The sequence below is a fragment of the Salinicola halophyticus genome (assembly GCF_003206695.1).
GTDB classification, from domain to species: domain Bacteria; phylum Pseudomonadota; class Gammaproteobacteria; order Pseudomonadales; family Halomonadaceae; genus Salinicola; species Salinicola halophyticus.
Genome location: NZ_PZJN01000001.1, coordinates 230,687 through 288,357, shown reverse-complemented (window position 1 = coordinate 288,357; position 57,671 = coordinate 230,687). Strand labels below are relative to the sequence as shown.

The window sequence follows — 57,671 nt, the reverse complement described above, 5'->3', positions numbered from 1 at the left end:
GGCAGCCCGGTTTTGAGAGAGCCGTCGCCAGGCATCCTTGGCCAGGCTTTCACCAATAGGGGCAGCGCCCACCGGCGCGACGTCGGCTTCCGGCTCCGGCGAGCGGGGCGGATTGGGGCCGCCGGCGGGCAGCGGCGCACCCTGGGCCTGTTCGCCGCTGTAGGGCTTGGTGTCACTGGTCATCAGCGGCCTCCCCGGGTTGTAAGCATGAATGAAGTTGTGGATCGGTCTTTTTCATGGTCGATTCGTTGTCATGGTCGATTCGTTGTCATGGTCGATTCGTTGTCATGGTCGATTCGTTGTCATGGTCGATTCGTTGTCATGGCGACGTTGTTGTAATGAATCAGTCGTCATAGCGAATTTGCGGATCGAGCGCGGAATAGAGCAGGTCGACGATCAGGTTCATCAACACGATCAGCACGCCGTAGAAGACCACGGTGCCCATCACCAGGGTGTAATCGCGGTTGAGGGCGCCCTGGACGAAATAGCGGCCGATACCGGGGATGCCGAAGATCTGCTCGATCACCACCGAGCCGGTGATGATCCCGGCGATGGCCGGACCGAGATAGGACATCACCGGCAGCAGGGCGGGGCGAATCGCATGGCGCCAGAGCACCTCGCCTTCGTTGAGACCCTTGGCCCGGGCGGTGCGGATGAAGTGGCTACCCAGCACCTCGATCATGCTGGCGCGCATCATCCGGGCGATATAGGCGATCTGCTGGATCGACAGTGCTACCACCGGCAGCACCAGATTGGGCAGGGCGCCGCCGTTCCAGCCGCCCGCCGGCAGCCAGCCCAGCAGCACGCCGAACACCAGCGCGAAGATGGGTGCCAGCACGAAGTTGGGCACCGCGATACCGGTCAGCGCCGTTCCCATGACCACATAATCGACGGTCGAGTTGCGTTTGATCGCCGCCGCGATGCCCAGCGGCAGCCCGACAATCAGTGCGAGTAGAATCGCCAGCCCCCCGATTTCCAGGCTGACCGGGAACCCCTGCATGATCAGTTCGGTAACCGAGAAGTCCTTGTACTTGAACGACGGCCCGAAATCGCCCTGCAGCAGATTGCCCATGTAGCGCAGATACTGCATCGGCAGCGGCTCGTCGAGGTGATACGCCGCCATCAGGTTGGCTTCGATCTCCGGCGGCAGCTGGCGCTCGCCGTCGAACGGCCCGCCCGGTGCCACCCGCATCAGGAAGAACGAGATCGTGATCACGATCAGCAACGTGGGGATCGCCTGCAACAGGCGCTTGAGGGTGTAGATCAGCATGCGGAATCACCTGAGCCTGAACGCAGCGGCGTATTAGAGAGAATCATTGCTCGCTCTCCTGGAGATAGCGCAGCGGGTGAACGTCCATCGGATTGCTCTCCCAGCCCTGAAGTCGGGGAGAGACCAGGTGAACGGAGACGTAGTCGTAGAGTGGCAGCAGCGCGTAGTCGTCCAGCAGTCGCTGCTGGGCACGGGTCATCAACTGGCGGCGTTTCTGCGGATCGAGCTCCGCCGTGCTGGCGGCGACCAGCGCGTCGTACTCCGCATCGTGATAGCCGCTGCTCTGGCTGGCCGAGCCGTTGTCGGCGTAGGCATTGAGAAAATCGAACGGATCGTTGATGGTCGCCACCATGCCGTAGCGCGCGACTTCGAAGTTGCCTTCTCGAATCGTGGCGTAGTGCACCGCGGCTTCGGCGTTGATCAGTTCCACCTCCACGCCCAGCGGCTTCCACATCGCGGCCACGGCCACCGCGATCTTCTTGTGATCCTCGAGCGTGTTGTAATTGAGCCGAAGATGCAGCGGATGATCGGGACCGTAGCCCGCTTCCTGCATCAACTTCCTGGCGCGTGTCATGCGCTCGTCCAGCGACAGCTCGGCGAACTCGAGTTCGCCCTGCGGTGCATTGGCGGTGTTGCGCGGCACGTACCAGAACGAGGGTGTCTGGCCCTGACCCAGAATCTGGTCGGTGATGACGTCGCGGCGGACGGCCAGGTTGAGGGCTTCGCGGACGCGTTTATCTGCCAGCGGCTGGCCGTCGTGGAGGTTGAACATGTAGAAATATTCGGCGGTCAGCGGCCCGACCCGAAGCGCCTCGCCCAGGTTTTCCCGAGCCCAGTCGAAACGCGAGGCGGGCACGCTCGAATAGGCGATGTCCATCTCCCCGGTACGGAAGCGATTCAGCGCGGCGTTGGCATCGTCGATCGGATAGAACACGGCCTTGTCGACGGCGACCTCGTCGGCGTCGTAGTAGCGCGAATTCCTGGTCACCACGATCTGCGACTGCGGCTGCCACTGGCTCAGCGTAAAGGCGCCGCTGGAGACGGTGTTGCCCGGCTCGACCCAGCCATCGCCAGCCTTGGCCAGCACGTGCTCGGGCAGCGGTGACGCTTCGGTCATCGCCAGCGCCTGCAGGAACCAGGCGGTGGGCTGGGTGAGGTGAATGCGCAGCGTGTGGGTGTCGACGGTCTCGACGCCGAGCGCGCTGCCGTCCTTCTTGCCGGTGTTGATCGCTCGAGCGTTGACGATGGGGTAATAGAGATTGGCGTTCTGGTTGGCGATCGTCGGTTCCAGCACACGGCGCAGCGCGAACACGGCGTCGTCCGCGGTGATCGGCTCGCCATCCGACCATTCGGCATCGCGGAGATGGAAAGTGTAGGTCTTGCCGTCGTCGCTGATCTCCCAGCTTTCGGCAAGGCCAGGCTCGAGGCTGCCATCGGCAGCGTAACTGACCAGCCGTTCGAACAGCGCCCGGGTGATACGGGTTTCCCAGACGCCGTTGGTCTTCTGCGGATCGAGAGAGCCCGGCTCGGCGCCGTTGGCGATATCGACCGAAAAGGCCTGTGCCGGGCCGGCCAAAGCGCCCAGCGTGAGGCTTCCCAGCGCGGCCAATGTTCGAGGTGAAATCATCTTGTGGTGTTTCGAAGTCATCGTGTAATGCGTCCCCCGGCCGCCGATCGCAGCCATTGTGCGATTCGACGGGCTGGTGATTCGAGTTGTTATGTCGTCAATCGGCCTCGAGCGAGAACCAGCGCGACAGGTGTCGATTGAGCGCGTTGTCTTTCCACCCGGCCAGCTCCGGATTGACCAGATTGCGCGAGACGTCGACGTAGATCGGCGCCACCGCATAGTCGGAGAGCGCCTGGCGCTCGGCCTGCTCGAGCAGTCGTTGACGCGCATCCATGTCGGTTTCGCGGCTGGCCTGATCCATCAGCTGATCGAAGGCATCGCTTTGGTAGCCGCCGTAGTTCTTGGGCGAATCGCTCTGCAAAATGCCGAGGAAGTTGCTGGCATCATCGAAATCGGCGACCCAGCTACCGCGTCCGACATCGAAGTTGCCGGCGGCAAGCTCGGCGTAGTGAACCGCGCCTTCGGCGTTGATCAGCTGCGTCTCGACGCCCAGCGGCTGCCACATCGCGGCCAGCGCCACGGCGATGCGCTTGTTGGCCTCGGTGGTGGAGTAGCGCAGGGTCAGTTCCAGCGGATGGTCGGCGTCGTAGCCGGCGTCCTCGAGCAGGCCTTTGGCCTTGGCGACCCGGTCGTCCATCGACTGATCCAGGCCAGGCATGGTCTGGGCCTCGAAATGGCTGACGCCGTCGGGCACGAAACCGCTGGCGGGGGAAACGACGCCACCCATGATCTGCTTGGCGATGACATCGCGACGGATGGCCAGGTTGAGCGCTTCGCGCACGCGCTTGTCGGCAGTCGGGTGGCCATCGCGCTGGTTGAGCGCGAAGTAATAGTTGGCCAGCTGCGGCGCGAGATGAACGGCGTCGGGCAGGTTCTGTTGCAACCACTGATATCGATCCGGCGAGAAGTCGCGGACGATATCCAGACCTCCGGCGCGGAAGCGCTGGAGGCCGGCGCTGCGATCCTCGACCGGATAGTAGTCGACGCCGTCGAGAGCCACGTCGCCGGCGGCATGGAACTCGGGGTTCTTGCGCGCGGCGATGTGATCGTGGGAAACCCAGCTGGCCGGGGTAAAGGCGCCATTGGTGGCGATGTGGTCCATCTGGGTCCAGTCGTTGCCGAATTGCTCGACTAGATGCGATGGCACAGGCGACGCCGCGATATGCGCCAGCAGCGTCGGGAAGTAGGGCGTCGGTTGATTGAGCGTGATCTTCAGCGTCTTGGCGTCGACGGCTTCGACGCCGAGAGCCGGGGCGTCTTTTTCACCCTTGGTGTGCGCTTCGGCGCCGCGAATCGGGTAGAACAGGCTGGCGTAGACCGCGCCATTGGCCGGATCGAACAGGCGCTGGAAAGCGAGCACGAAATCGTCGGCGACCACGGGTTCGCCGTCCGACCAGTTGGCGTCGTCGCGCAGCTTGAAGGTATAGACGGTGCCGTCGTCACTGATGTCCCAACTGCTGGCCGCGCCGGGAATGTAGTCACCGCCCGGGTCCAACGTGACCAGGCCCTCGAAGAGATCTCCCAGGACGTCGTTTTCCCAGGTGGTGCCACCGATCCGCGCGGTATCCAGCGAGGCCGGCTCGCCCTGGATGCCGATCTCCAGGGTTGCGGCCAGGGTGGTGTTGGCAAATACGAGCGTCCCCAGCAGCAGGGGTAGCCACAGGCGGCGCCGGCGTCCGGCGCGGTAATGGAATTCGGGCATGATCGAGTTCGTCCGTTGTCGTCGCTTGTTGTCGCCGATTTGTTGTCGTCGATGGTCGTACCGGGAAACCGCTCCCGACTCGATACTAGCGCTACCCTGCGTCTGCCGCCGATTTTCTCGTCAGACGCAGCCCTTCAAAGACATCGCCCTTCAAAGACATCGCCCGTCTAAGACATAGCCCATCAAAGACAGCGCCCGTCAAAAATAGCGGCGCACGGCGCACAACTGTCTTGCATAATCGCTGCCGCCGAGGCGACGACATTCGATCCGCGCGTTGTTGGTCGGCGAATGCAGCATCCGATCCTCGCCGAGATAGAGCGCGACGTGATCGACCACCAGCCGGCCTTCGTCGTTGGGCTTCTCGAAAAACAGCAGATCGCCCGCACGTCGCTCGCCTGGCTCGACCGGCTGCCCCGTCTTGACCTGATCGTGAGCATCGCGCGGCAATGCGATATCCACGGCGGCGAACAGGCTGTGAACCAGCCCTGAGCAGTCGTAGCCGAAGCTCGAGTTGCCGGCCCACAGATAGCGCAGGCCGTCGAAGCGCCGCCCCAGCGTCTCCAGCGTCGCGGCAGTCGCCGGAAAACCCTCGCCCGGCAGATGGACGCTGTCGCGTGGCAACCAACCCAGGCCGAGCGACGTCTCCACCCAGACGCGGGAGGGGTCTTCACCGTCGGGAGACGTGGCCAGGCGCAGCCGCGTCAGAAAGCTCAACTTCAGCGACTCGCCCGACGGCAAACCTCTCAACCAGGTGATTGGCGCAATGACGCAAGCGCTGTCGTCGTGATCAGGCCGGCAGCCGGGGGCATCGTGTAATTGTCGCGCCGGCAGCCAACCGGGATAGCCGCGATCGTCGAGCGAGGAGGCTTGGCTGGGCACCACCACGTGGCACCATTCGAGGCCCTGGCTATCGACCGTTCGCTCGAGGATCTCGACCGGCGTGTCCAGCAGGACCTGCGTGGCGAGCCGCTTCTCCTGGCACAGGGCAAGGCGGGTGTCGTCGTCCAGATCGGCCAGCCACTGCTCCAGCAGCACCGGGTCGGCCAGCGCCGGGGAGTCGATGGCTCTCGGCGCTTCGGGGGATGTCCACAATCCGGCGACGGCAACACCTACGCAACTCACGTCAAGCCTCGCTGAGCGTCATTCACGCGATTACTCCGTGAAGTGAACCCAGCGGGACGGATGGTCGTCCTCGACGTTGTCTGCCCAGCCTTCGAGCTTCGGGTTCACCAGATTGCGGGTGACGTAGGTCAGCATGGGAATGAACGCATAGTCGTTCAGGGCCACGTTCTCCGCTTTCTCGAGCAGCTTCTCGCGGGCATCCAGATCCAGGGTCTGAGCCGCCTGGTCCATCAGCTTGTCGTACTCGGGGTTGGAGTAGGCGCCGTAGTTGTTGCCGACACCGGTGTGCAGCAGGGTGAGGAAGTTCTCGGCATCGTCGTAGTCGGCGATCCAGCCGGCCCGGGCGACGTCGAAATCGCCCTGCTGAATGGTCTGGTAGTGGACGGTCGCTTCGGAGTTGATCATCTGCACGTTGACGCCCAGCGGCTTCCACATGGCGGCAACGGCGATGGCGATCTTCTTGTGCTCGTCACTGGTGTTGTAACGCAGGCGTAGATCCAGCGGGTGATCCGGCCCGTATCCGGCTTCCTTCAACAGTTCCTTCGCCTTGGCCATGCGCGCGTTCATGTCGTCACTGCCGAGATCCATCTGCTGGACGTCGTAGTGGCTGGTGCCCGGCGGGACCATGGCAGTCGAGGCCTTGAAGCTGCCGGCCATGATCTGCTCGGAGAGCACGTTGCGACGGACCGCCAGGTTGAGCGCTTCGCGCACGCGCTTGTCGGCGGTGGGGCTGCCCTCGCGGTTGTTGAGCACGTAGTAATAGGAGCCAAGATACGGGCTCATGTGGGTGGCGTCGGGGAGGTTCTCGGTCAGCCACTGGTAACGGCTGGAGGGATATTCTCGCAGCACGTCCAGCTCGCCGGCGCGGAAGCGCGAGATGCCGGCGTTGCGATCTTCCGTGGTGAAGTAGTTGACGCCGTCCAGGGAGACATCGTTGGCATCGTAGTAGGTCGAGCTCTTCTCGACGCTGATCTTCGACTGCGAGACCCAGTCCACCGGCTTGAACGCCCCGTTGGTGGCGATGTGGTCGAGCTTTACCCAATCCTTGCCGTACTCGTCGACCAGGTGCTTGGGTACCGGGTAGGAGGTGTAGTGGGTCAGCAGTTGCGGGAAATAGGGCGTGGCGTGGTTGAGCGTGACCTTGAGCGTCCTGCCGCCATCGAGAGATTCCGCTCCCAGCGTGTCCGCGGCCTTGTCGCCGGTGTTGATCGCTTCCGCGTTGACGATCGGATAGAGCATGTAGGCGTACTTGGAGGCGTTCTCCGGCGCCAGCAGATGCTGCCAGCCGAACACGAAGTCCTCGGCTGTGACCGGCTCGCCGTCGGACCATTTGGCGCCTTCACGCAGTTGGAAGGTGTAGGTCTTGCCATCGTCGGAGACCTCCCAGTCTGTCGCCATGCCCGGCAGCAGCTCGCCATCCGGCGACTTCTTGAACAGCCCTTCGTAGACGTCCATCAACACCTGAGACTCCCACACGCCGCCGGAAACCTGCGAGGTATCGAAGGAGGCGAGCTCGCCCATGACGCCGATGTTGAGTGTCTCGGCCAACGCCGGCGATGCCATCAGCGAGGTGGCCAGCGCCAAAGCACTGAGCGGAAACAGCGTGCGGGGGAGGGACGTCTTCGACATGGATGGAGCGCTCCGGCTTGTTGTTGTGAAACATTTCGTTGTGAAACATTCGTGGTGGAAATCTTGACGGGGCAGCGCCGAGAAGGAGCCGATCCGAATGCGTTCCCGACCGATGGCCGGTATGGCCCGTAGATTCAATGCAGTACCTTCGCGCGAACCTCATGAGCCGTCTAATTCAAATGCTCGATGGCCTGTTTCATTTCACGCATAGAGGACCGCAAAGGCGGCGGATACGCCACCTTTGCCTTGCATTCGATCCCCGTTAGACGTTGGTCTATTCACTCTGGCAGATCGACCCAGCGCGAGGCGTGCATATCCAGCGCGTTGTCTTTCCAGCCTTCGACTTCGGGATCGACGAGGTTGCGCGAGCTATAGGTATAGATCGGGGTCAGCGGATAGTCGGCCAGGGCCAGCGCTTCGGCCTGGGCCATCAGCTTGCTGCGTTTGGCCGGGTCCTGCTCGGCGTCCGACTGGCTGATCAGCCGATTGTAATCGGCATCCTGGTAGCCGCCGTAATTGTTGGTCTCCGCCGACAGCAGCTGCAGGAAATTCTGAGGATCATCGTAGCTGGAGATCCAGGCGGCGCGGGCGACCTGGAAATCGCCCTCCATCAGATCGGCGTAATGGACGTTGGCTTCGGTATTTCTGAGTTCGACGTCGACTCCCAGCGGCTTCCACATCGCTGCCACGGCCACCGCGATCTGACGGTGCTCGTCGCCGCTGTTGAAACGCAGAGTCAGTTCGAGCGGCTTGTTCGGGCCGTATCCGGCCTCTTCCATCAGCGATTTGGCTCTGGCCAGTCGACTGTCCATGTCGTCGTTGAGCCCCGGCTGGGACTGGGCCTGGTAATCGCTGGTGCCCGGGGGAACGAGTGAGGTCGCCGGCTCGACGCCACCTTTCAGCAGCTGCTTGGCGATCACGTCGCGGCGAATGACCAGACTCAGCGCCTCGCGCACGCGCTTGTCGGCGACGGGGGAGCCGTCGCGAAGGTTGAACACGTAGTAGTAAGTGCCCAGTGACGGAAACAGGTGGGTGGCGTCCGGCAGGTTTTCCGACAGCCGTGGATACTGCGCCGCCGGGTAGTCACGCAGGATATCCAGCTCTCCGGCGCGAAAGCGCTGGATGCCGGCGTTCTTGTCCTCCAGAGGGAAATAGTCGACGCCGTCCAGGCTGACGTTGTCGGCGTCGTGGAAACGATCGTTCTTGACCGTATCCAGCTCGGTGTTGGAGACCCACTTCACCGGCTTGAACGCCCCGTTGACCGCGATATGCGACGGATCGCTCCAGTCATCGCCGAACTCATCGACGACGTGCTTCGGGATCGGATAGGCGAACGGCAGCACCAGGGTCTTGAGAAAATAGACGGTAGGGGCGTTCAAGGTGATCTTGAGTGTCCTGCCGTCGTCCAGGGATTCCACGCCCAGCGAATCGAGCGGCTTGCTGCCGGAATTGATCGCCTGGGCGTTGACCACCGGGTAGAGGCGATGGGCATAGTTGGAGGCGGTCTTCGGATCGACCTGGTGACGATATGCGTAGACGAAATCGTCGGCGGTCAACGGCTCGCCGTCCGACCATTCGAGGCCGTCACGTAGATGAAAGGTGTAGGTCTTGCCGTCGTCGGAGATATCCCAGCTCTCGGCGGCGCCGGGAATGATCTGGCCGTCGGCATCGATGGCGATCGGGCCTTCGAAGATATCCCGCAGGACATCCTCTTCCCACACGCCGCCCGTGATCCTGGCCGGGCTGAGCGAGGCGGGGTCGCCGGAGATGCCCACCTGAAGCGTCGCGGCCTGAAGCGGCAGGGCGGTCAATCCGGCAGTGAGGCCAATGGCGGCTGCGAGTCGAGTCGGTAACATGAAAACGTCATCCCTTTGAATGATTGTCGGTGGTCGAACGATGATCGCGGACAAAAGATCATGGATCGGCAGCGGGTGATTTTTTCACCTTAGCGTATCGCGCCCGGCCGCGCCGTGCGGGATGACGCTATGCCGGGGTTTGGCTACAATAGGCCTCCTTTTTTCGGCGAGTCGATCGTTTCCGTATCCCGGGACCGTTCGCCACGCCGGTGGCGACGTTGGCAGGAGCCCCATGCAAGAGATCAACCCGATCAACAACCTCATCAAGGACCTGTCCGAACGGACAGACGTCCTGAGGGGGTATCTTTGACTATGCCGAGAAGAAAGACCGGCTAGAAGAAGTCTCCCGCGAGCTGGAAAACCCGGATGTCTGGAGCGATCCGGACTATGCCCAGAAGCTGGGCAAGGAGCGTGCTTCGCTCGAGGCGGTGGTCGAGACGATCGACACGCTCGACAGCGGCCTCACCGACAATCGCGAGCTGCTCGAACTGGCGGTGATGGAAGAGGACGACGCGACCATCGACGAAGTACGCAAGGAGCTTGCGTATCTCGAGGGTCAGCTCGACAAGCTCGAATTCCGGCGCATGTTCGCCGGCGAGATGGATGAGAATAACGCCTATCTCGATATCCAGGCCGGCTCCGGCGGGACCGAGGCCCAGGACTGGGCCAACATGCTGCTGCGCATGTATCTGCGCTGGGCCGAACATCACGGCTTCAAGGCCGAGTTGACCGAAGTCTCGGCAGGCGAAGTGGCCGGTATCAAGTCCGCCACCATTCACGTGCAGGGCGAGTACGCCTTCGGCTGGCTCAGAACGGAAACCGGCGTCCATCGCCTGGTGCGCAAGAGCCCGTTCGACTCCGGCGGTCGCCGTCATACCTCGTTCGCGTCGGTGTTTCTGTCGCCGGAAGTCGACGACAAGTTCGAGGTCGAGATCAATCCGGCCGATCTGCGTACCGACACCTATCGCTCCTCCGGCGCCGGCGGTCAGCACGTCAACACCACCGATTCGGCCGTGCGTATCACCCACGAGCCGACGGGCATCGTGGTGGCGTGCCAGAGTCAGCGCAGCCAGCACGCCAACCGCGACTTCGCCATGAAGCAGCTGAAGGCGAGGCTGTGGGAGCACGAGATGCAGAAGCGCAACGAGGCCAAACAGCAGGCCGAGGACAGCAAGGCGGATATCGGCTGGGGCAGTCAGATCCGCTCCTACGTGCTCGACGATCAGCGGATCAAGGACCTGCGCACCGGCGTGCAGAGCAGCAACTGCGACAAGGTGCTCGATGGGGATCTGGATCAGTTCATAGAAGCGAGTTTGAAACAGGGTCTCTAGCTACGAGCTACGAGCTACGAGCGATGCGTTTTGGCTGCAACTTGCATTCGCGGCTCGCGGCTTTATTTCAATTTTCGACAGGCGACGACATGGCGAACCAGGACAATCCGCAATCTCATTCCGAGGCGCATTCTGAATCGCAGAATGACGCGCAGGAAGAAAACCGGCTGATTTCGGAGCGCCGGGCCAAGCTGGCGGCACGTCGCGAGCAGGCGGCGGAGCGGGGCGGCAGCGCGTTCCCCAACGACTTCCGGCGCGACAGTCTGGCGGCGGATCTGCAGGCGGAACTGGGCGACAAGGACAAGCCCGAGCTCGAGTCGCTCGATCGTCAGGCGGCCGTGGCCGGGCGGATCATGCGCAAGCGTGGTCCGTTCGTGGTGATCCAGGACGTCTCCGGTCAGATCCAGTTCTACGTCGACAAGAAGGGCCTGCCCGCCGAGCTGCTGGAAGACATCCAGAGCTGGGACATCGGCGATATCGTCGCCGGTCGCGGTCCGGTCCACAAATCGGGCAAGGGCGATCTCTACGTGATGCTGGTCGAGGCCAAGCTCCTGACCAAAAGCCTGCGGCCGCTGCCGGACAAGTTCCACGGCCTGACCGATCTCGAAGCCCGCTATCGTCAGCGCTACGTCGACCTGATCATGAACCCGCAGTCGCGGCGCGTGTTCGAGGTTCGTTCCGGCGTCATCGCCGCGATCCGTCGCTTCATGGTCGAGCGCGGTTTCATGGAAGTCGAAACGCCGATGCTGCAGCCGATTCCCGGCGGGGCCACGGCGCGGCCGTTCACGACGCACCACAACGCGCTGGATATCGACATGTATCTGCGCATCGCCCCGGAGCTCTATCTCAAGCGCCTGGTCGTGGGCGGGTTCGAGCGGGTGTTCGAGATCAACCGCAACTTCCGTAACGAGGGCCTGTCGACGCGTCACAACCCTGAATTCACCATGCTCGAGTTCTACTGGGCCTACGCCGATTACCGCGATCTGCTCGATCTGACCGAGGCGATGGTCCGCGATGCGGCGCAACAGGTGCTGGGTACCACGACCGTCACCTACCAGGGGACCGAGTACGATCTGGGACAGTCGTTTCGCCGCCTGACCCTGCGTCAGTCAATTCTCGAATACGGTGCCGAGCAGAACATCGGCGAGGCGGAGATCGATACGATCGACGGGGCGACGGCAACCTGTCAGCGGCTCGGCATCCAGATCAAGCCGAGCTGGGGTCTGGGTAAGCTGCAGACCGAAATCTTCGAGGAAGTCGCCGAGCACCGGCTCGACCAGCCGACCTTCATCACCGAATATCCGGCCGAGGTCAGCCCGCTGGCGCGGCGCAACGATACCAATCCGCATGTCACCGATCGCTTCGAATTCTTCGTCGGCGGGCGCGAGATCGCCAACGGTTTCTCTGAGCTCAACGATGCCGAGGATCAGGCCGAGCGCTTTGCCGCCCAGGTGGCAGAGAAGGACGCCGGCGATCTGGAAGCGATGTATTACGATGCGGATTACGTGCGCGCGCTGGAGTACGGCATGCCGCCGGCTGCCGGCGAGGGCATCGGCATCGACCGTCTGGTGATGCTGCTGACGGATAGCCCGTCCATTCGGGATGTGCTGCTGTTCCCGGCGATGCGCCCGGAATAATACGGAGCTACGAGCTACGAGCTACGAGCTACGAGCTACGAGCTTTGTGTTTCTGGTGAGACTTGCAGTCGCGGCTCGCGGCTCGCGGCTCGCGGCTCGCGGCTCGCGGCGAAGCCGGGCAAGAGTTGTTGGTCACGAGCGCGGCTAGCGCCCATAATGGCTGCGGTTCGATTTCCGCCGACTCCGAGCGGTTCCCAAAAAGAGGTGACACCGATGAAGCTGCTCAACCGTTCCGCGCTGAGCGTCAAGCCGACCCAGGCGTTCGTCGACTGGGTCAACTCGTTGGAGCCGACTCTCGGTGAAGACGATCTGACCCTCGACGACATTGCCGGCGAAAATACGGTTTATCTGATCCCCGAGATGGATACGCCGGAAGCGCTGCTCGCCTATGTCGAAGAGCGTTACAGCGACATCCTCGAGTCCGAACTGCGGGCCTGGGAAGAGGACCAGCGCCAGTGGCCGGAGAGCCTCAACTGGGCGCTGTTCGAGGAGTTTCTGACCCTCGAGCACAGCTATCTGGCGGTTGATCTCGACGACGAGGTCGAGCTGGAAACGTCCGAAGTCGACGATGAGCTGCTGATGGAGACCGACGAAGACCGATGACCCGGGTGCTCTACGACGGCGGCGTTGACCGCCTTTTCACCACATGCTGAAGCGATTGTTCGAAGAGCGTCCCGGCGACGACGGTCTGCCGGGGCGTGAACGCAAGCTGGCGCTGTTAGCGATGATCACCGGCACCCAGATGGCGGTGCTGGATAGCGGTATCGTCAACATCGCGCTGCCCACGCTGGCGAAAGAGCTGGCGATCAGCGGTTCCGAGTCCATCTGGATCGCCAACGTCTACCAGCTGATCACCGCCGCATTATTGCTCACCTTCGCTGCGGTGAGCCGGCGCATCGGCCGTCATCGTCTCTATCTCGGCGGGTTGATATTCTTCACCGTGGCCTCTCTGGGCTGTGCGCTGGCACGCTCGTTCGAGTTCCTGCTGGTGATGCGCGGGCTGCAGGCGGTCGGTGCCGCGGCCATGCTGAGCATCGGGCCATCGCTCTATCGCATCATCTTTCCCACGCGCCTGCTGGGATCGGCGATCGGGCTCAGCGCGCTGACGGTGGCGTTTGGCATCGCCGCGGGGCCGTCGCTGGGCGGGTTGATCCTGCACGTGGCGAGCTGGCCGTGGCTGTTCGCCATCAATGTGCCGATCGGGCTGCTGGCGCTGGTACTGGGCGTCCGTGCGCTGCCGCGAGAAAAGCCCATTGCCGGGCGGATCGATATCTGGGGGGCGCTGATGTCGATCGTCATGCTCAGTGGCAGCGTCTTTGCCCTCGATCAACTGGGTCATGGCAACGGTGGCGCGCTGGCGCTGATGACGCTGGCGCTCAGCGTGATCTGTCTGGTGGGGTTCATCTATCGCCAACGCCATGTCGCCAGTCCGCTGTTACCGTTGGCGCTGTTCGCCGAGCCGCGCTTCTCGTTCGCTGCCGTCGTGTCGATGTTTGCATTCCTGGCGCAGGGCGTGGCATTCGTCGGGCTGCCGTTCCTCTACCAGACCGTGATGGGGGTTTCGCCGATCATGTCGGCGGTACTGTTCACGCCCTGGCCGCTGGTGATCATGATCATCGGGCCACTGGCCGGGCGGCTGGCGGACAAGGGCAACCCCGCACTGATCAGCTCGACCGGGCTGGGGCTGTTTCTGTTCGGCATGCTGGCGCTAACCGGGCTGGATGCCGATTCGAGCAACCTCGACGTGGTCTGGCGAACCGCGCTCTGCGGCGTGGGCTACGGGCTGTTCCAGGCCCCCAATAATCGCGAGATGATCGGCAGCGTATCGGTGGAGTTGAGCGCCAATGCCTCCGGCGTACTGGCGTCGGTGCGCACCTTCGGTCAGTCCGTGGGGACGGCGCTGGTAGGGCTGATTCTCGGGCTCTCGTTCGGTTCGTTGACGCTGGCGCTATGGCTGGGGTGCGCCTCGGTGGTGATTGCCCTGGCGTTGAGTCTCTATCGTACGCCGATGGCCGCCAAGAACTATTCCAAAAACTATCGGCGCTGACGTCACCCGTCGAGCCGGCATCTCATTTTCTCGGGCCGTCGCCCCAGCGGCGGGTGAGGCGTTACAATGATCCGGTTGGCACAGGAGGAGCTGTCATGAGTGTTCAGGCACGTATCGAAGAGAAGCTCGAGACGCTCGAGCCGGTCAGTGTGACGGTCGAGAACGAGAGTCACATGCACCATGTGCCACCGGACTCGGAAACTCACTTCAAGGTGACGCTGGTTTCCGGCCAGTTCGAGGGTCTGATGCCGGTCAAGCGCCATCAGTTGATCTACAGCTTGCTGGCCGACGAGCTCGCCGGCCCGGTCCATGCGCTGGCGCTGCATCTCTACACGCCGCAGCAGTGGGCGGCGCGAGGTGAAGTCCGCCCGGACTCGCCCAATTGCCGCGGCGGGGGCGGCCAGTAGTGATCGCCGATCCTCGACGTCTTCAGTATCTCGAGGCGATGGGCATCACCCCCTGGACCTCGCGATACCGGTTCGTCAATGCCAGTCCCACTGAGCAGGGCGAGTGGCAGGTGGCGGCCGAGCCCGACAAGCCGGCCCCGGGGCAGCGCCTGCAGGCGCTGCTGGAGACCCCGTCATCCCCGGTGGCGCGCGAACATTCCGCGGTCAGCGCTCCGGAGCCCGAGATCGGTGTTCCGTCGGAGCCGGCCGCTTCGCCGCCCGCGCGGGCCCGAGCGCTGCTAGAAGGAGTCTCTCCAGCGACCGTTTCGTCATCGGCGGCGACGCCTCGTCAAGCCTCTCCTTCGGCATCTGCGCCGGTGGGTTCGGCCGGAGAGGTGGCAAAGCGCCCGGTGCTCGCCGACCCACTTCGCTTCACCTTGTCGCTTGCGGTGATCGGCGATCGCTGGTGGCTGATGCTCCCCGGTGACCGGCCGCTGTCGACCGCCGGCCACGCGCTGCTGGCGCAGATGCTGAGAAGTGTCGGCGTTCCCGGCGATGGAGCCGCGCTGTCCAGCCTCTCCTGGCCGTTGATGGACGTGCCGGCAAGCGACCCGGCCGACGAGGCTCGCGAGGGTATTCAGGTGTTCTGTGCCGGCCAGGCCCAGCGCCACGGCCTGACGATCGACGGTGCCATCGTCGTGGGCGACGAAATCTGGGCGCCGCTGTTGAACGATGTCGAAAAGAATGCCGAAAACAGCGCCGGAAGAAACAGTTCCGATGACGACGCCGGGAGCGACGTCGGCTGGACCTGCCATTCGCTGCCTCACCCCGACGATCTGCTGACTTCCGCTGATGCCAAGCGGGAATGCTGGTCACGGCTGCAGTCTTTGGCCACTGCCTGGCGGCAGGGCGCTACCCCGCGGGCATGAGCGGCACGATTGTTTGCCGAGTCCGGCATCTATCGATCCGCTGACTGACGATATCGACCTCTGCCCATCTCGGCCTTCCTCGATGTCGATTTTTTCCATGCTTTCCGGATAGCGCCACGTGATCTCTCTTACCGACACTTTCCCAGCCGATCTTGCCCCGGTCCGGCTCGGCATGGACGATCTGCCGGCGCTGCTGGCGTTCGAGCGCCTGGCCAACGACGATGCCTGGTCGGAAGCGTTGTTGCGTGCTGCGCTGACCGATAGCGATTACGAAGTCTGGGGAATGTGGTCGGCCGAGGGTGCCGAGCTGCGGGCGACGGCCGTCCTGGCCCACCTGCCTTTCGACGCCGAGCTGCAGTCGATCTGCGTTCTGCCCGCCGAGCGGCGGCATGGTCTGGCGCGTGGGTTGCTGGCCTGGGTATCGGAGAGTGCGATGGCGCGCGGGGCGGAGAGATTGCTGCTCGAGCTTCGAGAGTCGAATCTGGCGGCTCGACGTCTCTACGAGCAAGCCGGGTTCGTCATCGATGGTCAGCGGCAGGGTTATTATCGGGGTGAAGATGGGCGAGGCGAGGATGCGCTGCTGATGTCGCGGGAGCTGAGTCAGGAGCGGGCGTCGCCAGAAGAATAGGGTCGCGGATTGGTGCCGTGACGCGGGCGCACGGCCCGCGTGGCGACAGGGTGGCTAGAAGTCGGCCACCCTGGATTCAACTCAGCCGTTGTTGCTGTCACCCGTCTGGGTATCCAGCGACTGCAGCTTGTCGAGCAGGCCGCCGAGACGCTGCTCCCACTCTTCGCGTTCCTGCTGGAAGCGCGCGTTTTCCGCCTTGAGCTCTTCGTTTTCCATCTTCAGCATCTCGATGCTGTCGACGGCATCCTGAATCTTCTGCTCCAGCTTGGCGAAGATTTCCCCGTTCATTGGCACGCTCCTTGAAAGCTCATGACTGTCTAGTGAAAAACAACCTGATGGAAAACAACTGTTGACCTGGTGGGCGCCAGCCTACGTGGCGCCGGAGCCTTCGACAAGCGTCTCGAACCGGCGACGTCAATCCACGCTCTGAGTGCGTCGAAACAGCCGCCCATGGCTCTCTCCGGCGACGATTTCTCGATGAAGCTGCCAGCCATCCGGCGGCTGCCACTCCAGTTCGTGTTCCGTTTCGACATAGATCATCGCTCGGGCCGCCAGCCATCCATCGGCTTCGAGACGCTGGCAGGTTCGAGCGGCAAGCCCCAAACGGAAGGGCGGATCGAGAAAGACCAGATCGAACGCGGTCGGCGTGCCATCGAGAAATTGCTGCGCATCGCTTCGGTGAACCCGACCGTTGGCCCCCAGCAGTTCGATATTCGCTTCGAGGGCGTCAGCCACGACGGCGCTGGACTCGACGAAGCTCGCCTGATTGGCGCCGCGCGAGAGCGCTTCCAGTCCTAGCGCGCCGGTGCCGGCATAGAGATCCAGCACCTGCTTGCCGCCGACATCGAACGCCAGCCAGTTGAACAGGGTTTCGCGCACTCGGTCCGGCGTCGGACGCAAGCCTGGGCTCTGCGCAATCGCCAGTTTGCGACGTCGGAATTCGCCGCCGATCAGACGCAGCTGACCGGGCCCCCGATGCGATGACACGGGGCCGTCTTGGCCGGAACGGGCACTGCCTTGGGTGCGGTCTCGGGCGCTATTGCTGGCCCGACGTGGACGACGTCGATTCATGGCGCGCAATTGTACCCCCGCAACCCTCGCGGTGATAGGATGAGGTCTCGTTATCGATATTCTCCGAAGTCGTGATGACCGACGCTGATCCAGCGGCGCCAGCACGGCTTTTCAGCAGTGAAGCCATCCATGTTCGGACTATTCAAGAGTCGCAAGAAACAGCAGCAGGAAGAGGAAGCGCGTCGGCGCGAGGCGGAAGAGGCCGAAGCGGCGGCGCTAGAGGAGAACGCGGAGGCCGGCGTTCCCGCCAGCGAAAGTGACGAGGTCGACCCTGACAGGGGGGCCGGCTCGGCAAGCGCCGACTCTAAGGACGAAAGCGCCATCTCGAAGGATGACAGCGCGTCCTCCCACGGACTGCAGCCTGCCGTCGAACGGGACCCGGAAACTCCCGTTGTCGACGACGGACCTTCCGTTCGAGACGACACTGTCGCCCCGGCAGTCGGGACCGCCACACCGGGCGATGAATCGCTCGTCCAGGCCGAGGATCCCGATCGGTCGGCGACCGTGGATTACGACCCTTCGTCACTCGAGGAAACGGCTGCCAAGCAGGCGCTGAGCGAGCCGCTGTCGCAGGAATCGCCGCAGTCCTCGCTGGAAGAAACCCCCGCGGCAGGCACGCGAGCGACGGAGCTGGCAACGGATGTGACGCCCGCACCCTCGCCATCATCCCAGGCCTCCCAGGCGCCCGAGCCTGAATCACCTGTATCCGAGCCGCTCGAGCCCGAGCCGTCACTCGAGTCGAATACCCCGGCGCCAGCGCCCAAGGAGAAGCCCAAGGGCGGCTGGCTATCGCGGGTGCGGGCTGGCCTGGGACGCACACGTGCCAACCTGACCGATGGCGTTGCCGATCTGCTGCTGGGCAAGAAGCAGATCGACGATGATCTGATGGAGGATCTCGAAACGCAGCTGCTACTGGCGGATGTGGGGATCGAGGCGACCAGCGAGATCATCGAGCGCCTGACCGGGCGTGTTTCGCGCAAGGAACTCGCCGATGCCGACGCGCTCTACCGCGCGCTGCAGGAAGAGCTGGCGGCGCTGCTCGAACCGGTCACCCAGCCGCTGCAGCTGCCGCCGAAGGGCGAAGGCCCGTTCGTGATCCTGATGGTCGGCGTCAACGGTGTTGGTAAGACCACGACCATCGGCAAGTTGACCCAGCGTTTCCAGAACGAAGGGCGCAGCGTGATGCTGGCGGCGGGCGATACCTTCCGAGCCGCTGCCGTCGAGCAGCTCAAGGTCTGGGGCGAGCGCAACCGCGTGCCGGTGATCGCTCAGCATACCGGCGCCGACAGCGCTTCGGTGATCTACGACGCCGTCGCCGCGGCCAAGGCGCGCAAGGTCGACGTGTTGATCGCCGACACTGCCGGTCGCCTGCACAACAAGAGCCATCTGATGGAAGAGCTCAAGAAGGTGCAGCGGGTCATGGCCAAGCTCGACGCCACGGCACCGCACGAGGTGATGCTGGTACTCGATGCAGGCACCGGCCAGAACGCGATCTCTCAGGCGACCACTTTCGACGAGGCGATTCCGGTCACCGGTATCACCTTGACCAAGCTCGATGGCACCGCCAAGGGCGGCATCATCTTTGCCCTGGCCAAGAAAACCGGCATCCCCATCCGTTTCATCGGCGTCGGTGAGTCGCTCGAGGATCTGCGCCCGTTCGATGCTCAGACCTTCGTCAAGGCGCTGTTCGATCGAGACGCCGGCCGGGATGGCGACGCGGATTCATGATTGCTTTCGAGCACGTCGGCAAACGCTACGGCGGGCGTTTCGAAGCGCTCGCCGATATCAATTTCCGCGTCGAACGTGGCGAAATGCTCTTCCTGACCGGCCATTCCGGCGCCGGCAAGAGCTCTCTGCTGCGCTTGGTCATGCGTCTCGAGCGCCCCTCGCGAGGCCGAGTGCTGGTTGCGGGTCACGATCTCGACCGCCTGCACATCAGCCAGGTTCCCTATTATCGACGCCAGATCGGCGTGGTCTTCCAGGACCACCAGCTGCTGCTCGATCGCGACATCTTCGCCAACGTGGCGTTACCGTTGACGATCCAGGGGGTCGAGCCGGCCGATGCCGCGCGCCGCGTGCGCGCGGCGCTGGACAAGGTCGGGCTACTGCACCGCGAGCGGGCGCTGCCGATCGAACTCTCCACCGGCGAGCAGCAGAGGGTGGGAATCGCCCGCGCGGTGGTCAACAAGCCGGCGTTGCTGCTGGCCGATGAGCCGACCGGCAATCTCGATCCGCAGCTGTCCGCCGATATCATGCGGCTGTTCGAGGATTTCAACCGCATCGGTACCACGGTGCTGGTAGCGAGCCATGACCTGGCCCTGATCGCGCGGCTGCGGCATCGCGTGCTGAAGCTGCGCGACGGCCGCCTGGTCGGTGACGGGGAGGCGGCATGAGCGAACGCCAGCCTTCCGCTGAGCGCCCTCGTGGCGCGCAGAAGCCGCAGCGTCGCGCTTCCGGCGGCGGTCGCGCCTGGCTGCGGCATCATCGGGCGATGATGAGCGATAGCGCATTGCGCCTGGTCAAGCGGCCGATAGCGACGCTATTGACCATGCTGGCGATCGCCATCGCGCTGATCCTGCCGGCGGGATTGTGGTTGGCACTGGACAGCGCGCGGCTGCTGGACGCCGAGCTGGACGAGAGCGCCACGTTGACGGTCTATTTTGCCGCCGATGTAGGCGAGTCTCGCGCCATGGACCTGGCCGCCGAAGTCGGCGAGCAGCCCGGTGTGGCCGGCACGCGGCTGGTGACTGCCGCCGAAGGGCTGGCGGATTTCCAGCAGACGCTGGGTGTGGACGATGCGCTTTCGCAGCTCGAGACCAATCCCCTGCCGGCGAGTGTCGTGGTCACCCCCGACGCGACGGCGCCCGCTGAAGTTCAGGCGTTGAGTCAACAGCTGCAGGCCCTCGACGGGGTCGACGAAGTGCGTCTGGATCTGGCCTGGCTTGATCGTCTGCAACAGTTGGCGGCGCTCGGCCAGCGCGTGGCGCTGGCGCTGGCGCTGCTGTTCGGCCTGGGCGTGCTACTGGTAGTCGGCAATACCATACGTTTGGCGGTAGAGAGCCGGCGGCAGGAAATCGAGGTCGTCACGCTGATCGGCGCGACCCATGCCTTCGTCCGCCGCCCCTTTCTCTATAGTGGGGCCTGGTACGGACTGGGCGGCGGGGCGCTGTCGCTGATCATTCTGGTACTCGGCGGCAACTGGCTGGCCTCGCCGGTCGCGGCGCTGGCAGAAAGCTACGGTGCCCACTTCGCACTGCCCTCGCTGGGTATCGGACATTCGGCATTTCTGCTGCTTTTTAGTACACTATTAGGCTGGTTGGGAGCATGGCTCGCGGTGGGTCGTCATCTGGCGGACATCAAACCGCGTTAGCCTATTTATTATGGGTAGTCATGAGTCGTCATGGGTGGTTCGGCGCGCTGGTCAACGGCCATGGGATGCGCTAAAAAAACCACTCAACGTATCGGTCATCACTCGCCAAGCTTCAGTTTCAGCACCACTGATGCTGGCGAGAATATTGAACTTTTGTCTAGGCTGAGGGTCTTATCAGGTATCCTCGTAGGCAGGCAGAACAACCTGTTGCGACGTGTTCCCAAGCGGATCGAGCTGACCGGCTCTTCGCTCCGACACGCCGCCCAGCATGGAGACATCGCAGATGAGCAACAGTCTTCAATCCATTGGGAACCTTTCCCCGGGTCACGATCTCAACGGTTACATTCAAGCGGTCAACGGCATTCCCGTGCTGACGGCCGAAGAAGAACACGACCTGGGCGTACGTCTGTACGAAGAGGACGACCTCGAGTCGGCTCGTCGTCTGATCATGTCGCACCTGCGCTTCGTCGTTCATATTGCTCGCAGCTACTCGGGCTACGGGTTGCCGCAGGCCGATCTGATTCAGGAAGGTAACGTCGGGCTGATGAAGGCGGTCAAACGCTTCGACCCCTACCAGGGAGTTCGTCTGGTCTCCTTCGCGGTTCACTGGATCAAGGCCGAGATTCACGAATACGTGCTGCGTAACTGGCGCATCGTCAAGATTGCGACCACCAAGGCGCAGCGCAAGCTGTTCTTCAATCTGCGCAGCGCCAAGAAGCGTCTTGCCTGGTTGAACAACGACGAAGTCGACGCGATCGCCAAGGATCTCGACGTCAAGCCCAAGGTCGTGCGGGAAATGGAAGGTCGCCTGTCATCCTATGATGCGGGCTTCGACGCCAGTCCCGGCGAAGAGGAAGATCAGGGTTATCAGGCGCCGGCGCAGTATCTCGAGGATCACAGTTTCGACCCGGCGGCCAAGCTCGAAGCGGACGACTGGGAAGCCGACTACACGGGGCGGCTGCGAGGCGCTCTAAGCGAACTGGACGATCGTTCGCGCGACATTCTGCAGCGTCGCTGGCTCTCCGATCACAAGTCCACGCTGCATGAGCTGGCCGATGTCTACGGGGTCTCTGCCGAGCGGATTCGTCAGCTCGAGAAGAACGCCATGAAGAAGATCAAGCAGCAGCTTGGTGATACGGTAGCCGCCTGATACTCGGCGTCTGTGGTCGGTAAGTCTGTCATCAGCGCGTCTGTTATCAACGCGTCCTGCCACAGGGGCGCCTGGTACTTGGTACTTGGTACTTGGTAACGGTAGCGCCTCGTAACCGAAACGCCGTGTGTAAGAGCTTCATGTCGCAGTCAGCCCGGTCGATGAGAACCGGCCAGCGTTAGTTATCTCTTCTGCCTGACGACTGCCTCTCGTACAGAAACCGTCGTCAAATCGATGCATAGCCCGAACCCTGTATTTCACGGGGTTCGGGCTTTTTAATGTCGGTTTGGTGTCCGCTTAGTTTCCGCTTCGCGTTCGCCTGTCGATCCCGCTGGGAAGATCCTGAAGCGGGACTCTGTTGTGGTGTTGTGGTGTTGTGGCGTTGTGGCAGTCCGTCCCGTGTCTGCAGCCTCGTCATATTCATATCAGCCAATCAAAAAAAGCGGCGGTGTCATCGACACCGCCGCTTGATCGTACTCGATCATATCGACAACATTTTCGGATCAACGCCCCGGCAGGTACTTCTTGACCGGGGCCTGATTCGTCACTGCGATGAAGTGTCGTCCTCACCCTTCGGCAGTGCGTAGGCGATCACATAGTCGCCGGTAGGCGTTTCCATGAAGTGATGCCCGGTGGCCACGATGACCACATACTGACGGCCGTCGGCTTCATAGACCATCGGATTGGCCTGGCCACCCGCCGGCAGCGGCGCCTGCCACACTGTCTCGCCGCTCTCGATGTCGATGGCGCGAATGAGGTCGTCGGTCGCCGCGGCGATGAAGATGAGGCCGCCTGCAGTCACCGCCGAGCCGCCGTTATTGGGCGTGCCGATATCGATCGGCAGTCCCGAACGGATGCCCCACGGGCCATTGGCGCGAGCCGTACCCAGCGGACGGTCCCACAGGGTATCACCGCTCGCCAGATCGATGGCGCGAATATGCCCGTAAGGCGGCTGTTTGCAGAGCATGCCGGTGTACGGCACGCGCCAGCCGGCGTTGACATTGATCGCATAGGGCGTATTGGCCTGTGGATCACCGGCGCCTTCGGCTCCGCCCGTGTCTTCCTTCTGCTCGTCGCGCGGCACCCAGCCGAGCTTGTTGGCGACATCACGCGGCACCAGCTCGTTGTAGTTGGGCATGTCGTTGTAGTTGGCGATGATCACGCCGCGATGCGGATCGATCGCCACGCTGCCCCAGTCGGAGCCCCCGTTGTAGCCGGTGTACTGGATCCACGGCTGTTCGGCGGTCGGCGGGGTGTACATGCCTTCCCAGCTCGCCTGACGGTACTGGATACGACAGAACAGCTGGTCGAACGGGGTCATGCCCCACATGTCCTTCTCGTCGATGTCCGGCTGGCGCAGCGTGGCGTAGAGCGAGAACGGTTGCGTCTTGCTGCGCTGATCCGGTTCGGCGCCGCCCTGGGGGACCGGGCGTTCTTCGGCACCGCCGCCCAGCAATTCGCCGGTCTCGCGGTTGAAAACGTAGATCTCGCCCTGCTTGGTCGGCATCACCAGCGCTGGCACCTTGCCATTGTCGGTGGGGAAGTCGATCAGCGTCGGCTGCGAGCCGGGATCATAATCCCAGACATCCTTGTGTGAGGTCTGGAAGTGCCACTTCGGCAGGCCGGTCTCGACGTCGATCGCCACCATCGATGCGGCCCACTCGTTCTCTTCCGGTGTGCGCGAACTGCTCCAGTAATCGCCGGCACTGTTGGCCATCGGCAGATAGATCATGCCGAGCTTGCTGTCGCCCACGGCGGTGGTCCACATGTTGGGAGAACCGCGTACGTAGGTGTCATCGCCCGTCAACGGCTCGCTCTGGTCGGGACGACCCGCATCCCAGGCCCATAGCAGCTCACCGCTTTCGACATCGTAGCCCTTGATCACGCCGGAGGGCGGATAGCGGCGCTGACCATCCAGCACCTGGTGGCCGGTGATGAGCACGTTGCGTACCACGACTGGCGCGGAGTTGATGGAGACGTAGCCGTCGGGGGTCTCGCCCATGTTGCGCTTGATATCGACCTGGCCGTTGTCGCCGAAGTCGGTGCAGGGCTCGCCGGTAGCGGCGTCGACTTCGATCAGGCGGCCGTCCAGCGTGCCGGAGATGATCCGCGCCTGGCAGGACTGATCGTCGTTCGAAGCGATTGCGCCCTGGCCGGAAGACGTATCGTCTGTCGGCGCTGGCTGATTGTCGCCGCTCTGGCTATCGTTGCCGTCCTGGCCGTTATCGGCGGCCTGAGAGCCTTCGCCGTTCTGAGCCGTCGAGGGATCGGCGCTCGACGATGAATCTGTCGGCGTCTTGTAATACGTCACGCCACGGCAAGCGGCGGTGTAGGGAATAGCGTCTTCGGAAACCTGCGGATCGTAGCGCCAGTTCTCTTCACCCGTCGCGGCATTCAGCGAGATCAGGATATTGCGCGAGGTGCACAGGAAGACATCGTCGCCGACCTTCAGCGGCGTGGTTTCCGCACCCCAGCGGTGGTCGAGAATGTCGCCGGTGCGGTACTGCCAGGCCACCTCGAGATCACCAACGTTGTCCGGCGTGATCTGGTCGGCAGGGGAGTAGCGCGTAGCCGCCGAATCCCGGCCATAGGCGGACCAGTCTTCGTCAGCGGGAACATCGGCCGGCTGGGCGTCCCCGACATCGGTGGACAGCGACTCCTGGGCCAGTGCCGGCACATCTTCGGGATGCTCATAACCGCGGTTCGGAAGGAAAGCCAGTGCCCCGGCCACGATCAGGCCCAGGAACAGGACACCTGCGACAGAAAACCCGGCCTTGCGTGACGGACCGCCCCTGAGCGCGGGAGTGACCAGTGCGACCAGGATGGCGAGAATCAGCATCACGTCGAGCCGAGGAATCCAGCGCCAGTAATTGAGCCCCGACTCCCAGGCCGCCCACAGGAACGTACCGATGAAGACGATTCCGTAAATACCGGCGCCGGAGATCCGGCCGCGAAACAGTTGGATGCCGGCAATCAGCATCAATATCCCGGCGATCAGGTAATACCAGGAACCGCCGAGTGTCGCCAAATAAGCGCCACCGGCTCCCAGCGCCAGACCGACAAGTGCAACGATGATCCCGACAAGCTTGGCGAATATTGCGCCAACGCCGCCGGAAGAGGTCGAAGTGGCCACGGAATTCTCCCTTGAAACAAACTCTAATGGTTATTCAGGCGCATGCTCCGCTGCGCCAGATGCTTACCGCGACATGTAGTCGCATGCGATAAGGATAGTCATGGTATCGCAGGGTAGCGATGATTTCAGGCCACAAATTCACGTTAATCCGGGCTTTTTGGCGACCTATTGCGTCAACCCTTTTGTCCGGCAAAGGTTTAAGGGGGGTAGCCGTTTTGTTACGGTAAATGTGCAATAAGCCTACAAGAGCGTCCAACGGCTTTATCGACGGCTTTATCGACGGCTTTTTTGACGGCTTTATCGACGACACCGGAATAACGCTAACCTAATAATATCGAGGATCCGTACTAATAGCCTGTAATAAGAATCCGTATCCGGGATCCGAGCCCGGCATCCGTACTAATAACCTGTACTAAGGGAACGACAACGTGACTTCACCGATCTTCAAATCCCTCGGCCTTGCCGTAGGGCTGATGGCGTGCGTGCCGACGGCGCTGGCGCAGACTTCACAGGATAACGACGCGATCCAGCGTCGGCTCGACGCCTTGCAGCAACAAGTCCAGCAGCTGCAACAGCAGTTGGCCGAACAGCGGGAGAGTCAGCAGACGAAAGCGACCAAGACCCGCGACATGGCCGAAGAAAATCGCTCCATGCTGGACGAGGTCGGGACGCCGCAGTTCAGCGGTACCGTGGAGCTGGGTTACACCTTCAATGACTGGGACGAGACCAGTCAGGACACGGCCGGGGATCTCGATTTCGGCAAGTTCATTCTGGGGATGGATGGCGGCGAAGGCCCGCTCTCCTACTCCTTCCAGTATCGTCTCTACGATGGCTATCGTTTTCTGCACCATGCCTGGGCCGGTTATCAGTTCGGCGATAATGACAACGTCAAGCTCGGTCTGGTCCAGACGCCGTTCGGCAACATGGATTACGGCTATCTCGGCTGGTACGGCAGTCTCCCGTACCTGGCGGGTTTCAATGACAACCAGAATGCCGGCATCAAATGGGATCATACCCAGGGTGCCTGGGAGTCCAGCCTAGCTTTCTTCAAGAGCGATCAGCTGGGTGACGGTAACGAGCACTATGGCGCCAATGCCATCGGTGACAGCGCGCAGGGCAATACCGAGGAAAATCAGCTGGCCGGGCGCTTGGCGTACACCTTCAATCAAGGCAGTGACTACACCACTCAGGTCAATCTTTCCGCCAAGGGCGGGCAGCTCTATAACAACAATACGAACAAGAGCGGAGACAGCTGGGCGGTGGCGATGGGTCTGGATGGCAGCTATGGCAACTGGATGACTCAGCTGCAGGCCACGACCTACGAGTTCAATGCCAAGAACCCGAGTGAAGCCGCTTCCGGCATTTCCGACAACGTGGTTCAGATTGGCGCGTTTGGCTTCAACTACCTGATTCCGGCCGAGGGCGAGATGTACTCGGCGAGTCTGGCCTACAGCATGGATGTCGACTGGGGACCGATCGAGAACGCCTACTTCTTCAACGACTTCAGCTACATCGACCCGTCTGACGACTTCTCCGCCATCAATGGCGGCTATGGCGACATGGACGATCCGATGCTCAACGACATCGGCGTCAAACTGACGGCCGGTCGCTATTACGCCTGGTTCGACGTCATCACCAACAAGAACGGGCTGAACTACTTCGGTTCTCCCGTCGATGACGGCTGGCATACCAGCATCCAGTCCCACTTCGGTCTGACTTACTGATCCGAGCCAGGGATGGTGAAAGATGAACGCCCAGCGATTGCTGGGCGTTTTTTTGGCCGGCCGGGGCCGCCACGGGCTTGCGAGGCGCCGGCATACGGCTCTCGGGGATCTTCTTGTATATTTTATACGAAAAGCCTAGTGTCTATTATCAGCCGGCTTCAGCCGGCCTACGAAAAGCTTAGTGTCAGAATGTAACTTTCCATGGCAGGATGAAGGAATGCCGCGATCGGCGCGGTCCAGGCACGGAAGGGCGCGATGCCCGACCCCTTTGCAGTACCCACAAACAAGCATGAACAAACAAAAAGCGCTGAAGGGAGTGTTGCTGTATGGGTAAATTTCTCAAATTGATCGCCTCCGCGGCCGTCATCAATCTCGCCGCCGGTTCTCTCGCCATGGCTCAGGAGGGCCCCATCACGCTGGGCGTTCAGGTGCCGACGACCGGTTCCGAAGCCACCTACGGCAAGGACATGTTCAACGCCATGTCGCTGGCCGCCGACGAAATCAACGCCAAGGGTGGATTGCTGGGCGGCCGTCAGATCGAGCTGGTCACCGGCGATACCGCCTGTGACCCGCAGCAGTCGGTCAACGCGGCCAGCCGTCTGGCCTCGCGGGAAGTCGTCGGCGTGGTCGGCGGGTATTGCTCCGGTGCCACCCAGCCCACGCTCAAGACCTACGGTGATGCCAACATCCCGTTCGTCATCGTGGCCGCCAACTCGACGCAGCTGATTCCGGCCAATCCGGGCAACGCGGTCATGATCAATTCCACGGGGAACGATCAGGCCAAGACCGCGCTCGACTTCTTCGAGGGCGAAGGCATCGAGAAACTGGCCATCGTCAACCAGGGCGACGCCTATTCGCAGGATCTGGCCAACCTGACCCGCGATGCCTGGACCGGCGCCGGCCACACCGTCTCCGCGTTCGAATACATCAACAAGGGCGAGCAGGACTTCTCCGCACTGGTCAACAAGATCCGCGGTTCCGGTGCCGAAGCGGTCTTCTGGACGGCCTACTACGCCGACGGCGGCCTGCTGATTCGTCAGCTCCGTCAACGCGGCTTCCAGGGGACCATCGCGGTGGGCGACGGCTCCAACTCGCCGGAGCTGTTCAACATTGCCGGCCAGGCGGCGGAAGGCGTGTTCGCATTCTCCAATCCGACCGCCGATTTCCTGCCGGCCGCCAAGCAGTTCATCAGCGACTATCAGTCCAAGTTCGATAACGCGCCGGGGCCATATGCACCGCTCGCCTACGATGGCCTGCAGTTGATGGCCTGGGCGATCGACAAGGCCGGATCGACGGACGCCGATGCCATCATCAAAGCCCTGAACAGCGCCGATGGCAAAGAGTGGCTGGCTGGCCCGATCTCCTTCACCTCCCAGCATACGCTGGCGCGCAGCAACTTCGTGGTGCTCGAAGGGCAGGGCGGCAAGTGGACCCGCTACGAGAAGAAATGACGGGTAGCCCCGTGGCTCGAGCTACCGCTTGAGCCGACGGTGCCGGCAAGCGCTGCGGGTTCGATGATCCCCGCAGCGCTCCCGGCGCACCCTTGCGCTTTCCGCTGTCCAGAGATGCACGCTCATGACCTGGTACGACTCTTTTCTGCAGCAGCTCGTCGACGGGCTGGTGTTGGGCTCCTTTTATGCCCTGGTGGCGCTCGGTTACACCATGGTGTTCGGCGTCATCAAACTGCTCAACTTCGCCCACGGCGATCTTTATATGACCGGTGCCTTCGCGGGTTTTGGCGGACTATCGCTGATCTCCGGTTTCGTCGGCGCCGGCTGGCTCGGCATCTTCATCGCCATGCTGCTGGCAATGCTCGCTGTGGGCTGTCTTGGCGTGGTGATCGAACGGGTGGCCTATCATCCCATGTTCGGTGCGCCGAGGCTGTCGATCCTGATTACGGCGCTGGCGGTTTCGCTGGTACTGCAGAACGCAGCGCTGGCACTGACCGGTGGCCAGTACACCGCGTTTCAGACCGATCTGGGATTCGGTGGCTTCAATCTCGGCAATCTCTTTCTTTCCTATAACCAGATCGTCCTGGTCGCGACCGCCGCGGTGTTGCTGATTGCGCTCGAACTGTTCGTTTCCAAGACGTTGTACGGGCGCGCCATGCGTGCGGTGTCGATCGACAAGGACATGTGCCGGATGATGGGGATCAACGTCTCCGCGGTGATAGCGGTGACGTTCTTCATCGGCTCGGGGCTCGCCGCCGCCGCCGGCACCATGGCGGGTGCGTACTACGGCAGCATCTGGTACTTCATGGGCTTTCTGATTGGGCTGAAGGCCTTTACCGCCGCGGTGATCGGCGGGATCGGCAGTATCACCGGGGCGATGCTGGGAGGCCTGATTCTGGGCCTGCTGGAGTCCTTCGGTACGCACATTCCGTTCATCGGCAGCGAATGGAAGGACGTTTTCACCTTCTCGATCCTGATTCTGGTGCTGGTATTCAAGCCCACCGGACTGCTGGGCAAATCCGAAGTGGAGAGGATGTGACATGTCCGAACCCAAACCAACCCCGGTGACCGCCCCAGACGGCCAAGAACCGCGGCCGCGGAATCTGTTTCAGCGCCTCTATGCCGCCTTCGAATCGCCGGGAAGGCGGCGCGCACTGCATGTCGTCATTCTGGCCATTCTGATCGTCACGCCATGGATCTCCAGTCAATACACCACGGTCATTCTGACCAATGCGCTGCTCTACGTCGTGCTCTGCCTGGGGCTGAACATCGTGGTCGGCTATGCGGGGCTGCTCGATCTTGGCTACGCCGCCTTTTTCGCCGTCGGCGCCTATACCGTCAGCATTCTGACCCAGCAGTTCGGGGTCAATTTCTGGGCGGCCATTCCGTTTGCCTTGCTGGCCGCGGCGCTCGCCGGGGTGATCATCGGCGGGCCCACGCTGCGTCTTCGCAGCGACTATTTGGCGATCGTGACGCTGGGCTTCGGCGAAATCGTGCGCTTCACCGCGCGCAACCTGGAGATCACCGGGGGCGCCAGCGGTCTGTCGCACATACCGGAGCCGTCGCTGTTCGGCTGGCACATCGATAGCTCGATCGACTTCTACTACGTCTTCGTAGTGCTGGCGGTGGTGGCCTATGTCGCCAGTCAGCGGCTGTTCGATTCCCGGCTGGGGCGGGCCTGGCTTTACGTGCGCCACGACGAGGACGCCGCCGAAGCGATGGGGATCAATCGCGTGGCGACCAAGCTGGCAGCGTATGTTACCGGCGCCATCTTCGGAGCGATCGGCGGAATTTTCTTCTCGGTCAATCTGGGGGCCATCTCGCCGGAGAGCTTCAGCTTCCAGCAGTCGGTGCTGATTCTGCTGGCGGTGGTGCTGGGTGGCATGGGCAAGATACCCGGCGTCATCCTGGGCGCGTTCATCGTGGTGCTCGGCCCCGAATTGCTGCGTGATTTCGGCACCCTGCGACTGCTGATATTCGCCGTACTGCTGTTGCTGATCATGCTGTTCCGGCCGAGTGGTATCTGGCCCGAAAAGAGATCCTAGGAGAAAGCGATGCTGCTGCAACTGAAACAGGTGTCGCTGAGCTTCGCCGGCAACACCGTACTGCACGATGTCGACTTCGGTGTCGAGGCGGGGCGCATTCACAGCCTGATCGGCCCCAACGGCGCCGGCAAGACCTCGATGTTCAACGTGATCACCGGCTTCTATCGCCCGCAGCAAGGCGATATCACCCTGGATGGCGAGCGTATCGTCAAACGCAAGCCGCATGCCGTGACCCGGATGGGCATCGCTCGTACCTTCCAGAACGTGCGCCTCTTCCGTGAGATGTCGGTGCTCGAGAACGTCATGGCCGGACAGCACTGCCGGACCAAGTCCGGTGCGCTGGCGGCGATACTGCGCCTGCCGAGTCAGCGCGCCGAAGAGCGCCAGATTCTCGAGACCAGTCTCGAGTGTCTCGATTTCGTCGACCTGCTGGGGCAACAGGAGCGACTGGCGACCAATCTGGCCTATGGGCATCAACGCCGGGTCGAGATCGCCCGCGCCCTGGCGACCGAACCCAAGCTGTTGCTGCTCGACGAGCCGGCGGCGGGGCTCAACAGCAGCGAGAAACAGAGCTTGATCGAGCTGATTCGACGCATCCGGGACGAGCGCGGCGTCGCTGTGCTGCTGATCGAACACGACATGAGCCTGGTGATGAACGTCTCCGAGCGAATCAGCGTGCTCGATCACGGCAGTCTGATCGCCGAGGGCGACCCCCACACGGTGCAGAACGACCCCAGGGTGATAGAGGCCTATCTCGGTCAGGACGAGGAGGAGCTGGCACTGTGACGCAAACCACCACACGACCCGAGGCCACACGCCCCGGGGCATCGGCCACCGCCAAGCGGCCTGACAAGGTGCGTCTGAGCATTCGCGACGTCGAAGCCTATTACGGCAAGATTCAGGCGTTGCGAGGCGTGACACTGGATGTCCACGAAGGCGAGATCGTGACCCTGCTGGGCAGCAACGGCGCCGGCAAGTCGACCACGCTCAAGACCGTGTCGGGATTGGTGCGGGCGCAGCGGGGCGACGTTCAGCTCGAAGGGGAGTCGATCGCCAAGCTCGCCGCCCACGACATCGCCCGCCGCGGCGTGGTCCACGTGCCCGAAGGGCGCCGGATCCTGCGTGGGCTGACGGTCAAGGAGAATCTGGAGCTCGGCGCGTTCACGGTCAAGGACAACGCGCTGCGCCGCCAGCGACTCGACGAGGTCTACGGGCTGTTTCCGATCCTCCACGAGCGCCGCCATCAGGATGGTTCGCTGCTCTCCGGCGGACAGCAGCAGATGCTGGCGATGGGGCGCGCCTTGATGCACGGGCCCAGCGTGATGCTGCTCGATGAACCCTCCATGGGGTTGGCGCCGAAGCTGGTGACCGACATCATGCGCATTATCAAACGTCTCAACGAGGCCGGGACCACCATCCTGCTGGTGGAGCAGAATGCGCGCCTGGCGCTGCGTCTGGCGCATTACGCCTACGTGATCGAGAACGGCGAGATCCGCATGCAGGGCGCTGCCGCCGAGCTGCGCGAAGACGAATCCATCGTGAAGGCCTACTTGGGCGTCGGCGAGTGACGACGTGGCGTTGCATCCAGATCGTCAGCGCCCTGTCGAATGTCGGAGGATCGAATGCAGACCAGTCGGGTGATTCATAGCGTCAGCTGTCATGCCGAGGGCGAGGTCGGGGACGTCATCGTCGGCGGGGTGGCGCCGCCGCCCGGCGACACGCTGTGGGAGCAGTCGCGCTGGATCGCACGCGACCAGACGCTGCGAAACTTCATGCTCAACGAACCTCGCGGCGGCGTCTTCCGGCACGTCAATCTGCTGGTGCCGGCCAAGGATCCGCGCGCGCAGATGGGCTGGATCATCATGGAGCCGGAAGACACGCCGCCGATGTCCGGCTCCAACAGCTTGTGTGTCGCCACCGTACTGCTCGAGACCGGCATTCTGCCGATGCAGGAGCCAGAGACGCAACTGGTGCTGGAGGCGCCGGGCGGGGTGATCGAGATGGTAGCGCGCTGCGAGAATGGCCGGGTGCTGGACGTCACCGTGCGCAACCTGCCTGCATTCGTCGACCGGCGCGATCTGCAGCTCGAAGTGGAAGGGCTCGGTACGCTGCGCGTCGATACGGCTTTCGGCGGCGACAGTTTCGTGATCGTCGATGCCGAGGATCTCGGCTTCCGACTGGTCCCGGACGAAGCACGGGAGCTGGTCGAGGCCGGCATCCGCATTACCAATGCGGTCAACGAGCAGTTCGGCTTTCATCATCCCGCCAATCCCGAGTGGCGGCACGTCTCGTTCTGCCAGATCGCCGCGCCGCTGACGCGGGAGGGCGATGCTTGGCTGGGGCGCAACACGGTGGCGATTCAGCCCGGCAAGCTTGATCGTTCCCCCACCGGTACCGGCTGTTCCGCGCGCATGGCGCTGCTGCATGCTCAGGGCAAGCTCGGGCTGAACGAGACCTTCATCGGCGAATCGATCATCGATTCACGTTTTTATTGCCAGCTCGACGGCACGACTCGCGTTGGCGACAAGGAGGCGGTAACGCCGCTGATCCGCGGCCGCGCTTTCATCACCGGCACCCATCAGCACACCCTCGACCCTCACGACCCGTGGCCCGCCGGCTATCGGCTCGCCGATACCTGGCCGCGCATCGGCGACCGCTAACGAGCCTCGATTCGGCGCTCGGTCAGGAGGTCGCCGGTTCGGATGCCTGCGCCGCGGGCTTGATCCCGGGGCGCTCGGCCATGATGCGTCCCAGCCGCTCCAGCGCCAGCTCGAGCCGCTCGACCAGCCCCTCCAGCAGGACACGGCGATCGGCAGGCACGTTGCCATGGGCGGCGATGGCTTCGTCCAGACGCTGACCCGCCTCGCGAATGCCTTGCGGCTGGCGGCCATTGGCGCTCTCCTCGAAGCCGCTGGCCAGCGTGCGCAGTAGCTGGCGATGGGCACGTCGAATCAGCGGGTGTGGCGCATCGTCGAGACGGTCACGCAGACGCAGTGTCGCGGTGCCCAGATCCAGCCCGGTCAGCCCCAGAATGAACAGGTGACGCTGGTCCTCCGGCAGCATGTCGTCGTGCTGCGCCAGTTGCAGGATACGATCGGCCATGTGTCCGCTGAAGCGGGTCTCGGCATCGCGTATCGAACGCCGGCGCAAGTGACGGATGTCCCGGGAAATGGCATTGATCAGGCGGCGCCGACGCAGACGCGTACCCAGCCCCGGCAGCAGCCGGAAGCCCATCGCCACGCAGGTCAGCCCGATGATGACTGCGACGGCACGGTTGGCGAAGCTGTCGAACGAGAAATCCATGTTGTTGCCGGGCATGGTCAGCAGGATGTTGAAGATCGTGAAGGCCAGGCAGTAGCCCATCGTCGCTGGATTGGTCGCCCCCAGCAGCCCCAGGAACAGCGGCGTGCCGAACAGCATCGCCAGCATCGGAAAGCCATGGGCTTGAGAAAGCAGCACGTGGCCGAACAGAAAGGCGCTGGGGATCGCCGCCAGCATGCCCTTGTAGAACATCATGGTGATTGCGACCGGGTTGTCGCGGCTGGCAAAGAACGACGAGAACAGCGTGCCCAGCAGCATGGCGACCATGGCGCTGTTCCAGGCGGTGAGAATCCAGAATGTGGCCAGCGTGCCGAATACTAGTCCCGAACGGATGGCGTTGATGCCGGCGGCAAGGTGATCGCGATGCCAGGCCAGCGAGGCCGAACGCAGCTTGTGGGTGCCGGGCGAGGCGATCGCTTCGCGGGCATCGAGCATCACCATGGCGTGGCCGATCGATTCCCGCAGCCCCAGGCGTGCGCGCCGATCCAGCGGCGCCATGCCTTCCTCGTCACTCTCGTGTACCAGATGACGCAGATCCTGCAGTTCCTGACGCGCCTTGGGCACGCCCTTGACGTGTTCCGCCTCGCGAAAGCCCTGAGCGACCTGGCGCGCGATCTCGATGCTGCGAGGGTCCAGCTTGTCGGCGTGATCGTGAAGCATCTGATGCAGCGCCTGCAGATTGGCCAGAAAACGCAGCGTGCGGCGGGTCAATACGTGAGTCGCGCGGATTCGGCCCGGCCCCTCGGGGCCTTCGAAGCGTGCTGCCTGGCTATCCGTTTCCAGCACTGTCAGCGGGCCCAGGCTGCCCCGCAGCGCCTTCTGCATGGCGGGAATATCGTCGCTGGCTTCGAGGCGCAGCGCGGCGTTCTCGAACGCTTCGTTGATGACCGTATCGGCCTGGTCGGAAAGATGCTTGCCGACCCGAGAGGGCCACAGCAGTGAACTGACCAGGGTGGCGCAGATGGCGCCCAGTCCCAGCTCCGACAGTCGCGCCACCGCGATATCGAAGATGCCTCCCGGCGTGCTGCCGTTGGAGATCACCACGATCAGCATGGCGGTGACGGCCGCCATCAGGCAGCCGTAGGTGTAGTTGTTGCGCCACAGGGAGCCGACGTAGGTACATAGCATGATCCACAGCGTCAGCGTGATCAGCGCCGGCACTCGCGCCTGGGCGAAAAGCGCCATGATGATGATTCCCGCCGTCGCACCGATCAGCGTGCCGCTGATCTGACAGATGCCTTTCTCGATGACCATGCCGCTCATCGGCCGGATCTGCAGGAAGGCCGCCGAGATCAACGCCCAGTAAGGGCGGTCGAGGTTGAACCATAGCGCCAGGTAAAGCGCGATCATCATCGCCAGGGTGGTCTTGATGGCGAACTTGACCGCCGAGACCTCGGGCATCAGATAGGTCTGGACGAGGGGCGGCATGCGCATCACTGCGTGTCGTCGACAGCGTTCTGGTCCGGCGTCCCGTCAGGCTGTTGCGCCTGCTGGGTCGGGCGTCGGTCGGCAGGGACATTTTCAGGCGTGGCCGTGCTCTTCGGCGGCGAGACGCGATCGCCTGGATGATCGCCGTCCGGCTTTTCGATCCGCACCGTTGCCGTCATGCCGGAGCTGAGCAGTGTCTCGTCGGGAATGTCGTCCAGGGTGATGCGCACCGGGATACGTTGGGCCAGCCGCACCCAGTTGAAAGTGGGCTGAACCTGCGGCAGCTGCTGGTTGTTGAGCGTGGTGTTGGCGTCAGCGATGCCCCGGCCGATCCCGGCGACGTGCCCGCGCAGATGGGTATCGCCATTCATCAGCGTGACCGAGGCCGGATCGCCGACCCGGATCGAGGGCATCTTGGTCTCCTCGAAATAGCCCATGACGTAGTAGGAGTTCGACTGCACCAGCGCCATGACCGCAGTGCCGCGGGTTACGTAGTTGCCGGCGGCGAGCTGCAGATTGAGCACATGACCGCTGACCGGCGCCACGACCTGGGTGCGCTCGAGGTCGAGCTTGGCGCTGGCCAGATCGGCCTGGGCCTGCTTCAGATTGGCGGCGGCGACACGGCTGTTGATCTGGGCGATCTGACGATCTTCGGCGCTGATCGAACGGCTGCTCAATTGACTGCGGCGCTGGGCCTCGGTCTGGCGTAGCTTCAAGGTCGCTTCACGGTTCTCCACCGTCGCCTGCGCCTGCTCCAGGGCCGCCTGATAGCGTGCAGGGTCGATCTCGAACAGGGTATCGCCCTTGGCGACGAGACCGGTGTCGTTGACGTTCAAGGTGCGTACCCATCCGGAAACGTCCGGGGCGATGGTGACGACTTCCGCACGCACGCGCGCATCTCGCGTCCATGGCGTGAAGAGGTAGTAGTTCCACAGCCAGAAACCGGCGGCCACGGCGATCGCGACGACGACGAGGGTCAGGAGGACACGTAGCGAATTGCGCATCAAGTACTCTCGAGCAGGACGGAAAACAGAAAGGTAATGCCGGCAGTGAACATCACGAACAGCGAAACGTCGAACCAGGCCTCATACCACAGCGCGCGCTGACCGATCATCCAGTGCAGCAGCGAGCGCACGGCGATGGTGGCGATGAATCCGATCATCGCGTAGAGCAGCAGTGGGCTGATGAAGATTCCGCCAACGGCGATTTCCTGTAGACCCATACGTTTCCCGTTGGTAGTGGCGGCGTGGGACGGACGGTAATGTTAGCACGCTATTTAAATAGGGTCGCAACCGTCGCCATCGTTGTTGTGATGCTGGTCGCATTGGTCTTGATCGCGGCCGTAGCCGTGACCCGTGACCTTGATTCGTAGTCTAACTGGAAACCGCCCCTTCGGGGACGATGTGGATCTCTGAGACAGCGATCTCATGCCGGGCAGGCTCGTCTGGCTCGTCTGGCTCGGCACAGCGATATCAGGCGTTGTCATCCTCGACCAGTACGCGTGAAAACTTGACGATTTCGTCGCGCCGGTCGGCCCAGCCCAGATGCTGCCAGAAGCGGTGGGCTTGGTGATTATCCGCCAGCGTGTCGAGATGCACTTTCTCGATCCCCGCTTCCAGCAGCGCCGCCAGGCAGCGCTCGACCATCATCCGGGCGAGTCCGAGGTGACGGTAGTCCGGGTCGACCATGACGTGTTGCAGATAGCCGCGTCGGCCATCGTGACCGGCCATGGCGCAGCCGACGATACCTGTTCCCTCGGCTGAACGCGCCACGAAGCTCAATCCGGGGTTGCGCTCGAGATAGCGCTGCGTGGCCGCATAGCCATCGGCGGTTCTGAGCACCACACCCGGGGTGCGCAGCATCATGGCGGCGAAATCCGCGTGATCGTCGGGGGTCATGGACTGGATGTCGGGCATCGATTGATGGTTCATGGGGCAGCACTCGATTGGCGGTGACGTCGGAAACGGATGTTGATGACGGCGAGCCCGGCAATGACCATGGCGCCGCCCGCGAGCTTGTTGAAGCCCAGCGGGTCGCCCAGCAGCCAGACCCCGAGAATGACGGCGAAGACCGGCATCAGCAGGGTCAACGGTACTACTCGGCTGACGGGGTGTTTCTGTAGTAGCCAGTACCATAGCCCGTAGGCGGCGATCGACGACATCACCGCGGTGTAGACCACGGCACCCCAGCCGGCCCAGCCAGCCTGCTGGATCGCCTGCCACTGATGATCCTCGAATAGCCAGCTACCCAGCGCGACCAGCGGGATCGCGAACAGCGAGATCCAGCCGGTCAGGGTCAGCGGTGCGATCGGCGGGGCGAGCTTGATGATCATGGTCGAGACCGCCCAGAAAAACGCGCTGGCGAGCAGCAGGGCGGTGGATACCGGCGGCGGCAGCGACGGGCCGCCGGCCAGCACCACGACACCGCCGAATGCCAGGATCAATCCGACGATCCGCCGCGAGCCGAGTTTCTCCTTGAGGAATATCGCCGCCAGCAGCGTCGCGAACGGTGTGCCCATCTGTACCAGCAGGGCGCCGGTACCGGCTTCCGATCGCTGCAGGCCCAGAAACAGCAGCGGGAAGTGCAACCCGCCGAAGGTCACGGCCAATACCAGAATCCAGGGCAGCTGCCGACGTGAAATGCGTGTGAACGGCACCACCAGCACGGCGACCAGCATGAAGCGAAGAACCGTTACCAGCAGGGGTGGCAGATCCTCGATCCCGACCTTGATCACGATGATATTGAAAGCCCAGATGGCGATGATGCCGAGGCCGATCAGTAGATGCTTGAGAGGCACGCGCGATACTCGTCTTTAAGGGCGTCGGTTAAAAGCGTCTGTTACGTTCGAAGATATCGTTCAAGAGCGCTGCCGCATGGCGCTGATGAGACATTGTCCCAGCGCCTCGGACGAGAGCAAGGTTATTTTGAGCTGGCGTGCCGATCGTCGCTCCGAGACAGGACGAATCCTTGCTATTGGCGCGGCATCTCGGCATCCCTTACTGGGGATGAATGCGCTACCATGCGCCAGAATGCCTCCACAACTCATCCGGCAGGTGTCATGGCGACGATAAAACCGTTGGCGAAAATGATGATCCAGGGCGCGTTGCTGATGTCGGTATTGCTGACGATACCGGCTTGGGGAGAGACGTCGCCACGCCATGAGCTGACTGTCGATAGCGGCCAGCGTGAACATAGCCTTCAGGTCGAGATTGCGAGAACGCCAGCAGAGCGCGCGAAAGGACTGATGGAGCGGCAAGCGTTGCCTGCCGAGGCGGGGATGCTGTTTGTCTACGCTAGCGAACAGTCGGGAGCCAACGCGTACTGGATGTACAAGACCCGAATCCCGCTGGATATCGCCTTCATCGACAGCGGGGGCGTGATCCGTTCGCTCAAGACGATGTCGCCCTGTCATGCCGAGCAGTCCAGCCAATGTCCCGTCTATCCGGCGGGTGCGCCGTTCCGGGCGGCGCTGGAGACCAATGCCGGATATTTTGCCGCGCGCGGCATCGGCGTGGGCGATCGCATCGAGTTGGCGCCGTGGCTGGATTCGCCCTAAAACGCATTCGTTTCCTGCATGAGACATGCCGATAACGGACTGCTAATTCGACGCGCGAGTTCGACGCGCGAGCGCGCTGTCTTTCGCGGACGGTGTCTCGAGAGCGGTAGCCGCAGGCCGACCGGTGCTGCCATTTCAGCGATAGGGCGATGGATATGCCGTTCGCAAAGGTTTTGCCAGCTCAGAACACGCTATATGATGTCGCGCCGTCGGGTTAAGCTAGTTCGCGATACGTATGTTGCAATAGATAAGTCCACGGGCAGGGTGCGATGTCGATCACGCCTTTGAGGCACGCCGCTCAGCCTGTCGTCTTCGCGGTCGGAAAAGCCGATCAACACAATAAACGGGAAAAATTCGAGGTATGCGCATGAAACGCCACGCATTAACCGCAGCCATCTTCTCCACGGCTCTGATGGGGGTCGCATCGGTCTCGACGCCCGCCATGGCGCAGGATCAGCAATACATCACTATCGGTACCGGCGGTCAGACCGGCGTCTACTACGTCGTCGGCCAGTCAGTCTGCCGGATGGTCAACCGCAGTGCCGAAGAGAGCGGCATCCGCTGTAACGCGCCGTCGACCGGCGGCTCCGTTGCCAATATCAACGGGATCAAGTCCGGCGAACTGAACATGGGCGTCGCCCAGTCGGACGTCCAGTTCAACGCGTATGAAGGCAAAGCGCAGTTCGACCAGCCGATGGAAAATCTGCGTTCGGTCTTCTCGCTGCACGGTGAGCCGCTCACCATCCTGGCGCGTGAAGATGCCAACATTCATTCCGTACAGGACCTGAAGGGCAAGCGCGTCAATATCGGCAACCCGGGTTCCGGCCAGCGCGCCACCATGGAAGTGCTGATGGACGCCGAGGGCTGGGACACCAGCGTGTTCTCGCTGGCTTCCGAACTGGGTGCGGCCGAGATGGCCTCGGCACTGGCCGACAACAACATCGATGCGATGGCCTACGTGGTCGGTCACCCCAACGGTGCGATCCAGGAAGCGACCACTACCGTTCCTTCCAATCTGGTGCCGCTGAACGACGATGTGGTCAAAGGGCTGGTCGACAAGTTCCCCTACTACAGCATGGCCACCATTCCCGGCGGCATGTACGAGGGTAACCCGGATGACGTCGAGACCTTCGGTGTCCGCGCCACCTTCGTCACGTCTGCCGACGTCGACGACGAAATCGTCTATCAGACCGTCAAGGCCGTGTTCGACAACTTCGATCGCTTCAAGCGTCTGCACCCCGCCTTCGCCAACCTGAAGCCGGAAGACATGATCAGTCAGGGTCTTTCTGCACCGCTGCATGAAGGTGCCAAGCGCTACTATAAAGAGCAGGGCTGGCTGTAAAGGAAAAGGGCAGGCAGTAATCGCCCACAGCGCCATTCTTCCAGGATGGCGTTGACACTCTGACGCGGTGGTTGGTGACAACCGCCGCGTCGTTGGATCGAGTCCCCGCGACGCCTGGCGTCGCATCGAATCAAGCGCGAAATGATGTCGTCTCGATGTCCTTTCGCCTACCGGCTGCCAAGGGAGCGCTGAGTCATTCTCCGAGCGAGATGAAGCGCAAGGCGCACGGAACGCAGAAGGTGAGACATAACTTGGGGTTAGGTGAGCCTTCGAGTACCGCGCACAAATTCGCCGGGAGCGAATTTGAACGGCCGTAGGCCGGCCTTCGGTGACCGCCAGGGATGGCGGTCATAGCGTAGCGATTCGCTCGCGCAGGCAATTATTCAGTGTTTCCTCAAGTCAGGATCTGCTCATGACGGACAACAAAACTTCTGGCCCTGATCAGGCCAAGCTGGACGAACTGGCTGCGACCGATACCGGGGGGCGCAAGCTGACCGGGATGCCGAATCGCCTGTTGCTGGGCGTAGCGGCGCTGTGGTCACTGTTTCAGCTCTGGATCGCCTCGCCGCTACCCTTCATGGTCGGGTTCGGTGTCTTCAGCGCCACCGAGGCGCGTTCCATCCACCTCGCATTCGCGGTCTTTCTTGCCTTCATGGCCTATCCGGCGTTCAAGCGCTCTCCGCGCGAACGCATGCCGATCCTCGACTGGGTCATGGCGATCGTGGCGGCGTTCTGCGCCTCCTATCTCTACTTTTTCTACGCGCAGCTGTCACAGCGTCCCGGTGCCCCGATCCTGCAGGATGTGATCGTCGGCGTCATCGGCATCGTGCTGCTGCTAGAAGCGACGCGCCGCGCGCTCGGCCCGCCGCTGATGATCATTGCCTTGATCTTTCTGATCTACTCCCTCGCCGGGCCCTACATGCCGGGCATTCTGGCCCACCGTGGTGTGAGCTTCTACGGACTGGTCAATCACCAGTGGCTGACCACGCAGGGGGTGTTCGGGATCGCGCTGGGGGTCTCCACCAGCTTCGTGTTCCTGTTCGTGCTGTTCGGCGCGTTGCTCGACAAGGCCGGGGCAGGCAACTACTTCATCAAGGTCGCATTCTCGTTGCTGGGGCACTATCGCGGCGGGCCGGCCAAGGCGGCCGTGGTGGCGTCCGGGCTGACCGGTCTGATCTCGGGTTCGTCGATCGCCAATACCGTGACCACCGGTACCTTTACCATTCCGATGATGAAGCGCGTCGGTTTCAGTGCCACCAAGGCCGGTGCGGTGGAAGTCTCCTCCTCCGTCAACGGCCAGATCATGCCGCCGGTGATGGGCGCGGCAGCTTTCCTGATGGTCGAGTATGTGGGCATCTCCTATCTCGAGGTGATCAAGCACGCCTTCCTGCCCGCGGTGATCTCCTATATCGCACTGCTCTACATCGTTCATCTCGAAGCCATGAAAGCCGGTATGCAAGGGCTGCAGAGCAGCAATCCGGTGCGCCCCTGGATGCGCAAGATCCTGGGTTTCCTCACCGGTCTGGTCGGTTTGATGCTGGTATCCGCCGTCGTCTATTACGGTCTCGGCTGGCTTCAGCCGGCGTTGGGCGAGGCCGCCCCGTGGGTGATCGCGGTATTGCTGGCCGCCGTTTACGTTGGCCTGATCAAGCTGGGCTCGAACTATCCGCCGCTGGAAATCGACGATCCGAACAGCGAGATCACCACGCTGCCGCGGACCAAACCTACCGTGATGGTGGGGCTGCACTACATTCTGCCGGTGATCGTGCTGGTGTGGTGTCTGATGGTGGAGCGGCTGTCGCCGGGCCTCTCGGCATTCTGGGCCACCGCCTTCATGATCTTCATCATCCTGACGCAGCGCCCGATCGACGCCTTCTTCCGCGGTCAGAGCGACCTGGCCAACGACATCAGACGCGGCGGGAAGGATCTGCTGGAAGGTCTGATCGATGGCGCCCGCAACATGATCGGTATCGGCATCGCGACCGCTACCGCGGGGATCATCGTGGGTGCGGTGGCACAGACCGGCGTCGGCCTGGTGCTGGCGGATCTGGTCGAGACGCTGTCGATGGGCAACCTGCTGCTGATGCTGCTGCTGACTGGCGTGCTCAGTCTGATCCTGGGCATGGGCTTGCCGACCACCGCCAACTACATCGTGGTATCGGCACTGCTGGCGCCGGTCATCGTCCAACTGGGCGAGCAGAACGGCCTGATCGTACCGCTGATCGCCGTCCACCTGTTCGTGTTCTACTTCGGCATCATGGCCGACGTCACGCCGCCGGTAGGTCTGGCGTCATTCGCGGCGGCGGCGATCTCCGGCGCGGATCCGATCCGCACCGGCTTCCAGGCGTTCTACTACAGCCTGCGCACCGCGGCGCTGCCGTTCCTGTTCATCTTCAATACTGACCTGCTGCTGATCAACGTCGACTGGATCCATGGCGTCATCATCTTCGTGGTGGCAACGGCGGCGATGCTGATCTTTGCGGCGGCGACGCAGGGCTTCATGCTGGTACGCAGTCGCTGGTACGAGAGTCTGCTGCTGTTGCTGGTCGCTTTCACGCTGTTCCGCCCCGGCTTCTGGATGGACATGGTCGATGCGCCCTACGAAGAGGTGCCGCCGGCGCAGTTCGAACAGGCCCTGGGTGAGATCGGCCCCGACGGTCATCTGATGACGCGTATCGATGGTCTCGACGCCTACGGTTCGCCCACCAGTTTCGTGATCCAGGTGCCGGCGACCGAGGGCGATACCGGGGCCGAGCGGCTCTCGAGCCTGGGCCTGCATCTGATGCAGGAAGACGGCAAGACGCTGGTCGACATGACCGATTTCGATAGCCAGGCGGAAAAGCTCGGCTTCGACTTCGATCAGCAGATCGTATCGGTGCGCATCCCCACGTCTCAGATGCCGAAAGAGTTGATGTGGATCCCGGGTCTGTTGCTGTTCGGGCTGGTCGTCCTGCTCCAGCGGCGCCGGCGTGAACCCAAGGCGAACAGGCCGGAACGCGTCGCTACCGCCTGACGCGGGGTCGCGGGCGTGGCAACATGACGGTCGTCTCTCCGGAGACGGCCGTTTTTTTATCCGATTCGATCGCGCCGATGTCGTTGCGCCGCTTGATCGTCAGCATGAACGAGGTGACCGTGAGCTTTCCCGACGCATCCATCGACTATCGGCAGCACCCGGAGTGCTACCGTATCGGCCATGGGGAACGCGGCGTGTTCCACGTCCATCCCTACAAGGATGAGCTGCTCCCGCTGTGGGCGATTCGTAACGAGGCCGATGCCAGACAGGCCGTTGCCGACATCCATGAACGCTACCGCGACTATCGTCAGCAGGGCGATTTCGTCGGCATGGACATGGCGCGCAAGTATCTCCAGATGGGTTACACCCGCGCGCGGCGCTATGCGCGCTATCCCGGTGGGCGCAAGAAGGATGCCGAGGGTCGCCTGCGCCAACCGAGCAACGCCGACGCCGAGAAGGCACGCATTGCCGAGCACTATCGTGAGATGCTGGACCAAGTACGCGACGACCAAGCCTACCAGCGTGCCAAGCGTGACTATCAGCGTCGGCTGAGATCCGCCAAGCGCTGATTCCCGCGGATTCGCGTCATCACTTTTCGCAAGGAGTCTTTCGTGCCAACCCTCGCTGCCATTCATCGTTATCCGATCAAGTCCACGGCGGGCTCATCGTTGCAACGTGCTCGAGTCGAGGAAGAGGGCCTGGTCGGCGATCGCCGGTTCATGGTGGTCAAGCCCGACGGCACTTTCCTGACGGCGCGGACGCATCCCGGGCTCCAGCTCGTTCGGGCACAGTTCGATGGCGAACGCCTCACCGTGACTCACGGCAGGCTGCCGCCGGTGGACGTGGCGCGCCAGGAGTTTTCGGGTCAGCCGTTCGAGACTCAGGTCTGGGCCGACCCCTTCACGGCAACCACGACCCATGACTCGCTCGACGCGTGGTTCAGCGAGGCTGCCGGCGAACCCGCGCGGCTGCTGTGGCTGGGCGAGCGATCGTCGCGCTACCGGGAGTCGATCGGTGTCCGGGTAAGCTTCGCCGACGGCTACCCGCTGCTGTTGATCTCCGAGGCCTCGCTGGAGGATCTCAACGCGCGTACCGATGGCACTCATGTGATGGCCCAGTTTCGGCCCAATCTCGTCGCCACCGGCACCGAGCCCTACGCCGAGGATGGCTGGAAACGCATTCGTATCGGCGACGTCACGTTTCGGATCGATGCGCCCTGCGCACGCTGCGCCATGGTGACGGTCGATCCGGCGCGCGGTGAAAAGCGGGTCGACAAGGAGCCACTGAAGACTCTGGCGAGCTATCGTCGAGGCGACAAGGGCAAGGTCTATTTCGGTCAGAATCTCGTCGCGGAAAATAGTGGCGACATCAGCGTCAACGACTCGATCCAGGTGCTGGAATTCGTCCGTTGACATGAACCCGGCATGAACGCCATCGGCAAATGGCGTTCATGCCTGCAAGCGTTACGAGCGATTGAAATCGATTCATCTTCACGCAAGGTTGTCGCGCCTTCTGTTACATTAGTTTTTATTAAATTTTTGATGTGTCCTGCCTTCGTTTTTATTTCATGAAGCCCGCTGTCATGCCGGGTTCATCTATACCTCCGTCCCTGCTCCGGAAGCCCCATTTTACGTTTTGCGACAGTCGGTACTCGCCGTTTGGCCGCTATCCGATGTCAGTGGGTCTCTTCTGTCACATTTTTCCGAATCAACATTCCATCACCTAGCCTTACGAAATTTGCCGTCTGCAAAGCGGATTTTGCTTGCCCGATCCAGCCTCCTCGCCGTACCACTGAAAGCGAAGCCTGCGCCTTTTGTCTCATGCCGATTCGCCTCCTTCGATTTGAACCTTCGGCTCGTAGTTATCGATAGGGCAGGTGATTTCATCAGAACCTTGTGTTGAGACCGACTGATATCGAAACCGACCGACGTTCCCGGTTGCTCACGGACAAGGCTCTTCGATCGTCACCATACGGGAGTGCTGGACATGCAATTCTTCGACCGACTGTTACTCGAAAACCGGGCCTGGGCCGACGATATGAAGGCTTCCGATCCGGAGGTCTTCCAGCGGCTTCATCAGGGGCAATCGCCTGCCGCGTTATGGATTGGTTGCTGCGACAGTCGAGTACCGGCGGAGCAGATCTGCAACGCCAAACCCGGCGAACTCTTCATCCATCGCAATATCGCTAATCTGGTGCATGAAGACGACGCCAACGTCTCGAGCGTGCTTGAGTACGCGATCAACGCGCTCGAGGTGGATCACATCATCGTCTGTGGCCATCGCGGCTGCGGCGGCATTCAGGCGGCAGTCAGCGGTGGCGATGCCCTGCAGGCACTGCCCTATGTCGACAGACATCTCGGGCAGGTCAAACGGCTGGTCGCCGAGCATCACGTGGCGCTCGAGCAGTTCTCGCAGCTCAGCCAGAAGGTCGACCACGTGGTCGAGCTCAACGTGATCGCCCAGGTCGAACGGCTCGCCGAGATGCGTCTGGTCACCGATAGCTGGCAGGCCCGTCGGGCGCCGAGCCTGCACGGCTGGGTCTACGACCTCGCGAGCGGGCATCTGGATGAAGTCTGTCGTCGTGAGGTCGAAGGGAGCGGGTCCGAAAGCGCCGAGCCCGACTGGCAGCGCGCCGCGGCCGGATAGAACAACGCCTTTTACGCTGTGGCTCATGGATTCGAGGACACGACGATGACGACATCAAGACAGACTGCATCAAGACAGACGGTATCTACACAGACGGTATCTACACAGACGGCGCACATAACGTCGACGACATCGACACCTCACGACAACTCCGGCACCTTGTCCTTACGACATCTCTCCCGGGATATCCCGGCGGGAATCGTCGTCTTTCTGGTTGCGATTCCACTCTGTCTGGGAATTGCACTGGCGTCCGGTGCACCGCCTATCGCAGGGCTCGTCGCCGGCATGATCGGCGGGCTGGTGGTGGCGATGTTCAGTGGCTCCGCGCTCAGCGTCAGCGGCCCGGCCGCGGGGCTGACGGTGATCGTGCTGGATGCGATCGAGCAGTTGGGCAGCTTCGCCGCGTTCCTGATCGCGGTGATTCTGGCCGGCGTACTGCAACTGCTGATGGGCGTGTTCAAGCTGGGGCGAATTGGTGCCTTCGTGCCGACCTCGGTGATCAAGGGCATGCTGGCGGGTATCGGCCTGATCCTGGTGCTGGGGCAGTTCCCGATGGCGCTGGGTCACCCGCTGGACGACATGCCGGCGATCACCGATCCGGTGGCGCTGTTCAGCGACATCTCGCCGCTGGCCACCCTGATCGCGCTGTTCAGTCTCGGTCTGCTGGTGCTGTGGGAGCAGCCGATCATCAAACGCCACCGCGCGCTGGCGCTGATTCCGGGCCCTCTGCTGGTGGTGCTCGGCAGTATCGCCATCGATCGCCTGGTCGGCGGTGCGATGCCTGGCTGGGCGCTGAGTGCCGGGCACCATATCGACCTGGGCGGGCTATCCGGGCCGACGGAACTGATCGGGCAGATGACCCACCCCGACCTTGGCGCTCTGGCCAATCCGGCGGTCTACACCGTCGCCATCACCATCGCCATCATTGCCAGTCTCGAAACCCTGCTGAGTCTGGAGGCGATCGACAAGCTCGATCCGCTCAAGCGTCACTCGCCGCCCCACCGCGAACTCAAGGCCCAGGGTATCGGCAACATGGTCTGCGGGCTGGTCGGCGCGCTGCCGGTCACCGCGGTGATCGTGCGCAGCTCCGCCAATGCCAATGCCGGTGGTCGTACCCGGCTGTCGAGTTTGATACACGGCAGCCTGCTGCTGGTGAGCGTGGCGTTCCTGGCGATGTGGCTGGAGCTGATTCCCTTGGCGACCCTGGCGGCGATCCTGCTGCATACCGGCTACAAGCTGGCCAGGCCGGCGCTGTTTCTCGATCAATACCGTGAAGGCATGCGTCGCTTCATCCCGTTCACCGTGACGGTGATCACGATTCTTGCCACCGATCTGCTGATGGGCGTGCTGGTAGGGCTAGTCTGCAGTCTCTACTTCCTGCTGCAATCGGGTTACCGCTCGGCCATTGCTTGCACCCGGCGCGGCGATCACATGCTGCTCAAGTTCCAGCAGGACGTCTCGTTTCTCAATCGCGAGGAAATGCGCCAGTGTCTCGACGCCGTGCCGGATAACGGGGAGTTGATCATCGATGCCATCGGTGCCAACTACATCGATCCGGATATTCGCGAAGACATCGACCGCTTCGTCGAGAACGCCGCGGTCCGGGGGATCGTGGTCGAACTGCGCGACGTCGAAGGGACCAGCGGTACGTTCGGCGATGTCGAAGCCGCCCCCGCGACTGACCGCATCGTCTGAAACGGGCCTGAAGAGGGCCTATAAGAGGACCCTTGAGATAAACCGCCTGCCAACCGCCGCCTTCCCACGGGACGCGGCGGTTGGCTTTGCCGGGTATTAAGGGCGCTTCAGGCCAGCGATTTGCGCAGATAGACCCGCTTGAGGCCGAACTCTTCGGCGCGATGGGTTTCCACGTAGCCGTAGCGTCGGTAGATCGCCAGATTCTCGTGCATCAGCTCCTGGGTATAGAGCGTGATGCTGTCGAATTCGAGTTGGCGCGCCCGTGCCTCCGCGACCTGCATCAGTACCTTGCCGAATCCACGTCCCTGAGCGCTGGGAGCGACGGCGACGTTATCCAGCAGCAGCGTATCGGTCTGGGGAATCAACACCAGAAGACCCACCGGCTCACCGCCATTTCCCGCATCGACGCTCTCTTCACCGTCCGCGTTATCGAATAGCAGGCTGACGTGGCCGGCCTCGATATGGCGTGCATAGCGTTGGTCATCGATGTCACGCATCGGCCCGGGGATCTTGCCGATGCGATCGACGTAATGGCCGTAGGCCGCTTTGACCAGAGCCTCGATGGCCGGCAGGTCCGATAGTCTGGCTTCGCGCAGAATGCTCACCGGCGAGTCTCCCAAAAACGGGTATCACAGTCGTCCGCGCCCAGCTGGGTCACTTCGCGGGGCGCGCCCTGATCGTCCAGCAGAACCTGGCCAATGCCGGCCCGATTCCACAGTCGCTCGCCTTTCGAGGCGTGCTCGGGGTCGTAGGGTGCCACGGCCATGCGGCGCCGCTTGGTGAGCCAGTTCAGCGGCGACCAGGGCGCATAGAGCCAACGATTGAGGCGATCGAACCAGTCGAGCAGGGTCTCGGGGAAGGTGTTTTTGAGGCCGCTGCTGGTGATCTGCCACATGCGGGGGCCGGCCTCCTGCGTGAGCGAATCGCCGTGTTGCGCGGTGCTCGAATTCTCGCCTAACCCCAAGTTATGTCTCCAATTCTGCGCTCCGCGCGCCTTGCGCTTCCTCTCACTCGGTTGGCCGGCCAAGGCTTCAGATGGCCGCTGGCGAATGGTGATCGCGTAGACGAAGGAGTAGTGCACGTCGCCGGAGAGAATCACGTAGCGCTGAGGCGTGCGGCTGTGGCGCAGGATGTTGAGCATGGTATGGGCGGCGCCGGGGTGCGCCATCCAGTTCTCGGCATCGACCAGCAACGGCTTGCCGAACCAGGTGAACGCGCGCTGGATGCCTTCGATCAGCTTGACCCCGAAAACCGGCGCCGGGGAGACGATGATCACCGACGGCTCGCCGAGCAGCTGCTGCTGGAATTCGCTCAGCGCTTCCCAATCCATCAGCCCCGAGGGGTGATGCAGGCGGCGTTCGCTGCGCCAGCGCCGGGTACGCGTATCCAGCACTACCAGCCGAGGCGTCGAGTCGATCGTGTAGCCCCAGCCGGTAAACCGGAGCAGCTGCGTCACGAGCTGATTCTGGCTCTCGCAGTCGAGCTGGCCGCTGGCGCTGGCCGAGTCGATCCACGCACGGCTGGCGGCCAACGGCTCGGCCAGACCGTCAGGATCGTTGCCCCATCCCTGACATAGCAGATAGGCGATGAGCGCGTTACCCACGATCCGGCGCGAGAAGGGGTGCTCGTAGACCGCGGCCTCCCAGGCGGCGGACAGATTCCAGTCGTCGGTGACATCGTGATCGTCGAAGATCATCAGTGTAGGCAGATGAGCAAGCAGGCGTGCCACGCTCGGCAGCCCGGCCACGAAAGCATCGATATGCTGCTGTTCGCCGCGATAACGGTCCAGCTCCTCGGCGGCGAGCTCAGGAATCTCCACCTCGATCAGCCGCCATGGCGTCGGCGACCAGACCAGCAGGTACATCGCCAGCAGCTCGGCGAAGGTGATCAGGTGATTTTCCGCGCTGGCCGTGGTGAAGATCGGCTTGCGCACGCCGCCGAAGAACTTCTCGCGCAGGGCCTCGGTGGATCGAATGGCCGGCAGCAGGTCATCGCGGTGGTAGTAGGTCTCGTCTCGGGCATACAACTCGCTGCCGCTGGCGATGTCCGTACCTTCCAGGCATTCGTCGTGGAGCCCCAGGCGGGCGATCAGCGAATGGATGGCGGCCAGCATCGGGCCGGCCACATCATCGGCGTAGATCTGATCGCCGGTCATCAGCAGCGCTGCAGGCCGGGCGGCGCTGTCTTGATGGCGCTCGCTCATCCAGCGATCGGCGCGCGCCAGACCATCCTGACTGGGATGGTGAGGCTTGCGACAGGAACCATGCAGCAAATTGTCGTAGCGCGAACGCAACACCAGCGTCGGCAGCGGCTCACCGTCGTAGCAAAGCGACGCGCCCCACTCGCGCATCGAGCGCCAGCCGACGCCTTCGCTTTCGCTTTCGGAACCTTCGCTTGCGGAACCTGCCCCTTCGGAATATCCCCCTTGCGCACTCACACGATAGGCAAGGTCGTAGGCGATCACGGCATCCAGAGGGAGGGGATCGTCCAGTCGCAGATCGATCAGGTGAAGGTGCGCGTGGCTACCGACCGCCAACCGGGTCGTCGCCGCTTCCAGATCATGGATCCGGTCGCCTTCGTCAGAGCTGAGGGTCAGTTGAAGTTCGAGGGCGCGGGAGGCGGCCAACCACAACACCAGCCGACGGGGTGCGGCGCGGCGGAGCAGGGGGCCGGCCAGAATGTCGGGGAGATCGTCTGACAAGTCGTCATTCCTGAAAGCGTCGATGGGCTAAGCATACTTCAGCCGCTATACAGCGACCATGAAGAGCGCGTTCGAGGGGCGACGCACGATTCACGCCGACAGGCAGGCTTTCAGCGCCGCCGCTTGAGCGTTCTGTCGATCACGTCCAGCCCCGGGCTGTACTCACCGCGTGCCGCCTGCATCGCTCTCGCCAATGCCTGCTCGGCGACCCGATCGTGATCCTGCGGCAGCGAGTTGACCTTGCAGGGCAGGAAATCGAGCAGTCGATCATCGCCGAAAGTGGCCAGTCGCAGCGTATCCGGGGGGGCGCCGTGCTCGAGCAGGACGTCGAGCAGCCCGTCCATCAGCGTGTAGGACGCGGTGACGATGGCATCCGGCAGACCGCCGTCGTTTAGCAGGCTGCGCATCAATCGCGCCCCGCTATCGCGGTCATAACGCTCGCCGCTGAGACAGCGCGGCTGGCAGTCCGGTTCGTCGCGCAGAGCGTCCAGGAAGCCCTGTCGGCGCTCGGCACTAATCGACAGATCCGGCACCGCGTCCAGCCACACCACGTCCGAAACGTCATCGGCGAGCAGCGAACGGGTCAACATCTCGCCAGCGGCGCGGCCGTTGGTGACGATATTGACGAACCGCTCAGGGTCCAGCGGGCGGTCGATGGCGATGACCGGCAGCCCTTGCGCCATCAGTTCGACGTAGAACGGATCCTCCGGGCTCAGGCTGCTGGCAACCAGCAGCACGTCGCAGCGCTGAGCGCGCAGCGACTTTGCGACTTCGCGTTCACTGCCGGGGTCGTCGTCGGAACCGGCAATCAGCAATTGATAGCCCTGCTGACGAGCGCCATGCTCGAGTCGCTTGGCCAGACGCGCGTAGCTGCCGTTCTCCAGATCCGGGACGATCAGACCCAGGGTGCGACTGTCGCCGCCGCGCAGCGCAGCCGCCTGGGCATCGATTCGATAATCGTGGGCGCTGGCGATGGCCAGAACGCGCTCCACCGTGGCCTGGCTGATGCGCCGCGTCCTGGCCTGACCGTTGAGCACATAGCTGGCGGTAGTCCGGGAAACGCCGGCCAGACGGGCGATATCGGCAAGCTTCATGCAAGGCTCCTGCAACGTTGATGATCGGTGGGATGCATCCGACCAGCCTGGAACGATACCTCGTCGGGCTTTTCTGGCCCAGCCCGATCGTGATGCACAGCGGCCCGGCATCGCTTGCGTCGAAGGTCTAGCTTGTCAAAGCGGTCGCGAACAGCGAGCATGTTTATCATCTAGGTGACACGATTCAGCAGCCGGCAAAATACTCCTCTTCGACAGCGCCGATTGCGTCGGGAGGCGTTGGCGGACCATGCTGCGTGCATCGAATGACCCTTCGGAGAGACCGTTATGCTGACCCTCCAGCCGCAGGACGCGGCGCTCGATTGTCAGGCCGACAGCTGGCAGAACGCGCTGGATCAGGCCGCCGCTTCGCTGCACGCAGCTGGCCTGGTCGAAGCCAGCTATCGCGATGCCTTGCATTCCCGCGAGGCGCAGGGCTCGACCTTTCTCGGCAGCGGTATCGCCATTCCTCACGGCACCCCGGAAAGTCGCGACCAGATTCATCGAACCGGCGTGCGGTTGCTGCAGTTTCCCGACGGCGTGACCTGGCACGACGGCAACCGGGTCTTCCTGTTGGTAGCGATCGCCGCCGCCAGCGACGAGCATCTCGACGTGCTACGCCGGTTGACCCACGTGCTTGACGACGAGGGCGTGGCCGAACGTCTGGCCAAGGCGGATACGGCCGAGGCCATGGTCGCGCTGCTCGCCAAGCCCAAGGTCAAGGCCCGCCTGGACGCCGGCACGCTATGTCTGGGATTCCCGGCGCGAGACCGGTTCGAGCTGGCGTTGGCGGCAGCCGCGCGGCTGCGCCAGGCCGAATGCGTCGATGCGCGTTTCGTGGCCGCGATCACCGAGCAGGAGCCGGTTTCACTGGGCCAGGGGCTGTGGCTGGTGAGCGCCGGCACCGGTGTCAGCCAGCCGGCGCTGGCGCTGGCCACGCCGGAGCGAGCGTTCGCCGGCCCCCGCGGTGCCGTCAACGGGGTCTTCTGCGTCGCCGCGCAGGGCGAAGCGCACCGTGAGCTGCTGGGGCGGCTGGCGGACCTGCTGGATAGCGGCGAAGGCGAAGCCCTGGTCGATGCCGATGCCGATCACGTGTTGGCCCGTCTATCCGGCGAATCGAGCCGTACCGAGACGGCCCGCGTGACGCTGCTCAACGCTCACGGCCTGCATGCGCGCCCGGCCAAGCTGCTGGTTCAAGCGGCCCGCGAGCAGTCGTTGCCGGTCCGCGTGCGCCTGATGGAAGGCGCGGCGGAAACCGTCTCCGCCGCCAGCCTGACCAAGGTCATCGGACTCGGCGCGCGGCGTGGACAGACGCTGATCTTCTCCGCCGAGGGCGGGGGTGAAGGCAAAAGTGCCGACGGCGGGGGTGAAGGCAAAAGTGCCGACGGCGGGGGTGAACGTAAGAGTGCCGAAGCGGCGCTGGCGGCAATGGTCGCCGCGGTCAACGGTGGGCTCGGCGAGTCCGTGCGGCCGCTGTCGAACGTCGGCGATGCCAGGCATCAGGGCGCTCGACGTCACGAGCCCAACGTATCGGATGCCGGAACCCTGTCTGAAGCGGCGTACGAACCCTTCGCCGACGATACCGCGCTGCCGGCCACCGCCGCGTCGCCGGGGCTGGCAATCGCGCCGGTCTTCGTGACGCGCGCACCGAGCTTCGACTATCCCGAGCGGGCCAGGGACCTGACGCCGGACAGGCAGGGTGATGCAGAGCGCCAACGCGAGCGGCTGCGGGCCAGTCTGATTGAAGCGCGCGATCAGCTGCGTGCGCTGATCGGCACCGCCAAGGGCGGTGACGTCTCCGAAATTCTTTCCATGCACGCCGAGATGCTCGACGATCCCGAACTGCACGAAGCGGCCTTCGAGGGCATGCGCGATGGTCTGAGCGCCGAAGCCGCCTGGTGGCAGGCGATCGATACCGCGGCGCGGGCCCAGGAAGCGCTGGCGGATCGGCTGCTGGCCGAGCGTGCCGCCGATCTGCGCGACGTGGGACGTCGCGTGCTCGGTGTGCTGTGCGGCGTGACCCTGCCGACGCCGCCGCAGCGGCCCTACATTCTGGTCGCCGACGACATCGGCCCTTCCGATGTGGCGCGCCTCGACACGGCCCAGGTGCGCGGGCTGTTGACGGCGCGTGGCGGGGCCACTTCGCACAGCGCGATTCTCGCCAGGGCGTTGGGAATCCCGGCCGTGGTGGGCGCTGGAGCGAGAGCGCTGACGCTTGCCAACGATGATGAGCTGATTCTCGACGGCGATCTTGGGCGGGTGATCGTGCGGCCCAGTGCCGAGCGACGCGATCGCGCCCAGCTGCGTCTCAAGGAGCTCGAGGCACTGCGTCGCGACGCGCACGGATTGCGCTTCGAAGAGGGGCGTACGGCGGACGGTCGGCGTATCGAGGTCGCCGCCAATCTGGGTAACACCGCGCATGCCGCGGACGCCGTCGAGCAAGGCGCCGAGGGCGTCGGGCTGTTGCGTACCGAGTTCCTGTTCATGGCGTATCCCGAGGCGCCTGATCTGGAGACCCAGATCGGCGAATATCGGCGCGCCTTCGATGCCCTCGACGGTCGGCCGTTGGTGGCGCGCACGCTGGACGTCGGCGGCGACAAGCCGCTGCCTTACTGGCCGGTGGCGGCAGAGGACAACCCTTTCCTCGGCCTGCGGGGTATCCGGCTGGCGCTGACCCGCCCCGACGTGCTGGAAACCCAGCTGCGGGCGCTGCTGACCGCCGCCGGTGATCGGCCGCTGCGGATCATGTTCCCGATGGTCAAGGACGTCGACGAGTACCGTCAGGCCAGGGCGATCGTCGACCGTCTGCAGCAGGAGATCGCCGCACCCGACGTCCAGGTCGGGGTGATGATCGAGATTCCTTCCGCCGCGCTGCTGGCGCCGAGCCTGGCGGCGGAGGTCGACTTCTTCTCCATCGGCACCAACGATCTGACCCAGTACACCCTGGCGATCGACCGTGGTCATCCCGAGCTGTCGTCGCAGGCGGATGGCCTGCATCCGGCGGTACTGCGGCTGATCCAGATGACCGTGGATGCTGCCCACGCCGAGGGCAAGTGGGTCGGTGTCTGCGGGGAACTGGGTTCGGACGCCGCCGCCGTACCGGTGCTGGTCGGGCTCGGCGTCGACGAGCTCTCGGTCTCGGTGCGGCAAGTGCCGATGGTCAAGGCGCGGCTGCGCGGGATCAGCCAGGAAACGGCGCGTCTGCATGCTGAGACGGCGCTGGCCCAGGCCACCAGTCAGGCCGTGCGTGATGCGCTGGAGGCGCTGTAATGGCGCACGTGCTGGTGGTGACGCTCAATCCGGCGCTCGATCTGTCGATCCAGTTGCCTCAGCTCGAACCGGGCGCGGTCAATCGTGCCCGGTCGTCGCATCTGGCGGCGGCCGGCAAGGGGCTCAACGTGGCTCGGGTACTGGTGGCGCTGGGCCATCGCGTCACGCTCTCCGGTTTTCTGGGTGCGGACAACGACACAGCCTTCGTCCAGGCCTGCCAGCTTGACGGGATCGAAGACGCCAGCCTGCGTCTGCCGGGCGAGACCCGGATCAACGCCAAGCTGGCCGAGGACGACGGCCGGGTGACCGACATCAACGGCCCGGGGATCGAGGTCTCCGAGGCGGCACTGGCCGAGCTGAGCACCGATCTGGTCGCCCGCTGCGAGACGGCATCGCCCGCTGCCGTGGTGGTCACCGGCAGTCTGCCGCCGGGGGTGACGCCGGAGGCGTTGGCAGCGTTGATCCAGGCGCTCAAAACCAGCGGCGTGCCGGTCTGGGTCGACACCAGCGGGCCGGCCCTGGCCTCGGCGCTGGCGGTATTGCCCCATGCGGCCAAGCCCAACGAACAGGAGCTGGCGGACTGGGCCGGCGAACCGCTGACGGATGCGTCGACGCAGCTCGACGCCGCCCGGCGTCTGCACGCCGCCGGCGTCGAGGAGTCAATTTTGTCGCTTGGCGCCGAAGGCGTGCTGTGGATCAGCCGACGCGGCGAGTGGCAGGCGATCCCGCCCCGGGTCGAGGTCAGAAATACGGTCGGCGCCGGCGATACGCTGCTGGCCGCCATGCTGCATGGGGTAATCGCGGATCTATCACCGCAGGAGACGCTACGCCAGGCGACGGCGCTGGCGGCGGAGGCGGTGCGCCACGTCGGCGTCGGTGACCCGCACGCCAGCGACTTTCAGCAATTACGGCAACAGACGAGCGTCAGCCGCTGCGGCGAAGCGCACGTCGGGAGGGGAGTATGAACGGCGAGTCCCTGAATGGGGAACGGATGAGCGAAGAGCGGATGAGCGGGGAACACATGAACGTCATTCTGATTACCGCCTGTCCCGGCGGCATGGCGACGACCTTCCTGGCCGCCAGGCGCCTGGAGCAGGCGGCGCAGCGTCGCGGCTGGCAGCCCCACACCGAGATGCACGGCGAGCTCGAGCCGGTGACGCTGGTATCCCGTGACATGATCGCGGCGGCCGATCTGGTCGTGGTGGCCGCCGAGCGGGTGCCCGAAGCGGCGCGCTTCGCGGGCAAACGGCTCTACCGCGCGCCGATCCAGCAGGCGCTACCGGATCCTGACGCCTTTCTCGACCGCGCCGCTCGCGAGTCGACGACATTCGATGCCGACAGCGAGCCGGTGGGGCCTGCGGCGGCCGTGTCGTCCGAGGGCTCCGGTATCAAGCGCATCGTCGCGGTCACGGCGTGCCCGACCGGCGTGGCGCACACCTTCATGGCCGCCGAGGCGCTGGAGCAGGCCGGGCGGGCGCTGGGTCATCGAATTCACGTCGAGACGCAAGGGTCGGTGGGAGCGCAGAACCGGATCACCGACGAGGACGTCGAAGCCGCGGACATCGTGCTGCTGGCCTGCGATATCGAGGTCGACGACGCGCGCTTTGCGGGCAAGCGGGTCTACCGGACCTCTACCGGCAGCGCGCTCAAGCAGCCACAGCAGACGATCCAGCGCGCGCTGGACGAAGCGCAGGTGGAGTCGGCCGGCAGCGAGCGCAAGAACGGCGGATCCCCGAAGAGCGCCAAGGAGCGCGGGTTCTACAAGCACCTGCTGACCGGGGTCTCGTTCATGCTGCCGATGGTGGTGGCGGGCGGGCTCTGTATCGCGCTGTCGTTCGTGTTCGGTATCAAGGCCTACGAGCAGGAAGGCACGCTGGCAGCGGCGCTGATGCAGATCGGCGGCGGCACCGCCTTTGCGCTGATGGTGCCGGTGCTTGCCGGCTACATCGCCTACTCCATTGCCGACCGCCCCGGAATCGCGCCGGGGATGATCGGTGGGATGCTCGCCTCGACCCTGGGGGCCGGCTTTATCGGCGGGATTCTGGCCGGCTTTCTGGCCGGGTATTCGGCCAAGGCGGTGACGCGCTACGTCAAGCTGCCGTCCAGCGTGGAATCGCTCAAACCGATCCTGATCATCCCGCTGCTGGCGAGCCTGTTCACCGGGCTGGTGATGATCTATGTGGTGGGTACGCCGGTGGCCGCGCTGCTGTCGACATTGACGGCGTTTCTCAACAACATGGGGTCGACCAATGCCGTGCTGCTGGGCGTGCTGCTCGGCGCGATGATGTGCTTCGATCTTGGCGGGCCGGTCAACAAGGCAGCCTATACCTTCGGCGTCGGGTTGCTGTCGACCGAGACCTATATGCCGATGGCGGCGATCATGGCCGCGGGAATGGTGCCGCCCATCGGCATGGGGCTGGCCACGTTCCTGAGGCGCAGCCGGTTTGCGCAGGCCGAGCGCGAAGCGGGCAAGGCGTCGTTCGTGCTGGGCCTCTGCTTCATCAGCGAAGGGGCAATTCCCTTTGCCGCCAAGGATCCGCTGCGGGTGATTCCGATATCGATGATCGGCGGTGCGGTGACCGGGGCGCTGTCGATGTGGTTCGGAGTCAAGCTGATGGCGCCACATGGCGGGCTGTTCGTGCTGCTGATTCCGAATGCGGTCAACCTGGCGCTGCTCTATCTGCTGGCCATCGCTGCGGGCTCGGTGATCACCGGTGTCGGCTACGCCTTGCTCAAGCGGGGTGAGAGTGCAGTGGCAACGGCGGCGCCAGTCGCTGGCGGCAACCCCGAGGCGGGTGGGCAGGCTTCCTGATTCGCGAAAGTCGGTATCGCGACCTACGTTGGGGAATAATCAGGTACGTGTCGCCAAGCGGAGGTCGCAATGAAGATTCACTGGCAGGGAGATCGTCTGATCGTCGCCGAGGGCGATATCACCCGTTTCGACGGCGATGCCATCGTCAATGCCGCCAACAAGAGTCTGCAAGGCGGGGGTGGTGTCGACGGTGCGATTCACCGCGCAGCGGGCCCCGAGCTGCTCGAGGCGTGTCGCGAGCTGCGGCGCACGAGCTGGGCGGACGGACTGCCCGTGGGAGAGGTGACGATGACGCCGGGCTTTCGACTGCCGGCGTCTCAAGTGATCCACACCGTGGGGCCGGTTTTCGCGAAGTCCGAGGATCGTTCCGGACAGCTGGCCGATTGCTACCGCAACGCCCTGCGTCTGGCGGGTGAGCATCGATTCAAACGGCTGGCATTCCCCGCCATTTCCACGGGGATCTACGGCTATCCGGCCGATGCGGCGGCGAAGATCGTGGCCGAGGTGATGCGCGAAACGCTGCCCGAGTTTCCCGGCCTCACGGTGACGTTGATGTTCTTCTCCAGCTCAGACGCCGAGGGCTTTCTCGAAAACGCGTCCCTCTCGACGTAGTCATTCTCTCGTAGTCAGTCTCGGGACGCTTTTCATGCATTGTTCGGGCTGGTTATGCATCACTCCTCGGGCTGGT

General features: G+C 63.4%; 48 protein-coding genes (2 of these 48 running past the window's edge). 29 read left to right on the top strand and 19 right to left on the bottom strand.

Annotated features, from left to right (window positions below; translation table 11 throughout):
- From DOM58_RS01245 to DOM58_RS01215, 7 genes are all read right to left on the bottom strand, one after another.
- Positions 1-183: the 5' end (the start) of an ABC transporter permease gene (locus tag DOM58_RS01245; RefSeq protein ID WP_110691452.1), read on the bottom strand. Its footprint begins 792 nt before the window's first position; only the first 183 of its 975 coding nucleotides appear in the window; the start codon lies at positions 181-183; the stop codon falls past the left edge of the window.
- Between the two features lie 160 nt (positions 184-343).
- Positions 344-1,270, bottom strand: a complete 927-nt coding sequence (gene oppB, locus DOM58_RS01240; RefSeq protein ID WP_075560796.1) for an oligopeptide ABC transporter permease OppB — start codon at positions 1,268-1,270, stop codon at positions 344-346.
- A gap of 43 nt (positions 1,271-1,313) precedes the next feature.
- A complete protein-coding gene (locus DOM58_RS01235; protein WP_110691513.1) occupies positions 1,314-2,897 on the bottom strand; it encodes a peptide ABC transporter substrate-binding protein in 1,584 nt (527 codons plus the stop codon).
- Between the two features lie 97 nt (positions 2,898-2,994).
- Entirely contained in the window at positions 2,995-4,599 is a 1,605-nt protein-coding gene (locus DOM58_RS01230; protein ID WP_110691451.1) for a peptide ABC transporter substrate-binding protein, read from the bottom strand.
- A gap of 198 nt (positions 4,600-4,797) precedes the next feature.
- Positions 4,798-5,721, bottom strand: coding sequence for a C40 family peptidase (locus DOM58_RS01225; protein WP_110691450.1), 924 nt, complete (start codon positions 5,719-5,721; stop codon positions 4,798-4,800).
- Between the two features lie 30 nt (positions 5,722-5,751).
- Positions 5,752-7,350 (bottom strand): peptide ABC transporter substrate-binding protein, encoded by a 1,599-nt coding sequence (locus DOM58_RS01220; RefSeq protein WP_110691449.1) that lies wholly within the window; start codon positions 7,348-7,350, stop codon positions 5,752-5,754.
- A gap of 278 nt (positions 7,351-7,628) precedes the next feature.
- Complete coding sequence (locus DOM58_RS01215) at positions 7,629-9,206, bottom strand: peptide ABC transporter substrate-binding protein (protein WP_110691448.1); 1,578 nt, start codon at positions 9,204-9,206, stop codon at positions 7,629-7,631.
- A gap of 232 nt (positions 9,207-9,438) precedes the next feature.
- Between DOM58_RS01215 and prfB the strand changes: the two genes are divergently transcribed.
- The 7 genes from prfB to DOM58_RS01180 all read left to right on the top strand — a co-directional run bounded on the left by prfB (position 9,439) and on the right by DOM58_RS01180 (position 16,164).
- Positions 9,439-10,537, top strand: a protein-coding gene (gene prfB / locus DOM58_RS01210) for a peptide chain release factor 2 (RefSeq protein ID WP_110640452.1) whose coding sequence is annotated in 2 segments (ribosomal slippage) — positions 9,439-9,513 and positions 9,515-10,537 — 1,098 coding nt in all. Because the reading frame shifts where the segments join, the coding sequence is not laid out codon by codon here.
- Positions 10,538-10,626: 89 nt separating this feature from the next.
- A complete protein-coding gene (gene lysS, locus DOM58_RS01205; protein ID WP_083627625.1) occupies positions 10,627-12,174 on the top strand; it encodes a lysine--tRNA ligase in 1,548 nt (515 codons plus the stop codon).
- 213 nt (positions 12,175-12,387) lie between these two features.
- Entirely contained in the window at positions 12,388-12,777 is a 390-nt protein-coding gene (locus DOM58_RS01200) for a hypothetical protein (protein ID WP_110691447.1), read from the top strand.
- 43 nt (positions 12,778-12,820) lie between these two features.
- On the top strand, positions 12,821-14,221 hold the full coding sequence (locus DOM58_RS01195) for an MFS transporter (RefSeq protein ID WP_110691446.1): 1,401 nt from the start codon (positions 12,821-12,823) through the stop codon (positions 14,219-14,221).
- Positions 14,222-14,316: 95 nt separating this feature from the next.
- Positions 14,317-14,628 carry a BolA family protein gene (locus tag DOM58_RS01190; protein ID WP_075560804.1) on the top strand — a complete coding sequence of 104 codons (312 nt, stop codon included), beginning with the start codon at positions 14,317-14,319 and terminating at the stop codon, positions 14,626-14,628.
- Positions 14,628-15,536, top strand: coding sequence for a hypothetical protein (locus DOM58_RS01185; RefSeq protein WP_110691445.1), 909 nt, complete (start codon positions 14,628-14,630; stop codon positions 15,534-15,536). The genes DOM58_RS01190 and DOM58_RS01185 overlap by 1 nt, the downstream gene beginning before the upstream one ends.
- A 118-nt stretch (positions 15,537-15,654) precedes the next feature.
- Positions 15,655-16,164 carry a GNAT family N-acetyltransferase gene (locus DOM58_RS01180; protein WP_245392101.1) on the top strand — a complete coding sequence of 170 codons (510 nt, stop codon included), beginning with the start codon at positions 15,655-15,657 and terminating at the stop codon, positions 16,162-16,164.
- A gap of 81 nt (positions 16,165-16,245) precedes the next feature.
- Here the strand turns inward: DOM58_RS01180 and DOM58_RS01175 are convergent, their stop codons facing one another.
- Both DOM58_RS01175 and rsmD read right to left on the bottom strand, forming a co-directional pair.
- Positions 16,246-16,452 carry a cell division protein ZapB gene (locus tag DOM58_RS01175; RefSeq protein ID WP_075560807.1) on the bottom strand — a complete coding sequence of 69 codons (207 nt, stop codon included), beginning with the start codon at positions 16,450-16,452 and terminating at the stop codon, positions 16,246-16,248.
- A 126-nt stretch (positions 16,453-16,578) separates the two neighbouring features.
- Positions 16,579-17,151, bottom strand: coding sequence for a 16S rRNA (guanine(966)-N(2))-methyltransferase RsmD (gene rsmD / locus DOM58_RS01170; protein ID WP_245392100.1), 573 nt, complete (start codon positions 17,149-17,151; stop codon positions 16,579-16,581).
- Positions 17,152-17,364: 213 nt separating this feature from the next.
- Between rsmD and ftsY the strand changes: the two genes are divergently transcribed.
- The 4 genes from ftsY (at position 17,365) to rpoH (ending at position 21,755) form a co-directional block, all read left to right on the top strand.
- Positions 17,365-18,963, top strand: coding sequence for a signal recognition particle-docking protein FtsY (ftsY, locus tag DOM58_RS01165; protein ID WP_110691442.1), 1,599 nt, complete (start codon positions 17,365-17,367; stop codon positions 18,961-18,963).
- Positions 18,960-19,628 (top strand): cell division ATP-binding protein FtsE, encoded by a 669-nt coding sequence (gene ftsE / locus DOM58_RS01160; protein WP_075560810.1) that lies wholly within the window; start codon positions 18,960-18,962, stop codon positions 19,626-19,628. Before ftsY ends, ftsE begins: the two co-directional genes overlap by 4 nt.
- Positions 19,625-20,605 carry a permease-like cell division protein FtsX gene (ftsX, locus tag DOM58_RS01155; protein WP_110691441.1) on the top strand — a complete coding sequence of 327 codons (981 nt, stop codon included), beginning with the start codon at positions 19,625-19,627 and terminating at the stop codon, positions 20,603-20,605. Before ftsE ends, ftsX begins: the two co-directional genes overlap by 4 nt.
- 283 nt (positions 20,606-20,888) lie before the next feature.
- Positions 20,889-21,755, top strand: coding sequence for an RNA polymerase sigma factor RpoH (gene rpoH, locus DOM58_RS01150; RefSeq protein ID WP_110691440.1), 867 nt, complete (start codon positions 20,889-20,891; stop codon positions 21,753-21,755).
- A 544-nt stretch (positions 21,756-22,299) separates the two neighbouring features.
- Here rpoH and DOM58_RS01145 read toward each other — a convergent pair.
- Positions 22,300-24,888, bottom strand: coding sequence for a membrane-bound PQQ-dependent dehydrogenase, glucose/quinate/shikimate family (locus tag DOM58_RS01145; protein ID WP_110691439.1), 2,589 nt, complete (start codon positions 24,886-24,888; stop codon positions 22,300-22,302).
- A gap of 428 nt (positions 24,889-25,316) precedes the next feature.
- Between DOM58_RS01145 and DOM58_RS01140 the strand changes: the two genes are divergently transcribed.
- The 7 genes from DOM58_RS01140 to DOM58_RS01110 all read left to right on the top strand — a co-directional run bounded on the left by DOM58_RS01140 (position 25,317) and on the right by DOM58_RS01110 (position 32,768).
- Positions 25,317-26,612: a porin family protein gene (locus DOM58_RS01140; RefSeq protein WP_245392099.1), complete on the top strand. Its 1,296-nt coding sequence runs from the start codon at positions 25,317-25,319 to the stop codon at positions 26,610-26,612.
- Positions 26,613-26,938: 326 nt separating this feature from the next.
- On the top strand, positions 26,939-28,063 hold the full coding sequence (locus DOM58_RS01135; RefSeq protein WP_075560814.1) for a branched-chain amino acid ABC transporter substrate-binding protein: 1,125 nt from the start codon (positions 26,939-26,941) through the stop codon (positions 28,061-28,063).
- Positions 28,064-28,187: 124 nt separating this feature from the next.
- A complete protein-coding gene (locus DOM58_RS01130) occupies positions 28,188-29,102 on the top strand; it encodes a branched-chain amino acid ABC transporter permease (RefSeq protein WP_075560815.1) in 915 nt (304 codons plus the stop codon).
- A gap of 1 nt (position 29,103) precedes the next feature.
- Positions 29,104-30,108 carry a branched-chain amino acid ABC transporter permease gene (locus DOM58_RS01125; RefSeq protein WP_075560816.1) on the top strand — a complete coding sequence of 335 codons (1,005 nt, stop codon included), beginning with the start codon at positions 29,104-29,106 and terminating at the stop codon, positions 30,106-30,108.
- A gap of 9 nt (positions 30,109-30,117) precedes the next feature.
- Positions 30,118-30,894 (top strand): ABC transporter ATP-binding protein, encoded by a 777-nt coding sequence (locus DOM58_RS01120; protein WP_110691438.1) that lies wholly within the window; start codon positions 30,118-30,120, stop codon positions 30,892-30,894.
- Complete coding sequence (locus DOM58_RS01115; protein WP_245392098.1) at positions 30,891-31,676, top strand: ABC transporter ATP-binding protein; 786 nt, start codon at positions 30,891-30,893, stop codon at positions 31,674-31,676. Before DOM58_RS01120 ends, DOM58_RS01115 begins: the two co-directional genes overlap by 4 nt.
- Positions 31,677-31,730: 54 nt before the next feature.
- Entirely contained in the window at positions 31,731-32,768 is a 1,038-nt protein-coding gene (locus DOM58_RS01110) for a trans-3-hydroxy-L-proline dehydratase (protein ID WP_110691437.1), read from the top strand.
- 22 nt (positions 32,769-32,790) lie between these two features.
- On the opposite strand, the gene DOM58_RS01105 is transcribed toward DOM58_RS01110, so the two are convergent.
- The 5 genes from DOM58_RS01105 to DOM58_RS01085 all read right to left on the bottom strand — a co-directional run bounded on the left by DOM58_RS01105 (position 32,791) and on the right by DOM58_RS01085 (position 37,654).
- The gene (locus DOM58_RS01105) at positions 32,791-34,857 is read right to left on the bottom strand and encodes an FUSC family protein (protein ID WP_110691510.1); all 2,067 of its coding nucleotides are present in this window, start codon (positions 34,855-34,857) and stop codon (positions 32,791-32,793) included.
- A 5-nt stretch (positions 34,858-34,862) separates the two neighbouring features.
- Complete coding sequence (locus DOM58_RS01100; RefSeq protein ID WP_075560819.1) at positions 34,863-35,861, bottom strand: efflux RND transporter periplasmic adaptor subunit; 999 nt, start codon at positions 35,859-35,861, stop codon at positions 34,863-34,865.
- Positions 35,861-36,079, bottom strand: a complete 219-nt coding sequence (locus tag DOM58_RS01095; RefSeq protein ID WP_075560820.1) for a DUF1656 domain-containing protein — start codon at positions 36,077-36,079, stop codon at positions 35,861-35,863. The genes DOM58_RS01100 and DOM58_RS01095 overlap by 1 nt, the downstream gene beginning before the upstream one ends.
- Positions 36,080-36,329: 250 nt before the next feature.
- Positions 36,330-36,788, bottom strand: a complete 459-nt coding sequence (locus DOM58_RS01090; RefSeq protein ID WP_223162114.1) for a GNAT family N-acetyltransferase — start codon at positions 36,786-36,788, stop codon at positions 36,330-36,332.
- Positions 36,785-37,654, bottom strand: coding sequence for a DMT family transporter (locus DOM58_RS01085; protein ID WP_110691436.1), 870 nt, complete (start codon positions 37,652-37,654; stop codon positions 36,785-36,787). Before DOM58_RS01085 ends, DOM58_RS01090 begins: the two co-directional genes overlap by 4 nt.
- Before the next feature lie 261 nt (positions 37,655-37,915).
- Here DOM58_RS01085 and DOM58_RS01080 point away from each other — a divergent pair, with 261 nt between their 5' ends.
- From DOM58_RS01080 to DOM58_RS01050, 7 genes are all read left to right on the top strand, one after another.
- Entirely contained in the window at positions 37,916-38,413 is a 498-nt protein-coding gene (locus tag DOM58_RS01080; protein WP_245392097.1) for a DUF192 domain-containing protein, read from the top strand.
- A gap of 367 nt (positions 38,414-38,780) precedes the next feature.
- Positions 38,781-39,755 (top strand): TAXI family TRAP transporter solute-binding subunit, encoded by a 975-nt coding sequence (locus DOM58_RS01075; protein ID WP_075560861.1) that lies wholly within the window; start codon positions 38,781-38,783, stop codon positions 39,753-39,755.
- Positions 39,756-40,167: 412 nt separating this feature from the next.
- Positions 40,168-42,768 (top strand): TRAP transporter permease, encoded by a 2,601-nt coding sequence (locus DOM58_RS01070; protein ID WP_110691434.1) that lies wholly within the window; start codon positions 40,168-40,170, stop codon positions 42,766-42,768.
- A 23-nt stretch (positions 42,769-42,791) separates the two neighbouring features.
- Positions 42,792-43,337, top strand: a complete 546-nt coding sequence (locus DOM58_RS01065; protein ID WP_245392096.1) for a DUF4385 family protein — start codon at positions 42,792-42,794, stop codon at positions 43,335-43,337.
- A gap of 42 nt (positions 43,338-43,379) precedes the next feature.
- On the top strand, positions 43,380-44,180 hold the full coding sequence (locus DOM58_RS01060; protein WP_110691433.1) for an MOSC domain-containing protein: 801 nt from the start codon (positions 43,380-43,382) through the stop codon (positions 44,178-44,180).
- 574 nt (positions 44,181-44,754) lie between these two features.
- Positions 44,755-45,414, top strand: coding sequence for a carbonic anhydrase (locus DOM58_RS01055; RefSeq protein WP_110691432.1), 660 nt, complete (start codon positions 44,755-44,757; stop codon positions 45,412-45,414).
- A 159-nt stretch (positions 45,415-45,573) separates the two neighbouring features.
- Entirely contained in the window at positions 45,574-47,109 is a 1,536-nt protein-coding gene (locus DOM58_RS01050) for a SulP family inorganic anion transporter (protein ID WP_223162113.1), read from the top strand.
- A 107-nt stretch (positions 47,110-47,216) separates the two neighbouring features.
- On the opposite strand, the gene DOM58_RS01045 is transcribed toward DOM58_RS01050, so the two are convergent.
- From DOM58_RS01045 to cra, 3 genes are all read right to left on the bottom strand, one after another.
- Entirely contained in the window at positions 47,217-47,714 is a 498-nt protein-coding gene (locus tag DOM58_RS01045) for a GNAT family N-acetyltransferase (RefSeq protein ID WP_223162112.1), read from the bottom strand.
- On the bottom strand, positions 47,711-49,810 hold the full coding sequence (locus DOM58_RS17560; RefSeq protein ID WP_188113757.1) for a metallophosphoesterase family protein: 2,100 nt from the start codon (positions 49,808-49,810) through the stop codon (positions 47,711-47,713). The genes DOM58_RS01045 and DOM58_RS17560 overlap by 4 nt, the downstream gene beginning before the upstream one ends.
- Positions 49,811-49,920: 110 nt before the next feature.
- A complete protein-coding gene (cra, locus tag DOM58_RS01035) occupies positions 49,921-50,904 on the bottom strand; it encodes a catabolite repressor/activator (protein ID WP_110691430.1) in 984 nt (327 codons plus the stop codon).
- Positions 50,905-51,189: 285 nt separating this feature from the next.
- On the opposite strand from cra, the gene ptsP reads away from it, so the two are divergent.
- The 4 genes from ptsP (at position 51,190) to DOM58_RS01015 (ending at position 57,595) form a co-directional block, all read left to right on the top strand.
- Positions 51,190-54,171, top strand: a complete 2,982-nt coding sequence (ptsP, locus tag DOM58_RS01030) for a phosphoenolpyruvate--protein phosphotransferase (RefSeq protein ID WP_110691429.1) — start codon at positions 51,190-51,192, stop codon at positions 54,169-54,171.
- Complete coding sequence (gene pfkB, locus DOM58_RS01025; protein WP_110691428.1) at positions 54,171-55,136, top strand: 1-phosphofructokinase; 966 nt, start codon at positions 54,171-54,173, stop codon at positions 55,134-55,136. The genes ptsP and pfkB overlap by 1 nt, the downstream gene beginning before the upstream one ends.
- Positions 55,137-55,192: 56 nt before the next feature.
- Positions 55,193-56,983 carry a PTS fructose-like transporter subunit IIB gene (locus tag DOM58_RS01020; protein ID WP_110691506.1) on the top strand — a complete coding sequence of 597 codons (1,791 nt, stop codon included), beginning with the start codon at positions 55,193-55,195 and terminating at the stop codon, positions 56,981-56,983.
- A gap of 69 nt (positions 56,984-57,052) precedes the next feature.
- Positions 57,053-57,595, top strand: a complete 543-nt coding sequence (locus DOM58_RS01015) for an O-acetyl-ADP-ribose deacetylase (RefSeq protein WP_110691427.1) — start codon at positions 57,053-57,055, stop codon at positions 57,593-57,595.
- 59 nt (positions 57,596-57,654) lie between these two features.
- Here the strand turns inward: DOM58_RS01015 and DOM58_RS01010 are convergent, their stop codons facing one another.
- Positions 57,655-57,671 carry the 3' end of a response regulator gene (locus DOM58_RS01010; protein WP_110691426.1) on the bottom strand. 679 nt of this gene lie beyond the right edge of the window, so 17 of the gene's 696 nt are visible here — the last part of the coding sequence; its start codon lies off the right edge, out of view; it ends in the stop codon at positions 57,655-57,657.

Bases quoted from the DNA above. Each gene is read 5' to 3' on its own strand.
- oppB (WP_075560796.1), bottom strand. From the start codon at position 1,270: ATGCTGATCTACACCCTCAAGCGCCTGTTGCAGGCGATCCCCACGTTG.
- DOM58_RS01235 (WP_110691513.1), bottom strand. From the start codon at position 2,897: ATGATTTCACCTCGAACATTGGCCGCGCTGGGAAGCCTCACGCTGGGC.
- DOM58_RS01230 (WP_110691451.1), bottom strand. From the start codon at position 4,599: ATGCCCGAATTCCATTACCGCGCCGGACGCCGGCGCCGCCTGTGGCTA.
- DOM58_RS01220 (WP_110691449.1), bottom strand. From the start codon at position 7,350: ATGTCGAAGACGTCCCTCCCCCGCACGCTGTTTCCGCTCAGTGCTTTG.
- DOM58_RS01215 (WP_110691448.1), bottom strand. From the start codon at position 9,206: ATGTTACCGACTCGACTCGCAGCCGCCATTGGCCTCACTGCCGGATTG.
- lysS (WP_083627625.1), top strand. From the start codon at position 10,627: ATGGCGAACCAGGACAATCCGCAATCTCATTCCGAGGCGCATTCTGAA.
- DOM58_RS01200 (WP_110691447.1), top strand. From the start codon at position 12,388: ATGAAGCTGCTCAACCGTTCCGCGCTGAGCGTCAAGCCGACCCAGGCG.
- DOM58_RS01195 (WP_110691446.1), top strand. From the start codon at position 12,821: ATGCTGAAGCGATTGTTCGAAGAGCGTCCCGGCGACGACGGTCTGCCG.
- DOM58_RS01190 (WP_075560804.1), top strand. From the start codon at position 14,317: ATGAGTGTTCAGGCACGTATCGAAGAGAAGCTCGAGACGCTCGAGCCG.
- DOM58_RS01175 (WP_075560807.1), bottom strand. From the start codon at position 16,452: ATGAACGGGGAAATCTTCGCCAAGCTGGAGCAGAAGATTCAGGATGCC.
- ftsY (WP_110691442.1), top strand. From the start codon at position 17,365: ATGTTCGGACTATTCAAGAGTCGCAAGAAACAGCAGCAGGAAGAGGAA.
- ftsE (WP_075560810.1), top strand. From the start codon at position 18,960: ATGATTGCTTTCGAGCACGTCGGCAAACGCTACGGCGGGCGTTTCGAA.
- ftsX (WP_110691441.1), top strand. From the start codon at position 19,625: ATGAGCGAACGCCAGCCTTCCGCTGAGCGCCCTCGTGGCGCGCAGAAG.
- rpoH (WP_110691440.1), top strand. From the start codon at position 20,889: ATGAGCAACAGTCTTCAATCCATTGGGAACCTTTCCCCGGGTCACGAT.
- DOM58_RS01135 (WP_075560814.1), top strand. From the start codon at position 26,939: ATGGGTAAATTTCTCAAATTGATCGCCTCCGCGGCCGTCATCAATCTC.
- DOM58_RS01130 (WP_075560815.1), top strand. From the start codon at position 28,188: ATGACCTGGTACGACTCTTTTCTGCAGCAGCTCGTCGACGGGCTGGTG.
- DOM58_RS01125 (WP_075560816.1), top strand. From the start codon at position 29,104: ATGTCCGAACCCAAACCAACCCCGGTGACCGCCCCAGACGGCCAAGAA.
- DOM58_RS01120 (WP_110691438.1), top strand. From the start codon at position 30,118: ATGCTGCTGCAACTGAAACAGGTGTCGCTGAGCTTCGCCGGCAACACC.
- DOM58_RS01110 (WP_110691437.1), top strand. From the start codon at position 31,731: ATGCAGACCAGTCGGGTGATTCATAGCGTCAGCTGTCATGCCGAGGGC.
- DOM58_RS01105 (WP_110691510.1), bottom strand. From the start codon at position 34,857: ATGCCGCCCCTCGTCCAGACCTATCTGATGCCCGAGGTCTCGGCGGTC.
- DOM58_RS01100 (WP_075560819.1), bottom strand. From the start codon at position 35,861: ATGCGCAATTCGCTACGTGTCCTCCTGACCCTCGTCGTCGTCGCGATC.
- DOM58_RS01095 (WP_075560820.1), bottom strand. From the start codon at position 36,079: ATGGGTCTACAGGAAATCGCCGTTGGCGGAATCTTCATCAGCCCACTG.
- DOM58_RS01090 (WP_223162114.1), bottom strand. From the start codon at position 36,788: ATGAACCATCAATCGATGCCCGACATCCAGTCCATGACCCCCGACGAT.
- DOM58_RS01080 (WP_245392097.1), top strand. From the start codon at position 37,916: ATGGCGACGATAAAACCGTTGGCGAAAATGATGATCCAGGGCGCGTTG.
- DOM58_RS01075 (WP_075560861.1), top strand. From the start codon at position 38,781: ATGAAACGCCACGCATTAACCGCAGCCATCTTCTCCACGGCTCTGATG.
- DOM58_RS01070 (WP_110691434.1), top strand. From the start codon at position 40,168: ATGACGGACAACAAAACTTCTGGCCCTGATCAGGCCAAGCTGGACGAA.
- DOM58_RS01065 (WP_245392096.1), top strand. From the start codon at position 42,792: ATGACGGTCGTCTCTCCGGAGACGGCCGTTTTTTTATCCGATTCGATC.
- DOM58_RS01055 (WP_110691432.1), top strand. From the start codon at position 44,755: ATGCAATTCTTCGACCGACTGTTACTCGAAAACCGGGCCTGGGCCGAC.
- cra (WP_110691430.1), bottom strand. From the start codon at position 50,904: ATGAAGCTTGCCGATATCGCCCGTCTGGCCGGCGTTTCCCGGACTACC.
- ptsP (WP_110691429.1), top strand. From the start codon at position 51,190: ATGCTGACCCTCCAGCCGCAGGACGCGGCGCTCGATTGTCAGGCCGAC.
- pfkB (WP_110691428.1), top strand. From the start codon at position 54,171: ATGGCGCACGTGCTGGTGGTGACGCTCAATCCGGCGCTCGATCTGTCG.
- DOM58_RS01020 (WP_110691506.1), top strand. From the start codon at position 55,193: ATGAACGTCATTCTGATTACCGCCTGTCCCGGCGGCATGGCGACGACC.
- DOM58_RS01015 (WP_110691427.1), top strand. From the start codon at position 57,053: ATGAAGATTCACTGGCAGGGAGATCGTCTGATCGTCGCCGAGGGCGAT.